At 41.9% G+C, this 57,671-nt stretch carries 49 protein-coding genes and 1 pseudogene (2 of these 50 only partly in view); 30 read left to right on the forward strand and 20 right to left on the reverse strand.

All coding sequences use genetic code 11. From position 1 onward, the window contains the following. The 4 genes from CRO15_RS15935 to CRO15_RS15950 all read left to right on the forward strand — a co-directional run. Positions 1 to 30, forward strand: partial view of an MFS transporter gene (locus tag CRO15_RS15935; protein ID WP_097046848.1) — the end only. The gene continues 1,197 nt to the left of window position 1, outside the view; the window shows 30 of its 1,227 coding nt (coding positions 1,198–1,227); its start codon lies off the left edge, out of view; its stop codon occupies positions 28 to 30. A 116-nt stretch (positions 31 to 146) separates the two neighbouring features. Continuing rightward, complete coding sequence (locus tag CRO15_RS15940; protein ID WP_097046849.1) at positions 147 to 1,337, forward strand: phospholipase D-like domain-containing protein; 1,191 nt, start codon at positions 147 to 149, stop codon at positions 1,335 to 1,337. 35 nt (positions 1,338 to 1,372) lie between these two features. Continuing rightward, positions 1,373 to 1,813 (forward strand): pyridoxamine 5'-phosphate oxidase family protein, encoded by a 441-nt coding sequence (locus tag CRO15_RS15945; protein WP_243396993.1) that lies wholly within the window; start codon positions 1,373 to 1,375, stop codon positions 1,811 to 1,813. Between the two features lie 187 nt (positions 1,814 to 2,000). Then, entirely contained in the window at positions 2,001 to 2,504 is a 504-nt protein-coding gene (locus tag CRO15_RS15950) for a hypothetical protein (RefSeq protein ID WP_097046851.1), read from the forward strand. Positions 2,505 to 2,803: 299 nt separating this feature from the next. On the opposite strand, the gene CRO15_RS15955 is transcribed toward CRO15_RS15950, so the two are convergent. The 6 genes from CRO15_RS15955 to CRO15_RS15980 all read right to left on the reverse strand — a co-directional run bounded on the left by CRO15_RS15955 (position 2,804) and on the right by CRO15_RS15980 (position 5,219). Continuing rightward, positions 2,804 to 3,148: a hypothetical protein gene (locus CRO15_RS15955; RefSeq protein WP_097046852.1), complete on the reverse strand. Its 345-nt coding sequence runs from the start codon at positions 3,146 to 3,148 to the stop codon at positions 2,804 to 2,806. Positions 3,149 to 3,159: 11 nt separating this feature from the next. Continuing rightward, positions 3,160 to 3,429 carry a thioredoxin family protein gene (locus tag CRO15_RS15960; RefSeq protein WP_097046853.1) on the reverse strand — a complete coding sequence of 90 codons (270 nt, stop codon included), beginning with the start codon at positions 3,427 to 3,429 and terminating at the stop codon, positions 3,160 to 3,162. A gap of 166 nt (positions 3,430 to 3,595) precedes the next feature. Continuing rightward, positions 3,596 to 3,973, reverse strand: a complete 378-nt coding sequence (locus CRO15_RS15965; RefSeq protein ID WP_097046854.1) for a metal-sensitive transcriptional regulator — start codon at positions 3,971 to 3,973, stop codon at positions 3,596 to 3,598. Positions 3,974 to 4,035: 62 nt separating this feature from the next. Next, on the reverse strand, positions 4,036 to 4,245 hold the full coding sequence (locus CRO15_RS19965; RefSeq protein ID WP_097046855.1) for a GDCCVxC domain-containing (seleno)protein: 210 nt from the start codon (positions 4,243 to 4,245) through the stop codon (positions 4,036 to 4,038). After that, positions 4,242 to 4,847, reverse strand: a complete 606-nt coding sequence (gene merTP, locus CRO15_RS15975) for a mercuric transport protein MerTP (protein WP_097046856.1) — start codon at positions 4,845 to 4,847, stop codon at positions 4,242 to 4,244. The genes CRO15_RS19965 and merTP overlap by 4 nt, the downstream gene beginning before the upstream one ends. After that, positions 4,848 to 5,219 carry an ArsR/SmtB family transcription factor gene (locus CRO15_RS15980; RefSeq protein WP_097046857.1) on the reverse strand — a complete coding sequence of 124 codons (372 nt, stop codon included), beginning with the start codon at positions 5,217 to 5,219 and terminating at the stop codon, positions 4,848 to 4,850. Between the two features lie 397 nt (positions 5,220 to 5,616). On the opposite strand from CRO15_RS15980, the gene CRO15_RS15990 reads away from it, so the two are divergent. From CRO15_RS15990 to CRO15_RS16040, 9 genes and pseudogenes are all read left to right on the forward strand, one after another. Next, positions 5,617 to 7,563: a tetratricopeptide repeat-containing sensor histidine kinase gene (locus tag CRO15_RS15990; protein WP_165769978.1), complete on the forward strand. Its 1,947-nt coding sequence runs from the start codon at positions 5,617 to 5,619 to the stop codon at positions 7,561 to 7,563. A gap of 2 nt (positions 7,564 to 7,565) precedes the next feature. Then, complete coding sequence (locus CRO15_RS15995) at positions 7,566 to 8,297, forward strand: LytR/AlgR family response regulator transcription factor (RefSeq protein WP_097046860.1); 732 nt, start codon at positions 7,566 to 7,568, stop codon at positions 8,295 to 8,297. Between the two features lie 157 nt (positions 8,298 to 8,454). Beyond that, positions 8,455 to 8,982: a nuclear transport factor 2 family protein gene (locus tag CRO15_RS16000; protein ID WP_097046861.1), complete on the forward strand. Its 528-nt coding sequence runs from the start codon at positions 8,455 to 8,457 to the stop codon at positions 8,980 to 8,982. Positions 8,983 to 9,088: 106 nt separating this feature from the next. After that, entirely contained in the window at positions 9,089 to 10,372 is a 1,284-nt protein-coding gene (locus CRO15_RS16005; RefSeq protein WP_097046862.1) for a spinster family MFS transporter, read from the forward strand. A 37-nt stretch (positions 10,373 to 10,409) separates the two neighbouring features. Next, on the forward strand, positions 10,410 to 11,690 hold the full coding sequence (locus CRO15_RS16010; RefSeq protein WP_097046863.1) for a hypothetical protein: 1,281 nt from the start codon (positions 10,410 to 10,412) through the stop codon (positions 11,688 to 11,690). Between the two features lie 116 nt (positions 11,691 to 11,806). Continuing rightward, a complete protein-coding gene (locus tag CRO15_RS16015; protein ID WP_165769979.1) occupies positions 11,807 to 13,645 on the forward strand; it encodes a DUF885 domain-containing protein in 1,839 nt (612 codons plus the stop codon). A gap of 212 nt (positions 13,646 to 13,857) precedes the next feature. Continuing rightward, positions 13,858 to 15,141, forward strand: a complete 1,284-nt coding sequence (locus CRO15_RS16020; protein ID WP_097046865.1) for a metal-dependent hydrolase family protein — start codon at positions 13,858 to 13,860, stop codon at positions 15,139 to 15,141. A gap of 570 nt (positions 15,142 to 15,711) precedes the next feature. Then, positions 15,712 to 17,433: a DUF885 domain-containing protein gene (locus tag CRO15_RS16025; RefSeq protein ID WP_165769980.1), complete on the forward strand. Its 1,722-nt coding sequence runs from the start codon at positions 15,712 to 15,714 to the stop codon at positions 17,431 to 17,433. 601 nt (positions 17,434 to 18,034) lie between these two features. Next, positions 18,035 to 21,019, forward strand: a pseudogene (locus tag CRO15_RS16040) (TrlF family AAA-like ATPase). Positions 21,020 to 21,230: 211 nt separating this feature from the next. Here the strand turns inward: CRO15_RS16040 and CRO15_RS16045 are convergent. The 11 genes from CRO15_RS16045 to CRO15_RS16095 form a co-directional block, all read right to left on the reverse strand. Further along, positions 21,231 to 23,192, reverse strand: coding sequence for a heavy metal translocating P-type ATPase (locus CRO15_RS16045; RefSeq protein WP_097046870.1), 1,962 nt, complete (start codon positions 23,190 to 23,192; stop codon positions 21,231 to 21,233). A 41-nt stretch (positions 23,193 to 23,233) separates the two neighbouring features. Then, positions 23,234 to 23,650 (reverse strand): Fur family transcriptional regulator, encoded by a 417-nt coding sequence (locus CRO15_RS16050; protein WP_097046871.1) that lies wholly within the window; start codon positions 23,648 to 23,650, stop codon positions 23,234 to 23,236. A 16-nt stretch (positions 23,651 to 23,666) separates the two neighbouring features. Further along, entirely contained in the window at positions 23,667 to 24,860 is a 1,194-nt protein-coding gene (locus CRO15_RS16055) for an efflux RND transporter periplasmic adaptor subunit (protein ID WP_097046872.1), read from the reverse strand. A gap of 2 nt (positions 24,861 to 24,862) precedes the next feature. After that, positions 24,863 to 29,206, reverse strand: coding sequence for a CusA/CzcA family heavy metal efflux RND transporter (locus tag CRO15_RS16060; protein WP_097046873.1), 4,344 nt, complete (start codon positions 29,204 to 29,206; stop codon positions 24,863 to 24,865). Positions 29,207 to 29,311: 105 nt separating this feature from the next. Further along, positions 29,312 to 29,620 (reverse strand): DUF6660 family protein, encoded by a 309-nt coding sequence (locus CRO15_RS16065; protein ID WP_097046874.1) that lies wholly within the window; start codon positions 29,618 to 29,620, stop codon positions 29,312 to 29,314. A 351-nt stretch (positions 29,621 to 29,971) separates the two neighbouring features. Beyond that, positions 29,972 to 30,373: a helix-turn-helix domain-containing protein gene (locus CRO15_RS16070; RefSeq protein ID WP_097046875.1), complete on the reverse strand. Its 402-nt coding sequence runs from the start codon at positions 30,371 to 30,373 to the stop codon at positions 29,972 to 29,974. Next, a complete protein-coding gene (locus CRO15_RS16075) occupies positions 30,370 to 32,895 on the reverse strand; it encodes a type IV secretory system conjugative DNA transfer family protein (RefSeq protein ID WP_097046876.1) in 2,526 nt (841 codons plus the stop codon). The genes CRO15_RS16070 and CRO15_RS16075 overlap by 4 nt, the downstream gene beginning before the upstream one ends. Before the next feature lie 37 nt (positions 32,896 to 32,932). Continuing rightward, positions 32,933 to 33,190, reverse strand: a complete 258-nt coding sequence (locus CRO15_RS16080) for a hypothetical protein (protein ID WP_097046877.1) — start codon at positions 33,188 to 33,190, stop codon at positions 32,933 to 32,935. After that, on the reverse strand, positions 33,187 to 34,746 hold the full coding sequence (locus CRO15_RS16085; protein ID WP_097046878.1) for a DUF3991 domain-containing protein: 1,560 nt from the start codon (positions 34,744 to 34,746) through the stop codon (positions 33,187 to 33,189). The genes CRO15_RS16080 and CRO15_RS16085 overlap by 4 nt, the downstream gene beginning before the upstream one ends. A 70-nt stretch (positions 34,747 to 34,816) precedes the next feature. Beyond that, positions 34,817 to 35,641, reverse strand: a complete 825-nt coding sequence (locus CRO15_RS16090; RefSeq protein ID WP_097046879.1) for a hypothetical protein — start codon at positions 35,639 to 35,641, stop codon at positions 34,817 to 34,819. Between the two features lie 122 nt (positions 35,642 to 35,763). Continuing rightward, positions 35,764 to 36,879 (reverse strand): hypothetical protein, encoded by a 1,116-nt coding sequence (locus CRO15_RS16095; RefSeq protein WP_133067266.1) that lies wholly within the window; start codon positions 36,877 to 36,879, stop codon positions 35,764 to 35,766. Between the two features lie 243 nt (positions 36,880 to 37,122). Between CRO15_RS16095 and CRO15_RS16100 the strand changes: the two genes are divergently transcribed. The 9 genes from CRO15_RS16100 (at position 37,123) to CRO15_RS16140 (ending at position 47,318) form a co-directional block, all read left to right on the forward strand. Next, on the forward strand, positions 37,123 to 37,908 hold the full coding sequence (locus CRO15_RS16100; protein ID WP_165769981.1) for a M23 family metallopeptidase: 786 nt from the start codon (positions 37,123 to 37,125) through the stop codon (positions 37,906 to 37,908). After that, complete coding sequence (locus CRO15_RS16105; RefSeq protein WP_097046882.1) at positions 37,892 to 38,326, forward strand: hypothetical protein; 435 nt, start codon at positions 37,892 to 37,894, stop codon at positions 38,324 to 38,326. Before CRO15_RS16100 ends, CRO15_RS16105 begins: the two co-directional genes overlap by 17 nt. 58 nt (positions 38,327 to 38,384) lie before the next feature. Next, positions 38,385 to 38,819 carry a hypothetical protein gene (locus CRO15_RS16110; protein WP_097046883.1) on the forward strand — a complete coding sequence of 145 codons (435 nt, stop codon included), beginning with the start codon at positions 38,385 to 38,387 and terminating at the stop codon, positions 38,817 to 38,819. Between the two features lie 36 nt (positions 38,820 to 38,855). Then, the gene (locus tag CRO15_RS16115) at positions 38,856 to 43,763 is read left to right on the forward strand and encodes an Eco57I restriction-modification methylase domain-containing protein (RefSeq protein ID WP_097046884.1); all 4,908 of its coding nucleotides are present in this window, start codon (positions 38,856 to 38,858) and stop codon (positions 43,761 to 43,763) included. Between the two features lie 291 nt (positions 43,764 to 44,054). Further along, positions 44,055 to 44,543 carry a PRTRC system protein E gene (locus CRO15_RS16120; RefSeq protein ID WP_097046885.1) on the forward strand — a complete coding sequence of 163 codons (489 nt, stop codon included), beginning with the start codon at positions 44,055 to 44,057 and terminating at the stop codon, positions 44,541 to 44,543. Then, positions 44,543 to 44,761 carry a PRTRC system protein C gene (locus CRO15_RS16125; RefSeq protein ID WP_097046886.1) on the forward strand — a complete coding sequence of 73 codons (219 nt, stop codon included), beginning with the start codon at positions 44,543 to 44,545 and terminating at the stop codon, positions 44,759 to 44,761. The genes CRO15_RS16120 and CRO15_RS16125 overlap by 1 nt, the downstream gene beginning before the upstream one ends. Before the next feature lie 36 nt (positions 44,762 to 44,797). Next, positions 44,798 to 45,838 carry a hypothetical protein gene (locus CRO15_RS16130; protein ID WP_097046887.1) on the forward strand — a complete coding sequence of 347 codons (1,041 nt, stop codon included), beginning with the start codon at positions 44,798 to 44,800 and terminating at the stop codon, positions 45,836 to 45,838. A 3-nt stretch (positions 45,839 to 45,841) separates the two neighbouring features. Beyond that, positions 45,842 to 46,549: a hypothetical protein gene (locus CRO15_RS16135; RefSeq protein WP_097046888.1), complete on the forward strand. Its 708-nt coding sequence runs from the start codon at positions 45,842 to 45,844 to the stop codon at positions 46,547 to 46,549. Continuing rightward, entirely contained in the window at positions 46,539 to 47,318 is a 780-nt protein-coding gene (locus tag CRO15_RS16140; protein WP_097046889.1) for a PRTRC system ThiF family protein, read from the forward strand. The genes CRO15_RS16135 and CRO15_RS16140 overlap by 11 nt, the downstream gene beginning before the upstream one ends. A gap of 116 nt (positions 47,319 to 47,434) precedes the next feature. Here CRO15_RS16140 and CRO15_RS16145 read toward each other — a convergent pair whose 3' ends face one another. Then, on the reverse strand, positions 47,435 to 47,662 hold the full coding sequence (locus tag CRO15_RS16145) for a helix-turn-helix domain-containing protein (protein WP_097046890.1): 228 nt from the start codon (positions 47,660 to 47,662) through the stop codon (positions 47,435 to 47,437). A 137-nt stretch (positions 47,663 to 47,799) separates the two neighbouring features. Here CRO15_RS16145 and CRO15_RS16150 point away from each other — a divergent pair, with 137 nt between their 5' ends. Beyond that, positions 47,800 to 48,078, forward strand: a complete 279-nt coding sequence (locus CRO15_RS16150; protein WP_097046891.1) for a hypothetical protein — start codon at positions 47,800 to 47,802, stop codon at positions 48,076 to 48,078. 467 nt (positions 48,079 to 48,545) lie between these two features. Here the strand turns inward: CRO15_RS16150 and CRO15_RS16155 are convergent, their stop codons facing one another. Together CRO15_RS16155 and CRO15_RS16160 are read right to left on the reverse strand one after the other, a co-directional pair. Further along, on the reverse strand, positions 48,546 to 49,772 hold the full coding sequence (locus tag CRO15_RS16155) for an alpha/beta hydrolase family protein (protein WP_165769982.1): 1,227 nt from the start codon (positions 49,770 to 49,772) through the stop codon (positions 48,546 to 48,548). Positions 49,773 to 50,226: 454 nt separating this feature from the next. Beyond that, positions 50,227 to 50,577 (reverse strand): hypothetical protein, encoded by a 351-nt coding sequence (locus CRO15_RS16160; RefSeq protein WP_097046893.1) that lies wholly within the window; start codon positions 50,575 to 50,577, stop codon positions 50,227 to 50,229. Positions 50,578 to 50,811: 234 nt separating this feature from the next. Here CRO15_RS16160 and CRO15_RS16165 point away from each other — a divergent pair, with 234 nt between their 5' ends. From CRO15_RS16165 to CRO15_RS16195, 7 genes are all read left to right on the forward strand, one after another. Continuing rightward, on the forward strand, positions 50,812 to 51,879 hold the full coding sequence (locus tag CRO15_RS16165) for an AraC family transcriptional regulator (protein ID WP_165769983.1): 1,068 nt from the start codon (positions 50,812 to 50,814) through the stop codon (positions 51,877 to 51,879). 757 nt (positions 51,880 to 52,636) lie between these two features. Next, entirely contained in the window at positions 52,637 to 53,077 is a 441-nt protein-coding gene (locus CRO15_RS16170) for a c-type cytochrome (RefSeq protein ID WP_097046895.1), read from the forward strand. Positions 53,078 to 53,087: 10 nt separating this feature from the next. Further along, entirely contained in the window at positions 53,088 to 54,425 is a 1,338-nt protein-coding gene (locus CRO15_RS16175) for a cbb3-type cytochrome c oxidase subunit I (RefSeq protein WP_097046896.1), read from the forward strand. Positions 54,426 to 54,448: 23 nt separating this feature from the next. Further along, positions 54,449 to 55,912 carry a copper-containing nitrite reductase gene (gene nirK, locus CRO15_RS16180; RefSeq protein WP_097046897.1) on the forward strand — a complete coding sequence of 488 codons (1,464 nt, stop codon included), beginning with the start codon at positions 54,449 to 54,451 and terminating at the stop codon, positions 55,910 to 55,912. Positions 55,913 to 55,993: 81 nt separating this feature from the next. Beyond that, on the forward strand, positions 55,994 to 56,701 hold the full coding sequence (locus CRO15_RS16185) for a formylglycine-generating enzyme family protein (RefSeq protein ID WP_097046917.1): 708 nt from the start codon (positions 55,994 to 55,996) through the stop codon (positions 56,699 to 56,701). Then, positions 56,688 to 57,419, forward strand: coding sequence for an SCO family protein (locus CRO15_RS16190; RefSeq protein WP_243396995.1), 732 nt, complete (start codon positions 56,688 to 56,690; stop codon positions 57,417 to 57,419). Before CRO15_RS16185 ends, CRO15_RS16190 begins: the two co-directional genes overlap by 14 nt. Before the next feature lie 117 nt (positions 57,420 to 57,536). Beyond that, positions 57,537 to 57,671 carry the beginning of a CbbQ/NirQ/NorQ/GpvN family protein gene (locus CRO15_RS16195; protein WP_280950973.1) on the forward strand. The gene runs 690 nt beyond the window's last position, so only the first 135 of its 825 coding nucleotides appear in the window; the start codon lies at positions 57,537 to 57,539; its stop codon lies off the right edge, out of view.

A 57,671-nucleotide genomic window follows, 5' to 3' on the forward strand; every position in this document is an offset into this window, starting at 1 on the left:
TCCTTAAAACTAAACCTTGAACCAACATAGGGAAAGCCCGAACAAGTCAAATTGAACTCCGATGAAGATCACGAAATCGGTACAAATCGATAGTCCCCGAGGAAGGACTGCAGAGGATTAAGATCAAAGATTAAAAAAACACTTGGATGGATTATAAACGGATAACTGAAGAACATCATGAAAGCGCATTCCCGAACGGTTCCGATAAGTCGGAGTATATTGAATTGGTACGTTCCGGCGAACCCTATTTTCTAAGGCTAAAAAAAGTCATTGAAAATGCACAAAATGAAATCCATTTACAAACGTACATTTTCGAAGATGATGAAACGGGAAACAGTATTGCAACCTCATTAAAGGAGGCGGCAAAACGAAATGTCAAAGTCTATCTTCTTTTGGATGCCTATGGCAGTGCTGCACTTTCGGATGGTTTTGTACAGAATCTTTCAGAGAACGGCATCCTTGTCAGATTTTTTTCTCCTTTATTCTCCCTTAATAATTTTTATTTGGGGCGCCGAATGCACCACAAAATTGTTGTGGGAGATGGTAAACAAGCGTTGATAGGGGGCATCAATATTGCGGACAAATACCATGGAGGCCAAGATTCCGAACCTTGGCTTGACTATGCTGTGTTGTTGGATTGCCCAGCAGCCAACGACCTGCAAAAACTGTGTAGTGATTATTTCCTTAAAGAAGGGAGCGCCCGAAGAATTAAGCCCGTCCTGCATTCAGCTGGCAAGGCGCTTGTTGGAATTAGACAAAACGATTGGCTGAAGAACAAAACAGAGGTCTGTGATGCTTATTTCAACGCAATACTTCGGGCCAAAGAAGAAATAGTTATTGTAGGCTCTTATTTTTTGCCGGGGAGAAGATTGGCGGGAGCGCTGAAAAAAGCCGGAAAAAATGGCGTAAGTACAACAGTGATTCTTGCTGGCATCAGTGATGTTCCCATGGTTCGCCGAGCGGCCACACATTTGTATTCATCGTTTCTCCAAAATAATATGACGGTATATGAGTGGAACAGGTCAGTAGTACATGGTAAGGCGGCTGTCGTTGACAACCACTGGTCTACCATTGGTTCGTTCAATCTGAACAGCCTTAGTTGTTACGGTAGCATAGAGATGAACGTAGAAGTTTATTCAGAAGGTTTTGCCAGAGTCCTGCGGAACGATTTTGACCATGTTATGGAACAATGTGCCCAAGTTACCTATGAAAGCCTTGATAAAAGATCAAGTGTATTGGACAAGCTGTTCAATTGGTGTGCCTATCAATTGGTCAGGACCACAATGCTTATACTGACCTTTTTACCGCACTTAAGATTTTTTAAAAATTACCGCTAATAAAATGCCTTAAAACAGTTATGGTAATAGACTTAATGAGAAAAGAAAACATCAATTTGCTGTGCAGCAATTACATTGGACATCTGGCCTTTATATTTCAAGGATGTCCCTACGTGGTTCCGATTACCTATTATTACGAACAAAGTTTGGATTGTATCATTGGTTATTCGGCGGAGGGCTACAAGATAAATGCAATGCGAAGTAATCCGGAAGTGACTTTGGAGGTTGATGAAATTAAAGCAGCGGACAAGTGGAAATCCGTATTGGTCCATGGCATATATGAAGAAATCCACGGAAGTGAAGCTAAACTTCTATTACATCAATTTGCGCTCGGTGTAAAAAATATCATAGCCAGAAAAGAGCAAAAAATCCCCCAGTTCATCAGTGAGTATTCGAGTAAATTGGATGACCGGGGCATTCCGCTGGTATATAAAATCAACATAGTCGAAATTATAGGAAGAAAACGGACCTCCTAATAATTCTTTGAAATAAAGGCCCAAATAGAGATGGTAAGGAAAATCGCACTACACGGAAACCACAGTCATTGATCGTGCCCTATTACATAAGTGATCTTGAGTATAGTTTAACCGGAATCCAGGTCGGATATGAATCCAAGTGTAGCGAATGGCAATTATAAAATGGTAACTTTATAGTATTCAAGTTATGTTAAAACGAACATTTTTTTTACTTATTCTTTCTCTTTCAATTTCGTCTGCTTGTGAAAGAGATGACGAGGGTTCCTCGGATAACCTTGCCTTCACTGCCACTAATTTGGCAGGTGATTGGCAGAGGACCGGGGAATTCAAGGGACAGCCTAACGATTCCTTAGGAATTAAGGAGCCCTCCGAGGATTTGTTTTCGCAATTTGAAAGTTGTCGAAAAGACGATATGATCCGTTATGTCCGGGGAACTCAAGAAATGGGAAACACCTATTTCTGGGGAATAGGAAAAAATGCGTGCCATAGCCAGATGGCCGACTCATTTATCGAAATTGGAAATTGGGAGCTACAAGAATCGGGGGTATTGAGCCATTCGTATAACGGAGTAAACGAGCTCTTTGTTGTGATCTTCTTGACGCGTAAGCGATTGCTTATTCGAAGTGAATTGGGTATTAGGGAGGCTGATGGGACTGTTTATCAATTTACTGATTATGAACGAATTAAATAAACGTTCTTTACTTTAAATGGAAGAACCATGGAAAATAGATCCCTTTAATAAAAAGCATGCCGAAAAAGGTCCATTTTATGAAACCGGAAATAGTATTGAATGAATGCTGATTTTTTTTACGGAATATCTAAATTGAATTCTCTTTCCATACTATTATATGGGCAAACCTTCGCAGGCCCCTTCCTTCCCATCCCGACATGATGGGAGTATCCATTAATATGGGAAATCCCTGTGCGGAAGCGTTGATGGATGTGTGACCAAGAAAGCAGTCAAGAGGAGAAGCTTAAATATCGTTTTGGTCAGTCCCATACTGCTATATAGTTTATCGCAAAGGTAATCAACACAAATAGGGTCACGAGCCAAAGTCGAAGCTTTGACCTGGAGACCCTATTTTTATCCAATGTACAGCTGCCACACGAAAGCGTATCTTTCTTTTTTGGATAGTATTCCCGATAAAAGCCAAAGACCAGGGAGAGGAGCGCCAGACCGAACAGATAAGGTCTGAGCGGATATACCCAAGCAAGGTAACTTGTGCCGCTGCTGAGGGCCGCAATCGCTCCGTTCCAACAACATACCTTTGGTGCCAGAAAAGTAAGTAAGGATGTTCCCGTAGCAATGGAATCCTGAAATTGTAGTCCCTTCATTCGGATTGTATTTAGGATTGGCCTATTCCGGCGGCAATTAATTTTTCCTTGGAAATTGAGGGCGCAATACAACAATCCAACAACTTACCTTCAACTGCCACGGCAGGTAATTTTTGTATTCCATACTCGTTCACTTTTGAAAGACAGGTCTTGTCATCGCATTGCTTGACCAGATCGTATGTTGTTACTTCACAATTATCGCAGGCCAGTTCCTTGACCATTTTTACGACCGGGTCACAAACTGGACAACTGGCGGTAAAAACTTCTACTTGACGTTTCATTTCTTTTGTTTTTAATGTTCATAAATCGTTTAATTGTTATTGAACCAAACCAATGAACCAAAGGTAGGATGGTGGGTAGGGTGGTCTCCAAAAAAAAGACCTACTTTTCAGTAGGTCCTTTGTCTATGCCAGTCTGGGATAAAGTTTCTTTCTAAAAAGAAATGTATTAGGTTGTTTCGTCCTTATTCAGGTCAAGGTCATCAATTCTTTTTCTGAGCATATCGATTTCCTTCATTTTTGTGGTCAGTGTATCAAGTTCCAAATCTGGAAATCGTTTTCGAATGAATTCAATACGGTCTTCATTACCGCAATTTCCGGGACAAGCATCTATAGTTTCGGAAATTTTAATGGCCAAAGCTTTTCGATAGACTTCATCCAGCAATAGAAAATGGGCTTTGTCCAATCCTTTCTGCGCAGCCTTGAACTGAATCAATATCTTCTCTGGGTCAGTATCCTCATCGAGCATTTTAATGAGACCGCCTATTTGCCCATATATACTTTGCAACCTCGTTTTAATGTCCCTGCTTAAATCTCTCGGTATCATTGAATAATATTTTTGATAAGGTATGACTGCACCAAGGGTGGTCTCCAATTAACTTTCAGAATTTATCGGCAACATCCTGAACTCTCCTGTATTGATGGGCAGGCAACAGTTCCATAAGAACAAAATACACAACAATCGCCTTCTTTGGGTCGGATCACCCTTTTGCAATTATTGCATTCGTAGAAAAATTGGCAGGTTTCAGTGGGCATTACCTCTTCTTTCTGATAGCCACATTTTGGACAGGTAATTGTAGAAGTATAAATAATATTCATAACCTTTTTACTGTATATCCAGTATTTGAAATGGCGTTTTCAATTTCCTCTTTTGACACTTTGGTTTTATCGTATTTCACAACTGTATTGCCTTTTTCGTAGTGAGCTTTGACCGATAAGATGCCATCAAGTTTATTGACTTCGCTTTCAATGTGATTTTCGCATCCGGTACAGGTCATCCCTTCCACAATAAAGGTTTCTTCAATGATGTTGTCCTGTTGCACATAGACAACTTCCTTTGATGGCCGGGTATAAAAAATTCCAGAGTAATAGGGGAATGCCAGCATTAGTCCCGCAAAGAGCGTGACAAAAAGTAAAAACTTCTTTGATTGCATGAAGGTAGTTTTCTTATCATCTTCACAAGCGCAATCAATTTCATCCTTTGATTTAGGCTTCAGTTTCTGGTACCAGGCAAATGCAAGCACCAAGATGGTGAAGCTCATAAGATAGGGTCTAAAAGGTTCCGTCCAAGCAAACATGGAGGCCATCCCACTGGTTCCCGCCAATAAAGCCAGTACAGGGGTTATGCAACAAACTGATGCAGCAATAGCAGTGAGGATACCAGCATAGGCCGCTGTATTTGAAATTTTACCGGTTTTCATTTATGCTACTTTTCTATTGTCATTAATGTTTGAAAAGGCCTTGCCCAAAATGTCCGAACTTTTGTCGAGCAGTGAGTAAAAAAGTGTTTGCCCCGCTCTTCTTGAAGTAATTACACCTACGTCTTTCATCTTTCTGATATGCTGTGAGATGGCAGGAACACTCATTTCGAGGATATCTGCAAAATCGCAAGGGCAGAGTTCTTTTTCTTGACTAAGAAGGAACAAGATTTTAAGGCGTACTTCATTTCCGGCCATAGCCATTATCCTGCTTATTTCTTCAATATTTTTCGAAGTCTCATTTAGGGTTTCCCTGCATCGTTCCAGTTGTTTTTGGTCTGCTTCGGCCCTTGTACAGATGATTTCAAGTTTCATGGCATTTACATTTAAGTTCGAAAGATATAAATATTTAATAATTTAAGCAAATACTTAAATAATGATTAATCTATTCTAATTATGTAATCTTTCACCAGGCCCATATTCATGAATCCCATAGCCACTAATTTGTTTGGGAGTTATCAGTTCCCATTTGATAGTAAAGGGCCATTATATAATTGTTTTGATAAGGTCTGTGGAAATTTACCACTGGCGAATTTGGATTGGAGAATAACCGAAAACGTTCCCATGTTACCTAGAAATGGCATTAAGTGTTTATAGTCGTTTCCCAAAGAATATTTAGATTTTTTTAAGAATTTGCTTTTTGAAACCTTATCTTGGGTATGCGGGCGGTAAATTGAGTTTGGTCCATACATTTCCAATAGAAATGAACAAAATGAAATATAGATCAACTTCAAAAATATGGTACCTGAGTGGAAACATTTTCTACATCATGTGTGTTTTGTTTTGTCCAACAGGATCTACCGCTCAACAGGACAGAATGGTTGATAGTATTACTGCCATTTTACCGACCATGGATGTTGAAGATAGGATAGAGGCATTGGGCGATTTAAGCTATAGGACCTCTACTTCCGATTTCAAAGCTTCCCTGGGTTATGGCAAGCAAGCATTAAATCTAGCACGACAAACGGACAATCAATCATTGCTGGCAAAGTCACTTAAAAACTTGGCGAACACCTATATGAGAGCCAGCAGATTCGAAATGGCCCTTGATTTAAACGAAAAGGCCATGAAGATTTTCAAGTCAACAAACAACATGGAAGAGCTTGCCGGTGTTTATAATAATTTGGGCGCCACATACAGAAGAAAAGGGGATTTCACCAAAGCACTCGACTTTTTTTTTAAGTCACTGAATATTAAGGACTCCCTTGGCGGAATTAATCTGACTTCGGCATACGCAAATATCGGACAGATTTACCGACAAAAGGGGGAGCCCAAGAAAGCGCTTACCTACTTTTTCCAATCCCTTGAAATTGACGAAAAAAATGACGACCTATCCGGCATGGCCATCAATTTCAGTAATATCGGTACCGCTTACGAAAATCAGGGGAAATATGACATGGCGCTATCCTATGCCAGGAAGGCTTTGGCAATAGATGAAAAATTGAACGATAAATATGGGGTAGCCATAGATTACAATAACATGGCAGAGGCATACTTCGGAAAAAAACAATATTCGGGATCATTTGATTACTACCAGAAGTCCTTGACAATAAAAAGAAAAATGGGAAACCAAAATGGAATGGCCCACACTTTGCAACGCATGGCCAAACTACACTCGGATTGGAAAAAACATGATAGTGCCCTGGTTTTTGCCCACAAAAGCCTTTCCATTTTGGATTCGGTGGACAACAAGGAAAGAAAGATGGAAGCCCATAATGTGCTCTCCGAAATATATTCGGCCAAGGGAGATCATAAAAATGCCATGGCCAGTTATAAGGAATATATAAAGTTAAGGGAGACCATCTTTAATATTGCAAAAGAGAGATTGGCCTCTGATATGGAAAGCAAATATGAATCGGCCAAAAAGGACAATACGATAGAGGTACAGAGGACCACCATCGCCGGACAGCAAAAAATACAGGTATTATATGGCATTTTATCAGGACTTTTAGGGTTGATCTTATTGGGACTTTACCATAACCACAAAAAGGGTAAAAAAAGAAATAAGGAGTTACAAGGGCTAAATGAAGCCCTGGACGCGAAGAATGCCCAAAATGAGCTCCTGTTAAGGGAAATACACCATAGGGTAAAGAACAATTTGGAAATGGTCAAGAGTTTAATTGCGCTACAATCTGCCCAAATCGAAGATAAATCAACAAAGGAGGCAATGCTCGCCAGTCAAAATCGCGTGGAGTCCATGGGTATCATTCATCAGAAGTTGTACCAGGGCGAAAATCTTGGGAGTATCGAGATGAAGGATTATTTCATTAATTTAAGCGAAGGAATCCTCGATTCTTTCAGTGCCGAGGGTAAGGTGGAGATCGAATGCATCATGGACGAACTGGAACTGGATATAGATACAGCAGTACCTATTGGTCTAATAGTTAACGAGCTTTTGACAAATGCCCTAAAATATGCATTCCCCAGTGGCGAGCAGGGATTGGTCAAAATTTTCTTGACAAAAGATGGTGTAGATACGCTCAACCTGCAGGTAGCGGACAACGGGGTCGGTAAAAAAAATAATCCGGCGCCCAAAGTTAAAGGTTTTGGAAGAGAATTGGTAGGAATGCTCACTAGACAGCTAAATGGAACCATGGAGGAAGATTTTGGATTGGGAACCACTATTTCTTTCAAGTTTAAACTTGACAAAGTTGCATAAAAATGACGAAACCGATACAGATACTTATTGTTGAGGACAATATGGTGATTGGCACCAATCTATCCATGCAACTCAACGAACTCGGTTTTGAAGTTTGCGGTCTCTTGCCAAGGGGTGAAGATGTGCTGTCCTGCATCCGTAACGAACGCCCGGACATCCTCTTGCTTGACATACAGTTAAAAGGTAAATTGGATGGGATAGAAACCGCGCGCTTGGTACAATCCGAATTTGATATCCCTATCATTTATCTCACTTCCAACGCAGATGAAGCACATTTTAGGCGGGCCAAAGAAACCAAGCCACGAGCCTTTATTTCAAAGCCCTACAAAAACATCGACCTGAAAAGGGCCATAGAGCTTACGGTAGAGGCCATCTCCAATAATGCCAGGCCTGAAGCCACCATCGAAAATCATTACGTGCTAACAGATCGGGTCTTTGTGAGAAAACAGGACAAGCTTATGGCCGTGGCCATAAAGGATATCAGGTATTTGGAAGCCGATCGAAATTATTGCCGGATATTTGCCGTTGAAAAAGAATATCTGTTGGTAGGGACATTAAAATCCCTTGAAGAAAAGTTGCCCCGAGCCAACTTTATGCGGGTCCACCGGTCATATATCATCAATGTTTCACAGATCGACGAGGTCGGCAACAATCATGTTTCGGTTGGAGGTAAAATCATCCCTGTAAACAAAATAGCAAAATTTGAATTGTTAAGGCGGCTTCAAACCCTGTAGATTTTCTTTTTTTTAGATTACCGGTAAATAATAAAACCTCTTCGGAAAGTAGAAAGATAGCTCCGTCCTAACTCCCTTTATTTTTCTTAATCTCAGTATTATCTTCAGTTAACACTTAGTTCAAGAAGAACCAGGTCAAATTTAATACTGTACTATTATGAAAAATTTAAAAAACCAACTGTTTTTGCCAATGATGGCATTGATCCTCTTCGTGTCCCACTCCATGTTCGGCCAAGGAAACGTTACCCTTGATTTTGAAAATTCCGAATCGGCCTTACAACTGGTAAAAAACTACACTCAGAGCTTAAAGGAAGGAAATGCTGCCAAAATGACCAAACTACTGGCCAAAGATGTCATTGTATATGGACTGGGCAAAGGCATGGATTCATTAACGGTAAAGGAACACAAGGAATACTTTACCAATAGCTTCGATACTTATCAACACGAGCTTTCAGGAGAGCTTTATCTGCCGGTAAAGGTCACTGAAAACTGGAATGCCGGTGAATGGGTTCTTTCTTGGGGCACAAATACACTTACCCGCAAAAAGAATGGAAAGAAAAGTACCGTCCCCTACCATTCTGCCAGTCTGGTTGAAGATGGAAAGATTATCCGAATATACTTCTACTATGACTTGTTAAATATTCTTGAGACCCAGGGCTATACGATTGTCTCTCCCGGAAAATAACCGCAACAGCGCCCTCATGGTCATCCTATCTCGTCTATAACGAAGATAAAAATGTTGTTTATTTCCATGAGGTTTGGGGAGCTTGTGTTGTCAAAATACCATCCTAATGAGCAAGATCACAAAAAGCAACCAAAGTAAATGGTACGTGCTGGTGATTCTCACCACCGTTTATGCGTTTAACTTTATTGACCGTCAAATCTTGGTAATCCTCGCAGAACCCATAAAAGCTGATCTGGGATTGAGCGATACCCAGCTAGGCCTGTTGACAGGTTTGGCGTTTGCAGCATTATATGTTACCATGGGTTTGCCCATTGCCCGGTTGGCCGATAAGGGAAACAGAAAAAATATTGTGGCGGCAAGTTTGACACTCTGGTCATTGATGACCGCTATATCCGGAACGGTGACCAGCTTTTTCCAACTGCTATTGGCTCGAATCGGTGTGGGAATTGGAGAAGCGGGCGGTAGCCCTCCATCACATTCTATCATATCAGATTATTTTCCTCCTAAAAAGCGGGCTACTGCACTTGCTATTTATTCCATGGGTATTTATATCGGAATACTACTGGGATTTGTCATCGGGGGAGTAATTGCTAAACTCTATGGTTGGAGAATAACATTTTACGCCATTGGCATACCGGGCATACTATTGGCCATTATTCTGTACTTCACCATAAAGGAACCCATAAAAGGGCAGTCCGATGCTATTGGCACAAGCGACCAAACGCCTAAACTGGCAGAGGTAATCAAAACTTTATTTGGCAGTAAGTCTTTTGTTTTTGCAGCTCTTGGTGCGGGATTTATAGCTTTTGGAACATATGGGTTCGGTAATTTTATGCCATCTTTTCTACAGAGGGTGCACGGGATGGATATAGCTTCGGCAGGTTACGCGCTCGGTCTAATTTTTGGAGTTGGAGGTGGGGTAGGCACGTTCCTTGGGGGATATTTTGCTGATCGCTATGGTAAGAAAGATGTGCGCTGGCATCTATGGATAATAATGATTACGGGTTTCGCTGGATACATCCCATTTGCTATGGCCATTTTTTCGGGTGATGTCAATTGGGTACTCGCAATGACTTTTTTGGCCGTATTTCTATTAGCATTTAATCTGGCCCCTGTTATCGCGGTTACACATAGTCTGGTGAATGCCAGAATGCGAGCTTTTGCCTCTTCGATATTATTTCTCATTCTAAACCTGATCGGTCTTGGCTTAGGGCCTTTGGCGATGGGCTATCTAAGTGATCTATTAACCCCCAATTATGGCGATCTAAGCCTTAGGTGGGCATTCTGTATCATATTCCTTAGCGGATCAATAGCAACCGTATTTTTTGGCCTGGCCGCAAAAAACTATAAGGAGGACTTAAAACGGATACAACATAACAATGATTACTAGAAACAGTAGGAAACTACTCAAACAAAAATAATAACTGATGGAAATACAAAATTTTGTAAAGGACTTAAACAAGGATTTTTTCAACGGGGCACTTTCCCCTGCGTTTACAGAGCAACTACTTCAACTGCCCATGGACAGGCCCGATGTATTTGCGATGGTACAGCGCATGTTCGGCTTTATGAACCAGGCTGGTTTTCCTGCCCAAGACCTTTCTGTTATGGTGGGCGAGGTAATGGGGACACTGTTGGCCAGAATATTACCTGGAGCCTGGGAAGGCCGGGTACCGCCCATTACCGTCCCGGGTCGCCATAAGGCCATCGATCATTACATCAAAAATACGATGGGCGGCACGGCAACAAACAGATCAATGCTTGATATCGGTTGCGGGTTTCCGCCCTATACCACCTTGGAAACCCCTGAACTTCTTTCTAATTGGCAAATAACAGCGGTAGATCCATCTTTGCCAGTCTATCTGGTGTACGATGAAAATGAGAATTATGCCACGTTTGACGAAAACAAAAAAATAGTTTATTTCCAACCAGCCATTCCAAGCGTTGAGAATTGGAACGCGCTACTGTCAGATGTAAGCTCGACACGAAATCGCTTTCAAAAACTGTTGGAACAACTGCTCGATCAACCAGGTCTATCATCCAAAATCAAGGCACGGTTGGAGCGGGATCCGGCCATGGGCTTTGAAACGGACAAGCTGTCTTTTGTTCGTGGTAGTATTGGGGAAGTAGCTGTCGCTCCCGTGGATTGCATCAGGTGCTTTAATGTACTTTTCTATTTTGATGACACTTTTTTCAAAACCGCCCTCAAATGGTTTGAAACTAGGACGAATGAAAACGGCATTGTTCTGGTGGGCGGAAACTGGGCAGCATCTTCGGAATGCTACTACCATGTATACCAAAAGATGGACGGTCGCCTCATTGAAAAAGAATTCGCTTTCAGTATCGATACCCTATGCCCCTTCGGTGTGGCTACCTGGTATGCCAATCATGATGACGACCGGCAGACGGCCCAGTTGGTACATTACCTTCGCATCATCCGCAAAGACAGTTCTTTCATGAACGCTTTTTATGCGCTCAATGATCGGCTAAGGGAAAAGTATCAATTGTGCGCCCGGGATGCTGATGGTTATTATGGGAATGTTGACCCATCCATATCACCGTTGGAGCTATGGCAACTGGTGGAAAAGATTATCAATGAATTGAATGAGGCCGGTTTTAACCAAAAAGCGGCCGATGTGCTCAATAGGGAAGGTCTTAACGCCCGGGTCAACGAGGTAGGGCATATAGCGATAGTTCCGCATACCTAATAATATGAAAATCCGGTCAAGAAGATAATACAGAACACACGAACCTAAGTATCTTTATAATGCCGAAAGGGCTTGGGGAGCTATACATCCCAACTATCAAACAAAATTTTAAAGCCATGAAAAAATCAATGCCAAAACTCACCGTGATCTTACTGGCGATAGCAATCGCCTCATGCTCCCGATCGAATGGGGAGCAACAGTCACCACCAGAAAATGCCCCGATAGAAGAGCAACTCGATTACATTGGCAAAAAAGAAAACTTCGGCAGTGAAAAGGAGCGATTACAGGCGCTTTTCGATGCTTACGCCGATAATGAGCTGAAATATCTGCCCCCTTTGGGCACATTTATGGGCAATCATACCTATGACCACATGTGGATGGATGTGTCCCCCAAGGGTTTTGAAAAGAGGCAACAAGCGCTGAACCTACTCTATGAAACCAAAGACTGGTTTAATGCTTCAACTCTGTCCCTAGATGATGCCACCAACTATCAGGTGTATAATCGCAGTGTGGCTGACAACTACCGTGCCAACCAGTTTCCCAACCATTACCTGATCGTGGATCAGATCCAGAATTATAATCACTACATCGCCATGACCATGCAGTCCATGCCTGTCCGTAAGGAAAAGGATCTGCAAAACTTCAAATCCCGGATGGAGGGCATTGCCACTGTATTAGAAGATATGAAGACCTTACTTCAGCAAGGACTCGATGAGGGAATATCCATGCCGTATACGTCCGTGCTATTAGTGCCCGAGCAGATGAAATCTTTAATTGCAACCAACCCTGAACAAAGCCCTTTTTACCAGCCCATAGCTAACCTACCGGAAAGCATAGATGCGGAAGGTGGTCGTTCTATTCAGGAAGAAATCAGAGATATTATTAGTCAGGAAGTAAACCCTGCACTATTGACATTTCACGATTTTATGAAAGAAACCTACCTGCCCAATGCCCGAAAAACATATGGTCTCAAAGACTTGCCCAATGGCGAGGCATGGTACCAGGAACGCATCCGTTTTCACACCACTACAGATCTTACTGCCTCAGATATTCATGAGATAGGAAAGCAGGAAGTAGCCCGCATCACTCAGGAAATGCAAGCGATTATCGATGAGCTAAATTTTGAGGGGGGTATCCCCGCTTTTAATACCTTCTTAAAGGACGATCCACAATTCTATTTTACCGATCCGGAGGAGTTGTTAAAAACCTACCGTGACATCTGTAAGCGGATTGATCCGGAGTTGCCAACACTTTTTGGCATACTGCCTGTTTTGCCCTATGGGATAAAAGAGACCCCTGCTTACAGGTCAAAAAGTGCTCCTGCCGCCTATTATATGCCAGGGTCAAGAGAAGCGGGGAGAGCGGGTTACTTCTATGCCAGCACTTACGATTTAAAGAGCCGCCCCAAGTGGGGAATGGAAGCCTTGAGCTTGCATGAGGCAGTGCCTGGTCATCATTTCCAAATCGCAATAGGCCAGGAACTGGAAAATCAGCCGGAATTTAAAACTGCTACCTTTCAGTTTACCGCTTTTGCCGAAGGCTGGGGGCTCTATGCGGAGAGCCTCGGTGCGGAACTTGGATTGTACACCGACCCCTATCAGCGGTATGGCAGACTGACCTTCGAAATTTGGCGGGCCATCAGGCTAGTAGTAGATACTGGTATTCATGCGTTGGACTGGTCCCGGCAAGAAGCCATTGACTACTTCAAAGCCAATTCTAGTCTTGCCGAGCACGACATCACGGTAGAAGTGGATCGCTACATCGCCTGGCCGGGGCAAGCGCTGGCTTACAAGATAGGTGAACTAAAGATAAAGGAACTGAAAAAAAGCGCACAGAATCAGTTAGGTAATGACTTTGACATACGAGGTTTCCATGATGTGGTGCTGGGTAGTGGCATTGTGCCACTGGATGTGCTGGAAAACAATGTGGAGGACTGGATATCGAATCAACAGTAAGACGAAATAAGACTACAATAGAATGCTGGAACTATAAAAACTATTTGCCTCGGGTCGTGTCTTCACGGCCAGACAACTTAGGTAGTTCATTTAACCCTAACAGGGTTCAAAACCCTGTTAGGGTTATCAGACTTAAAAAACAACGATGAAAAAAATGAGACATACATTATTGATATGTTCAAAAAGTGTAAAACCAACCTAATCCTATAAACATGAAAAATCTATTCTTACTCTTTATTCTATACTTGTCAACCATATTGGCAAACGCTCAAACCAAACTTGTAAAGGCCGATGCTTACCTGAATGTAAGGACAGGACAAATTGTGAAGCCAGCGAACCTGATTATCAAAGACGGGTTGATAAAGTCAATAAACCCAAAGTCCATTCCTGATAACATAGAAATAATTGACCTGTCTGGTAAAATCCTGTTGCCAGGTCTTATGGACATGCATGTGCATTTACATTGGGATGAAGATTACCCAACCGCGACCTTATTTAAGGAAAGTACATCGGAAGCTGCTTTTAGAGGGGCCAGGAATGCAAAAAAGAATCTTATGGCAGGATTTACAACTATAAGGACAGTTGGACAGGACCATCCATCTATTGAATTGTTAGATGTGGAAATTGACAAAGCAATCAAAAAGGGATTTATTGACGGTCCTGACATTATTCCGGCAGGTCATGCCATTAGCATTTCCGGTGGCCATTATGATTTATCAATGTTTGATACTTTTTCGGCCGGTGTATTGGAGTTTGGGATAGAACATGGTATTGCAGATGGGGAAGATGAAGTGATAAAAGCTGTTCGATATCAAATTAAACATGGGGCTAAAGTGATTAAGATAGCAGCTACTGCGGGTGTAATGAGCTTAGGAGGTAGTGTTGGTGCCTTGCAATTCCCAGAAAAAGAAATAATTGCAATTGTAGAAGAAGCTGCACGTCATAATGTCAAAGTTGCTGCTCATGCTCATGGCCTTGAAGGAATCATTGTTGCAACCCGGGCTGGCGTTGCATCTATTGAGCATGGTTCCATTTTGAATGACGAGGCCATTGAATTGATGAAAAAACAAGGAACTTACCTGGTTCCAACAGCATATTTGAATGAACCAACAGACCTCAGTCATCTACCGGAAGCAATGAGAAAAAAGGCAGAAGAAATAATGCCTAAAGCCCGGGCAAGCCATAGTGAAGCCATTAGGAAAGGTGTAAAAATTGCCTTTGGAACAGATGTTGGTGCACCGAAAGTAATCGCTCACGGAGAAAATGCCAAGGAGTTTAAAACACTGGTAAACCTTGGTATGAGCAATATCAACGCAATAAAAACGGCAACCATTAACGCTGCTGACCTTTTGAGCATGACAGATAGAGGATTATTGGAAGTTGGTATGAGAGCTGACATTGTGGCTGTTGACGGAAATCCTCTGGACGACATCAAAGCGTTAGAGCGCGTAAAGTTCGTTATGAAGGGTGGAGAGGTTTACAAGAATGAAAAGTAAATGAGCGCCTCTGTTTTAACCCTGTCAGGGTTATCAAACTTAAAAAAAAATATCCAACATGAAATGAGCATAACTTTAGGCATCCTAAATTATACCAACCGAGGATCAATAAAGTTTATCGTGAATTCCATGTGTGCTTATTGAAACAAACACTATATACATGAAAAACTATATTTTATTATACTTTGCCATAATTGGTGCGAGCCAAATGTCTCAAGAGTAAGAAGACAAATATCTATGGCTTGAAGAAGTAAATGGCGAAAAGGCACTGGAATTGGTTAAGGAACAAAATGATGCAACACTTACGAAACTTAGTAAAGAAGCGGACTATCAGCAGATTTTTGATGAGAGCCTAAAAATTTACAACTCTCAAGAAAGAATTGGATACTCCTCTTCGCCTCGGGCCGTGTTTTCACGGCCAGAAAGTATAAGGTAGTGCAAGGTTCGTGAGGATACGAATCTGAGTGATGATTTGAATTATTGCTTAATTTAAATAATAATATAATGCTGCTATCAAACACTAAAATGAATATGCGAACTAAACCATTAGATAACAAAAGCAAACCACCGATGAAAAACCTACTAATTGGTATTCTATTCGTAACGGCTCTAGGCTGTTCAAATGTTGAGAATCAAGAAAAGACATACGACTTTCAGCAGCTGACAGATGACTATCTCCAAGTGTTTTGGCAGCAGTCGCCTGAATGGGCCAGCTGGTCAGGGCTGACGCAATACGATTCAATCTTAACCATTAACACACCAGTTTATTTGGAGAAGACGAAAGCGACTTGTGACAGTTTATTGAACGTATTGGAAAGCTACCCTTCCGAAGAGCTCACAAGCCTGGATAAAATTGACCTTGCAATGATGAAGGGTATGCTCTACTGGAATGATTGGAACACATCGACTTTCAAGCCCCACGAATGGGATCCCTCGGAAACCAATATTGGACAGAGGATAGGTATCATCATGAATCGCACGGATAGTCTGGCTACCAAACTAAAAAGTCTTTCTGTTCTGCTATCTAAAACATCTGGATTCTATCAAGCAGGCTTAGCCAATCTTAAGACCCCTTCCAAACCACATCTTGACTTGGCCATTCAGCAAAACCAGGGGACGCTCAACTACCTGACATCTTTGGAAAGAACCGTAGAAAGTGCTGCAATAAGTGCCGCCGAAAAGGAGCCACTCACTGCCAGTATCAGTGGTACTAAAACAGCCATAGAGGCCTTCATCAAAGGGCTTGAGTCAATAATCGCAAGCGGAGATTATAGAGACTCACGCATTGGAGAAGAACTGTTTGAACAGAAGTACAAGTACGAAATCAACGCTGAATATACGGCCAGAAAAATCTACGAGAAAGCACTGGCTGAGAAAGCAGAACTGCGCCGTCAAATGATCACCATTAGTGATACCCTGTGGAACGATTATTTGCCAGAAGATTCAAAGCCTTCGGATTCTTTATTAATGGTCAAAAAACTGATTGATAAGATTGCTGAAAATCATGTGCCAAGGGATAGTTTCTTTATTGAAATAAACCGTCAGGTAAAGGAACTTGCTGCTTTTGTAGATGAGAAGGACTTGCTCACGCAGGATCCTACCAAGCCATTACAGGTACGTGAAACACCTGAGTACATGCGAGGTATAGCCGGAGCTTCCATCACCCCTCCCGGACCATTTGAAGAAAACGGCACCACTTTCTACAACGTTACTCCGCTGGACAACTATACGGACGAGCAGGCGGAGAGCTACCTGCGTGAGTACAATGATTACATTCTACAGATTCTAAACATACACGAAGCTATTCCTGGTCATTATACACAATTTGTTTACGCAAATAAGTCTAAAAGCCTCATTAAGTCGATCTTGTTTAATGGAGCCATGGTAGAAGGCTGGGCCAACTACACTGAAATCATGATGCTCGAAGAAGGCTACAACAGCTCTCCGGAGATATGGCTGATGCGGAACAAGTGGCACCTCAGAAGTGTCACTAATACCATATTGGACTACAGTTATCATGTAATGGACCTGACGCAGAAAGAGGCCATGTCATTGATGAAGGAGGATGCTTTTCAAGAACAGGCAGAAGCAGAGGAAAAATGGATACGCCTGACAAGAAGCTCCGTTCAACTCTCCTCATATTTTACAGGTTTTACCCAAATCTACTCTTTAAGAGAAGAGATAAAAGCGAAGAGAGGTGAGGATTTCAACCTCAAAGAATTTCACGAAGAATTTCTGAGTTATGGCAATGCTCCGGTAAAGTATATCCGGGAGTTTATGCTCCAAAACTAAATTTGTCATCTAACAATCGACATTGAAAATGCCTCTGGTTACTAAAAACTGACATGCAAAACCGATACGCAAATAGCTATTTAATAAATTCAGAGGCATGTGCCACACCTAAACCATTACATATCAAAACTTACCACAATGAAGACTAAATACAACGTACTGTTAGTATTTATTCTGGCTGCCTGCACTGTCCCCTGAGGAATCTATCACAAAAGAAAAAATACGCTGGGATAGCTGGTGTTCCTCGCATTTATGCTACTAGATGCATTGGCAAACATGCTTATGGGACAATCAAAGCACATAAAAGAGTCAATGTTTATGACGCCTTGGCCTAACCGAAAGGTGATGTCATCACAGAATGAACAAAAGCTTGTTTAGAATTTGCCAGACACTAGGGGAAGTTCTTATATCACCCAAAGGAATAAGTAAGAAAAATCATCAAAAAGCCGTACTTTGTGAAGAGTATTTCAAGGAGAGTAAGCTTTCGGTTTCTGAGATATGTCAACGATTGGATATTTCAAGAGTGACACGCCAAATATTTAGGATTCAGAAAGCTTAAAGGAATGCTAGAACCTTACAAAAAAAAAGTGACTCTTATTATATGACATATACTGATAATCCGGTCGGTTCTATCTGGCATAGATGGGACCCTCATATACATATACCCGGAACATTAAAGAACGACAACTACGGGGGTGGAACCAAATTGAATGATTTCGTAAATAAGATAAATCTTTCTTCTCCTCCTATTCAAGTTTTGGGCATAACCGATTATTATGTTTTGGATTCATATGAGAGAGTTTTGCCCATTTTTAAGAATGGAGGAATGCCAAATGTCAAATTGTTATTTCCAAACATCGAGCTAAGGTTCGCCGTCAATGCAGGGAAAGGTTCTCCAATAAATGTTCATTTACTAGTATCGCCCGAAGACAATGAACATGTTCAAAAGACAAAAAGATTTTTAAGAGATCTTAAGTTCGAATATGATGGAGAAAGCTAAGGATGTATCAACGATGATTTGATTCGACTTGGAAGAGCATTCGAACCTAGCTCTAAGGATGACGTTCATCTTTTAAAAATAGGCGTTGAACAATTCAAGGTTTCACCAATAGACCTAAGCAAGGCTTTTAAAAACCATCAATGGGCTAGGGAGAATATCATGGTTGGGGTTGCAGCCGGTCAAAATGATGGTATTGGCCAACTTCAGGAGGGTGGCTTGACTGCTTTAAGGGAAGAACTGCAGAGAATGTCCCATTTAATATTCTCGGGTCGTCCGGGCGATCGTGATTATTGGTGCGGTAAGGGAGTGGACTCCGAGAAAGAAATAAGAGAAAAATATAAAAGCTTAAAGCCTTGTCTGCACGGTAGTGATGCCCATGATCTTGATAGCGTGGGCCGTCCCGATTACGACCGGTTCTGTTGGCTACGTGGAGATCTTAAGTTTGAAACCTTGCGGCAAATATGTTTTGAACCGGAAAGAAGGGTGTTTATAGGAAATGAGGTTTCAGAAGATGGTTTTCCTTCCCACACCATTGAAAAGGTTAAGGTCGATAATGCAAGTTGGTTGGAGAACCCTGAGATCAAAATTAACTCAGGACTTGTCGCCATTATCGGTGCTCGTGGTTCCGGAAAAACAGCTCTAGTGGAGATGATTGCCGCTGGTTCTGGGAGCGTTGATCAATCTCATACTAAACGTTCTTTCCTCGAAAGGGCCAAAGATCTATTGGAGGATACTACAAGTACAGTTACCTGGGGCAATACAGAAACAACTAATTTTCCTGTAAATATTTCCCTGTTGCCCTTGGAAAGTGAGGAACCCAGGGTTCGGTATTTATCACAACAGTTCGTTGATCTTCTATGTTCCTCCGATGGCCTTGCAGATGAGTTGGTAAATGCGATTGAAAATGTAATTTTTGACGCCCATAGTGTAGATGAAAGGCTTGGTGCACGTACGTTTGATGAACTAAGGAGCACTAAAACAGAATCAATCAAGAGGAGCATAGATAAATATCAAAAATTGCTTCAAGACATTGGTGATAATATATCCGTACAAGATGACCTGGCAAGAAATGTAGAAGACCTAAGAAAAAAACAGGCCAATGAGCTTGCGGCCATAGAGCGAATGAAAGTGGACCGTAAGAAACTGATACCTTCCGATAATAAAAAACTCTTGGAAAAATTGGATCAGGTCAGAGAAGCGACTGAAGCCAAATCGCAAACCATAGCGACTATTGAAAAAAAAGACCTCAAACTACAAGGTTTAAAAGAGGAAGCCGATCAATTTAAGGACGGAACTGCCAGACCATACCTTGAGGATCTAAAGACAAACTATGAAGAAGCAAAATTAACCGACAAACAATGGGAAAATTTCAACCTTACCTATAAGGGGGATGTTGGGGCTCTATTGCAAAAAGAACTATTGGAAACCTCAAAAGAACTAGTTAAGTTAAAGGGTCCGGGGATTGGAGAGGCACTAGAAGCGGAGGACAAAGTCAAAGCAAAACCTTACTTGAAATCTTACAAAGACCTTTCATCGAACACCTACACATTGCTCTTAAAGGAGCAACACCGGTTGGAAGCCCTGATAGGGGTCGATAGCTCTAGAAGGAAGAAGTATACGGAGCTTTCCAATAAAATAACAAAAGCAGAAACGGCCCTTAAACTCCGGAATAAGGAAGTGCTTAACGCGGAAGCGGCACCGACAAAGATTAAAGAGCTCTTAACACAACGAAAGGATGCCTACGAACTTTTGATCGGACAGATTGAAAAAGAGGAAACCCTTTTATCAAAACTTTATAGCCCACTTCAAGAACGACTCAATTCCCAAGAGGGTACGCTATCCAAACTTACTTTTTCTGTTAATAGGATAGTGGATATAGAACAGTGGGCCGAATCGGGTGAAAGACTTATCGATCGATCAAGGGTCGGTTTGTTTAAAGGTATTGGTACATTGAAAGGAATTATAAAAGATGCATTGGAGAATGTATGGAAAAATGGTTCTTCTCAAGAAATTGCCAAGGCCATGTCCGAATTCCGTACCAAGTATGGCCAAGCGTTTTGGAACCATGCTTTTGAGGATGCTAAAAAGACCAGGGAAACTAAGAAACATTGGTACGGTCAGATTTCAACATGGCTTTACGGTATCGATCATGTTAAGGTCAGCTATGGTTTGAAATATGAGGGCGTTGATGTACAGCAACTGTCACCAGGTACAAGGGGGATAGTTCTTCTTTTACTTTATCTTTCCATTGATATAGACGACGACCGCCCTTTGATTATTGATCAGCCAGAAGAAAACTTGGATCCCAAATCCATTTTTGAGGAACTGGTAGAAAAATTTAAGGAAGCCAAAAAAAGAAGACAAATCATCATCGTTACCCATAATGCAAATTTGGTGGTAAATACTGATGCCGACCAAGTGATAGTAGCTTCACGTGGAAGGCACAAAAAAGGGGCACTCCCTGATATTGGCTATAAGAGTGGGGGACTGGAAAACCCGGAAATCCGTAAAGCTGTTTGTGATATTTTGGAAGGAGGAAAACAAGCCTTTGAAGAAAGATCAAAAAGACTACGAATCAATATTTAAATCCACCAACATCCAATATAGATCAAAAACCCTTTGACAGGATTAGCTCTTTTTTAAAAAGAATGTAATTTGCCGGATATTTAGCATTTAAGAGCGGCTGAAATAGGGTGTCAAAAATTGATGTAAGCGGTAAGTTAAAATGCACATTTTTAGGAAATCTATTAGCCCAAAAACTTTGTCTTACAAAACCTTCGATTTATGGTACTGAAAGTTACCACTTCATCCTCTGCAACCGTACCGCATTTACGATGGCTAACAAAGCAACACCCACATCAGCAAAGACCGCTTCCCACATTGTGGCCAATCCACCTGCCCCTAAAATCAGAACAATTGCTTTTACGCCAAATGCCAAACCGATATTCTGCCAAACGATTCTTCGAGTAGAACGACCAATTTGAATCGCCCTTGCAATCTTACTGGGCTGGTCGGTCTGGATGATGACATCAGCAGTCTCAATGGCCACATCACTCCCCAATCCGCCCATTGCGATACCCACATCACTTGCAGCCAAGACGGGCGCATCATTGATACCGTCCCCAATGAAGGCTACTTTAATGTCTGACCGCTTTTTGAGTTGTTCGACTTCGTTGAGCTTGTCTTCAGGCAACATTCCACCTTTCGCCCAATCGATGTTCATTTCGTTGGAAACTTGTTGGGTTATAGAATCCTTATCGCCCGAGAGCATAATGATTTTTGAAATTCCCGAATCCCTGATCTGTTCGATGGCCTGGTGGGCATCTTCCTTCAATTCATCCGCGATGGTTACATAACCTGCAAATTTTCCATCTATGGCCACCATTACGATGGACCCTACAATGGTATCGGTTTCAGATGGAACTCCGATGTTGTTTGTTGTCATCAAAGCTTTATTTCCGACGAATACGGTTTTCCCGTTGACCGTGCCCTTCAATCCCTTTCCCGCGACCTCTGAAACACCGGTCGTTGCATAATCCATACCATCCGCTTTATATTCCAGTATCGCCTTTGCGATGGGATGGGTGGATTGCTCTTCCATCGCCATCAGGTATTTCATAAACTCTTTTTCCCCAAAAATTATGGAATTGATTTCCTTGATTTTGAATATCCCTTTGGTAACCGTTCCGGTCTTGTCCATAACCACCGTATTCACTTTGGTCATCGCATCCAAAAAGGATGCACCCTTGAACAGGATGCCATTGCGGGATGCCGCACCCAATCCACCGAAATAACCCAGTGGAATGGAAATGACCAATGCACAAGGACAGGAAATCACCAAAAATATCAAAGCTCTGTACAGCCAATCACGAAATACGTAATCATCTATAAAAAAGTAGGGTAGGAATGTCAGGCCAATAGCGAGGAAAACCACGATTGGGGTATAGATCCGAGCAAACTTTCTGATAAACAGTTCTGTCTTTGATTTTCGAGTGGTGGCGTTCTGAACCAAATCAAGTATACGGGCAATGGAACTGTCCTTAAATTCCTTGGTAGTCTCAATTTCGATAACACCATCGAGGTTGATACTTCCTGCAAAAACTTTATCGCCCTTGGCAATGGTATCGGGTTTACTTTCGCCAGTAATCGCAGCCGTATTTACCGATGCTTTTTCGGATAGCAGTTTTCCGTCCAACGGGATTTTCTCGCCCACACGGACCTGAATTTTCTCGCCTATCTTAACGGTTTCGGGATTTACCAAAAAAAAATCGCCATCACGATGGACTAACGCTTCATTTGGGCGTACATCCAATAGGGCCTTGATACTATCCTTAGAACTTCTTACGGCCGCGGCCTGGAACAGTTCACCTACTGCATAAAACAACATTACGGCCACACCTTCGGGATATTCACCGATGGCGAACGCGCCCAAAGTTGCAATGGACATCAAGAAGAACTCGGTAAAGAAATCCCCTCTTTTGATGCTTGCCCAACCTTCCTTAATCACAGGAAGACCAACTGGAATATATGCAACGACGTACCAAACTATCCGTATCCAATCTTTGAAAAAAGGAAAGGTGTCAAAATAGTCAAAGGCGATTCCTGCAATTAATAGTACAAAACTAAAAATGGCAGGTATATAGGCCTTAAATTTAGAAGCCTCTTCTGGACTGCTATGGTTATGACCATCATCGTGAGTGTGTTCGCCCGAATGTTCTCCGGTTTTAATATCTCTCAGGTTTATTTTTTTCTTTTTCATATATGCAATATCTAAACTTGTCCAATGCAACGGAAGTGCATTTATTGGCCGCTACATTTCTCACAAATACCCTTTAAAACCAAGTTAGCATCTTCTGCAATGTAACCGTCAGGTAGGTTAATATGTGGAATTTTGTGTTCCGTAAGGCAGACCGTTTCATCACAATTATTACAATGAAAATGTAAGTGCAAATCTTGTTCGAGATTACAGTCGCAACCTGTTTCGCAAAGTGCATATTTTTGTATGCCAGTACCATCATCTATTTGGTGTACAATTTTCTTTTCCTCAAAAGTGCGCAATGTTCTATACAAGGTTGTGCGGTCAGCTTTTCCGAAAGCGACTTCGATATCCGTTAATGAAGTGGCGGCTTCCTTTTCTGCTAAATACTTATAAATTAGAATTCGCATTGCTGTTGGGCGAACACCATTTTCAGTAAGTCTTTGTTCTATTTCTTTCATTATCTAGTTTTATTTATCAATGTCCGTGTTCTTCGGATTCACCCTTTTTCATTTCCGCCATTAGATAGTAGGCATTGTTGTAGGCAAATTTTATATTCGGCTCTTGGTCGGTAAGAAAATTGATGGCAATCCACTCGCCATCGTGGGTACTTTTTGTTATTTCTACGGGTGTAAAATGCCATTGGTCATTTTCCTTTTTTGCCGAAAACAAATATGACCTTTCGCCATCCGTTGCTATGGCACTTTCCGGCATTGCCCTTGTCAAAGAGTTATCTGTTTGAATGCGTCCTTGAATGTACATTCCCGGTATCAGGTTGCCTTCTTTGTTATCGATTTCGGCGTGGATGTGCAATGCCTTAGGATTTTGCTCAAAAGTCTTTCCTACGGAATAGATTTCTGCCGTCAGTTCCTTTCCTGGTATGGACTGCACATTGAAGGTCACTTTCTGCCCTTCTTTCACTTTGTACACGTCTTTTTCAAAAACCATCAAATCCGCGTGAACGTGGTGGGTGTCTACTACTTCCATAAGGTCAGTCTGTGGTTCTACATACTGGCCTGTCTTAACTTCTACTTTTTGGACAAATCCTTCAATTGGGCTTCGCAATGCTACCCTTTGATAAATTGTTCCGTTTCTTACACCAGAAGCGCTAATACTTAATTGTTGCAATTGGGCATCCAAACCTTTGGCTAAACTTTTGGATGCCTGATATTCCGCTTCGGCCTTTTGAAAATTGGCACCGCTACCCACACCTGCATCGTATAAGGTTTTTTGTCGTTCATATTCCTTCTTTAGAAATTGACTATTACTATACGCACTCAGGTAATCTGTCTGTTTTTGAATGATATTGGGATGTGACAGATATACAACTGTTTGCCCTTTATTGACCTTGTCACCCTCAATTACCTCGATGGAAACCACATTTGCCCCTACGACCGAAGTGATAGTAGCCTCATTTTGTGGTGGTACTTCCAGTTGGCCATTTGCTTCGACATAGCCACTCATATTACGCATTTGCAACGTATCGATTTTCATTTGAAGTGCATCGAACTGTTTGGCCGTGAGCACTACTTCTTCAGCTTCACCTTCACTATGTTTTTCTTCCATTTCGGAATTTTCCGCTCTGTTTTCGGATTTAGAATCCCCACAGGACGATAGCCCCAAGAATATCATTATGAGTCCAAAAACTGTATATTTAGATAGATTTTTCATTTTTATTGCTTAAAATATTGTAGTTCAAATGTTGATTTTAGGTAATTGTCGAGAGCGTCTAGCGCATCCATTTCGGTTTGTATGGCATCCCGTATGATTTGTGTAAATGCTGCGTAGTCCACCGCACCTTCTTTATAGGCCAGCAATGCCCCTTTTCGCTGTTCCTCGGCAAGTGGTAACGCCTTTGCGTTATAAAATTGCCAAGATGTTTTCCATTTTTGGTAAGCCTGTGTTACTTGCTGATATTCTGATTGCAGTTGCCGTTGCGTAAAGTCAGCATTAGCCTTTGCGATTTCGCTATCGAGTTTGGCGGCTTTTGTCTGACTGCGTTTCGAACCAGAAAACAAGGGAATTGAAATCCCTGCCTGATAACTGTAAAATCCGCTGTTGCCGTTCACTCTTTGAAGACCACCCTGTACATTGAAATTGGGCAACAAATTGGCACGTTTTGATTTGTAATTGGCTTCTGCTTCGGCAATACGTTTTTGCGAAAATTCCAGTTCGGGATGTTTGTCCAAATCCGTATCCATTCCCAATATGGCAACTTCACTTTCGTCCAAAGTTTTGGGAACGGAATAAAAACTATCCGATGTTAACCAAAAGTTGAATCTCTGAAGGGCAATTGCATAATCACTTTCTGCTTGCTGTAATTTGTTACTGATTTGCAAGGCCTGATTTATAGCTGATGAATATTCCAATCTTGAAATAGCCTCTACCTTAAAGTTGAGCTCGATAGCTTTTTCAAATTGCTTGTAGATAGAATCCAGTTCGCGATATAACTCAAATTTTTGGCGTTGTTGATAGGCTTGCGACCAAGCCTTTTTAACTTCCTGTTCCACTTGCAGTTCGGAAAGGTCGAGGGCTGTTTTAGCCAATGCGATACGCTGTTTTTGTAGACGCTTCTTTGCGCTTATGCCAAACAGGTTGATATTCTGTTGACCAACACCAATGATAGTATAGATACCTTGATTATCCGATATTTCTTCGCCACCCGTAAAGACCTGAGTTTTTCCAAAATCATAGGCTGTTCCTTTTAGAACCTCTTGTTGTTGAATATTTAACTGTTTCGCCTTTAATAGTGGGTAATTTTCCTTGGAAATTTCGACTGCTCTTTCCAATGAAATAACAGGCAACGTGTCGTTCTGTTGAACTTGTTGCGCTTTCATAAAAGTGGATGTAAACAAAAGGCAAACAACCGCAGTTGCTGTTACCAATTTTGGATTTAGTTTCATCTTACGTTCCGAACGTTTCTCTACCCATTGATAGAAAATAGGAAGGATGAAGAGTGTCAAAAGCGTTGACGTTATCAACCCACCGATAACCACGGTTGCCAGAGGTCGCTGTACTTCAGCACCAGCCGAAGCTGAAATCGCCATTGGAAGAAACCCTAAAATATCAGTAAAGGCGGTCAACATAATAGGACGTATTCTACGTTTTGTACCCTCAATAATTCGGTCTTTAAGATTAGTTACACCTTCCTCTTTTAACTCGTTCAGACCACTAATCATTACCAATCCGTTCAAAACGGCAACCCCAAATAATACAATAAAACCTACCCCTGCGGAAATGCTAAAGGGCATATCCCGAAGCCATAACGCAAACACACCACCTATAGTCGCCATTGGGATAGCTAGATATATCATCACAGTCTGCTGAAAGGATTTTAAGGCGAAATAAATCAATATAAATATGAGTAGTAGGGCAATAGGAACGACCGTTTTCAATCGCTCGCTTGCCCGTTCTAGATTTTCAAATGCACCACCATATCGAATAAAATAACCTGGTGGCAAATCAAGGTTTGCTTCAAGCTTATCTTTAATCTCGTTAACTAAAGATTCCACATCACGTCCGCGTACATTTACACCTACATAAGTTCTGCGATTTGTATTGTCTCGACTTATCTGCATCGGCCCAGGTGTGTACTCAATATCCGCCAGTTCCTGAAGGGGTATTTGTGAACCGTTCGGTAGATTAATATATAGATTTCTGATATCGCTAATATCGGTTCGGTTTTGTTCGTCGAGCCTAACAACCAAATCAAAACGTTTTTCGCCTTCGAAAATCACCCCAGCATAACCACCCGCAAAAGCGGATTGCACTATGGTATTAAGTTGGTCGATACTAACCCCATATTGTGCCAGTTTATTTCGATTGTACTTAATGGTCATTTGCGGTAATCCTGAGGTAGCTTCTGCTCTCATATCACCAATACCAGAGGTGCCTGCGATAATTTTAGTGATTTCTTCGGCTTTTGCGGCTAATACAGCAATATCCTCGCCATAGATTTTAATGGCAACATCCTCGCGGATACCTTCCAGCAATTCGTTAAACCGCATTTCAATGGGTTGGGTAAACTCATAATTAACACCAGGTACAATACTGACCGCTTCTTTCATTTTATCAATTAGTTCATCCTTGCTATCGGCAGATACCCATTCATTCTGTGGTTTAAGGATGACGAAAACATCGGCAAAATCCATAGGCATAGGGTCTGTAGGAACTTCGGCAACACCTATACGGCTCACTATTTTATCAACTTCTGGAAACTCGGCCTTTACAATACGCTCTATCTTGGTCGTGGTCTCAACGGTCTCGCTCAACGAGCTTCCGGGTTGAAGGATTGCGTGGAATGCAATATCACCTTCGTCCAATTGCGGAATAAACTCACCACCCATTTTAGTAAACATAAATATGGCAATGGCAAAAATGGCTACGGCAGTACCTACTATCCATTTTCCTTTTTCCAGCGTATTTACCAACAGCGGTTCATATTTGTGCTGCACCCATTGCACAAAACGGTCGCCCCACGATTTTTTTTCTGTTTTAGGCGGTTTCAATAGTAGGGCGGACATCATGGGCACATACGTAAGGCAGAGAAACATAGCACCTATCATTGCAAAAATGAACGTGAGCGCCATTGGCTGGAACATCTTACCCTCAATCCCTTCCAAAGCCAGAATGGGCAGGAATACAATAAGGATGATTAGCTGACCGAAAAAGGCAGCGTTCATCATTTTTTTAGAAGCATTTGCAGCGATTTCATCACGCTTTTCCTTGTTCAACGACTTCTTTTTAAGGACATAGCTTCCCATTAGAAATACACTGGCTTCCACGATTATGACCGCCCCATCGACTATGATACCGAAATCAATTGCACCCAAGCTCATCAGGTTTGCCCATACGTCAAAAACGTTCATCAGAATAAATGCGAACAATAATGAAAGTGGTATAGTAGAGGCTACAATAAGTCCACCACGCCAGTTTCCCAAAAGAAAGACCAATACAAAGATCACGATGAGCGCACCTTCCAATAAATTGTTGCGTACAGTTCCCGTGGTTTCACTTATGAGCTTGCTTCTGTCCAGTAAGGGCTGGATAATCACACCTTCCGGAAGGGATTTCTGTATTTCATCCATCCTGTCCTTGACGCGAACAATGACATCGTTCGAGTTGGCACCTTTAAGCATCATGACCAGACCGCCCACGACTTCGCCTTCGCCATCCTGGGTCAATGCCCCATAGCGGACAGCAGAACCGAAGCGAACACCGGCGACATCACTTACGGTAATAGGAATCCCGTTTTTATTTTTAATGATAATTTTTTTAATGTCATCAAGGCTGCGAACCAAGCCTTCACCGCGAATGAAGTTGGCCTGATGGTTCTTTTCGATGTAAGCGCCCCCAGTGTTTTTGTTGTTCGTTTCCAATGCTGTGAACACATCGGCGATCGTAAGTCCGATAGCTTTCAGTTCGTTGGGGTCCACAGCAACCTCATATTGTTTTATTTTCCCCCCGATAGCATTGATTTCCACAACGCCGGGCACCATTGCCATTTGCCGCCGTACGATCCAATCTTGCATTGTCCGTAAGTCGGCCAAGGAATATTTATCCTGAAATTCAGGTTTTACTTTTAGGGTGTATTGATATACTTCGCCCAGGCCGGTTGAAATAGGGCCCATAGAAGGTTGACCGAACCCTTGGGGAATCTGTTCGCGCACTTCAGTTAGTTTTTCGGAGACAAGCTGACGCGGTAGGTATGTTCCCATATCATCATCAAAAACGATGGTTACTACGGAAAGCCCAAATCTTGAAACCGAACGGATTTCCTTGACACTTGGCAGGTTGCTCATAGCTACTTCGACCGGGTAGGTTACGAATTGCTCAATATCCTCTGTTCCCAGATTGGGCGATTGTGTGATAACTTGTACTTGATTATTGGTAATATCAGGTACGGCATCGATGGGAACTTGCGTCATGCTGTACAGACCGGCACCAATGAGCGCAAGTGTAAGCAGACCGATAATAAATTTGTGGTTGATTGAAAAATCAATGATTTTGTTAATCATTATTCATAAGGTATTAATTCAGTTGAAAAACAGGATAGTTTGCTTCTAACCCATCAGAGAAGAAGTTGTTCGTCTACAACAGGACAGAGATATCCTGTTACTGAATTATACCTGGGGAGGCTGAAAAAGAGAATGGGAACAATCCTTGCCCAAACTATCAAAATGCGAGAAGTTATCGTGTAACGCTGTAGGCTGAAAGGGTTCGAAAGCCACAAGTTTAAAATCTATGGTGTGGACGTGACAACAATGACAATTGCAAAAAGGCGAACAAAGTTCACAGTCCTGGTCGTGATCACCATCAAAATCGACTACAGAAACAACCTGCGTATCATCATTGGTCTTTCCCGTATCGCTACAGGGCACTAGGTTTAATGCCAAAAAGTAAATTGATAATATGAATGCGAGATATTTCAAGTCACAAAGATAAAAAGATTTTCGTGCAACTGGATTGCAAATAATCCAATTGAAGGTTTCGTAAAACGGCCGATTAAGAGGACAAAGCGAGCAAAAAAGTTGAATTCCCAAAAAATGTTCGTGGCTGTTGCACAACTAACAATATTCATTAAAAACTAAGTTTCTTACTTTCTTGGTATTTACAACAACTTGATTATCAACGGCTATTGATTTATAATTTGGTCGATTTTTATGATTTATCAGCAAAAACATGGTTCTGCAACAGCCACGTTCACTTAGAGGGACTCCAATATCGATAATTACATATCAAGGTCTGCAGTGAAAAAAAACGATTTTCAATAGTATTACAACTTACAAATTTTCCTTAAAAAGGCTAAGTGCTGTAACAATACTTGATTCCAATTCCTTATATTGATCTTGAACATCGGATTGATAGACCACGTTTTCACCTACATTATGTTTTGTGATAAATTCATTGTCGGGCGACATTATCCACATCGGGTTGTACCCCAAACTGTAATAGTACAATATCAGTTTGATGGTCGTCAATGATAACGGTCCCCGCTCTACATTGGTAATGGTCTGATAATCCACGCCAAAACGTTCCGCCATGTTCTTTCTTGAAAAAATGCTCGACCGTTTGTCCTCTACATCATCGTTCTCTATTAATTCCTCACGAATGAGCTTCAAGCGCTCCCCGATAAAATAGAAGTCCTTTGCCGTTGCGTTCAATATTTCGTCCATATCTTTCATTCTTCGATTATTTCTACGGGATAACTGGAAAATTGGTTTCTTTCGCCCGTTTGCCCCCCGAATTGGAACAAATCCTTGTCCTCTAGTTCGGGCATACCCTCAAAAGTAGCCTTTTCTTCAGAATTCGTATATCTTTCCAAGATCTGCTCGGTGGACAGTTCATCGTACCCATCGGAATCGTCCAAAAACAGGTGGCTTTCCTCCAGGGATGTTTCTATTTCCTCACCGATCTTTTGTTTGTCAAAAATGCTGAATTCCGGAAATTTTCCGGTATAGCGATAATACTCGTCCTTTACCAGATTGTCGATGTCCTCCAGTACCCGGATAAAGTTATCGCTCAAGACCCGATCCATTTCATTTGCGATGAGCATATCCTCCACCAGCCCCTTAAGGTAGCTTTGTAGCTTGGCCTTTGAACCCTTCTTTTCGGAAGTCAGCTCATTCAGCTTGGGCAAATGGTCGAATAGCTTCAGATCCAGGACCAGTTTGACGAATTCTATGCGTGCAGTGGGGTCGGTATATTGGCCTGGGGCAAATTCGGGAATGTATACATTGTAGAAATCGATATAATTGATCTGTGAAAAATCCAACTGGGATATCGCCCGATAGATATCGATTCGTTCCATCAATTCAAGTTGTTCCCCCACCAGGACATCGTGGTCATCCACCTTGAAGTCCCTTACCTTGGGAATGGCATGCTTGCCCTGTATTTTCTTTGATTCCATATTCGGCCTTAATAGACCATAACAAAGTTTTTGCTCGATCTGGTTTTCAAATGTATCCGCCACGATGCCCCCAAAATGTCCGGTCGACATACCGGTCACCTTGCTCTTGGGCAGGAGTTCCATCATTTGGGTACTGAAATTGGTCGTAGTGTCGTTCTTTGAAATCGTTTTCGCCCTTTTCTCCTGATGTATACGCCCGAATATCTCACTGATCCTACGGGCCGTTTCCCCCTTGGCGGCCCCACTGAACACATTGGAACAGTTGTCGAAAATAACGTCGGCCAGTTCCTTTCCGTAATCCGCTATCAATTGTGTGATGCTCTGTACGCCCAGGATGGTCGCCACTAAATGCGACCTGCCCGTATCTATGATCTTGCGCAGGCCCATGATAAACACCGTTGGTAGTTCGTCCAGCACCAGTCCCAGAGGTCGGCAACCGGGTTTATTGACCACCTGGAGTATCTTGTTGATATAAAGCCCAATGGGTGCGGCATAGATCTCAGAGCGGTCGGGATTGTTCTGGATACATACGATCTTTGGCTTTTGGGGGTTGTTAAGGTCCAATTGGAAATCGTTCCCGGTCATCACATAAAAAATCTCCTTGTTGGCAAGCATCGATAGGGATATCTGGGCACTGGCGGTCTGTCCCGCCAATTGTTGTCCCGCTTCCCGTTCGAGGGCATCCTTAAAGGGAATCATCAAGTTCCGGACTTCAAGGTCCCTCAACATGATATCCAGGAGATATTCGATATTTACCGTCGACAATATGATTACATGGGGCAGGGTACAGATGTTTTTGCCCATCTCCTCGGCCTTTTTTTTCAGGTACCATATCATTCCGGAAACAAAACTGATGGCACTCCTGGAAAAGAAGTCGTTTCTTTTGATCCATTCCCTGTTGAGGTTCTTCATGATAATGGTAGCTGCATCCGCAGCATCCATTTGATTTTTCATCAAATAGGGATCTATGGGATTACAGCGGTTCTGGATATTGTCAAAACTCAATACATAGAATTCGGGCATCAGTGCCAGTTTTTCAGGAGCCTCTTTTTTTACCCGTTCCCTTTTTCTAAGCCAATAGTTATAGGCGATCTTACTCAAGGTATCGAATTTGAAATCATAGATGAGCAGGGTAAAGAACTTGTCGATCAATTGCTCGATGATCTCCTCTATCAGCGCAAAGGATTTTCCGCTGCCCGGGGTACCGATTATCAATAGTGCCCTGAAGAGGTTTACAAAATTGATCCATCCCTTTCGGATTTTGCCCCGGTACCTATAGTCATAGGGAATGTTCACGGAGTAAGGGGTGTCGATACGTTCTTCCGTCTGTAGAAAGGTCTCGTTCTGTTCATTAAAGGGATCTTCCTTGGCCAGATTGCTGTAGCTCATGACCTGAAACAGGTGTATGGCCCCCATGACCAAAAAAACAAAGCCCAAAAAATAAAGCAATGCCCCGAGCCAGTACAAGGGTACATGCGGTGCCTTTACCACATCCGACAATGCCAAGAGCGAACATCCTAGAACAAATAGGACAAATCCCCTGAAGAGGGACTTGCCCTCAATTTTTATGGGATTGTAGAGCATTACCGCCCCAACGACGACCAACAACAGGTACAACTTGTTTTTAAAGGGTTCTTTGAGCGGGGCGAATTTTAAAAGGAACCCATGGACCAGTTCCAGCAATGTGCCGTCCCATCGGTAATACCGGAACAATGGATAGAAATCCAAAAATCCGATGGCGGCAAAACAGGCCACTGAGAGCAGCATGGCGGGAAATACCATTTTTTGATGGTGCATGATGTAATGAGTGAGTTAAGGAATAATTGCAATTCGGTTACGAGAACATTCGATCTCTCCAACCGTCCAATACCCGGGATGAAGCTATCTGAAAATCGACGCTGTGTTCCCTTATGTAATCGATGGTCTCGTCCATAAGGATACCTGCCTGCTCGTTTACAAACTGTGCATAGGTATCCGCCTTTTGCAGGCGATGTTTCATTTCTTGATCATTTTCCTCGATCAGGACGTCCAAGAGGTTTACATAATATTGATTGTCCTTTAATTCTTCCGATAATGGTTCCATTGTGTTCATAGTATATTGTTTTGTAAGGTATTGTTTTTAAAAGGTTTTTTCAATTTTTCTTTCCCCTGTTCAATGGACAAGGGGGCTTTTTTCCTGAAATATTTTTGTATTGCGGAATAGGGGATGGCATACCTATGGGCCAGCCCGAAATCACATAGGACACTCGTATCCCTTTTCTCTTTGATTATGCCCAGGTTCGATGCGCCTTCAGGTCCAACGGGCGTCCTGAGCTCTATCTTGTCCCCAAGGGACAGCAGATCAGGAGTCGTGAACTTCGCTTCGATGTATTTGGTTTTTTTGGACTCCATCAGGTCATCGTTCCAATCCTTTCCCTTCGATTTGAGAATTTGCGTGGGAATAGGGAGATAGGTCATATTGACCAGCTCCATGAGCGTTTCAAAGGCCTTATCCCTCTTATGGATGTTGGAACTGTAACTAATTTCCCTTAAATTGAATTCCAGGACCAACTTGTCCGAAAACCCGATACATTTGACCATTTTAAAGCCTAGGTCATCGGTCATCAAATCGGCTCCCAGCTTGGTGTCCAAATTAGCGGAATGTTCCGGTATTTTCGCCCTAGATCTTTCATTGTAGTGAAAATGCAAGCTGACATCTTCCATGCGGATTTTCGTTTCCAAATAAACATCGGGACCCGAGGCATTGATAAGTGCTGCAAATACCTTTAGGTCGAACTTGAACCCCGATATGTCATTGTCCGTAAGCGATATCACTTCCACCTTTTTTTTGGAGGCCATAGGTTGTACCAAGGACACAAAGGATTCCAATTTTTCCCTGTATATATTGCCACCAAAAGAGATATAGAAATTATCCGGTTTTCCGTGCATCTCATGATAGGATAAAAGGTCAATGGCACTTTCCCCATAAAAGATCCTTACCGACTTCCCCGCTATCGGATTCGAGTAAAAAAGATGGTTGTCCCTTTGGTTCAATACCAAACGAAACTTTTTTATTTTATTGTCGGCCCTGCTCCTGTAAGGTTTATTGTATAGGATATAGTTCCTGGCGTTTCCATCCAGATCGTATTTCGGGAATGCAATGTTCGCTATTCTTCCGCCATTGTCCCTTATATGGTACGCATTGAAAACCCTGCCCTTGAATGCCGGGTCCGATAACGTATCTTCGGAAATACCCCTTTGCCTGGTCAGATAGTCCGCATTGCACAACGGTACGATGTTATAGTTCATTTCTAGGGATTTGGAAGTTTTTTTTTGTTTTTCGATTTTTATTTCCTGCGTATCCGGTATGCGGTTTATAGTTTCAAGACCTTTTTCGATGGCCTTGTAAAAATTTCCCTCACGTAATGAAATGAACTTAAAGAACCGGCCCTTGTCCAAAGAATCGTTTCGGTTGAAATAGGTCATGGGATCTCTGGAAACGTTCAGTACAATCTTGTCCCTATCATTATGGAATTCCAGGGAACCTGCACTTTTACGGGCAAGTTTGTATCCATTTTGATTGAGGTACATAGGAAAATCGGCCCCCGCATTGATCTTTGCGATAAGCCTTTTATAATGTTCCGGATCGTCGTTATAAGAAATGCCCATGTTCAAGAGGAAAGAGAAAAATAGCCGAGATAAATAGTAAATCGGCTATTTTCAGCTTAAAGAGTAATGATCAAAGGCTCATGGACTTGTCCTTACTCTTTTTTTTTCCCTCCCCGACCGTCACGGCCTCTTCTACCTTCATATTGTTCGCCTTGGAATTCTCCACGGATTTGGTCACAAAGCGTTCCGCCCTTGGGCTATAGCTCACCATATAGGTCTTTGGTCCTTTTTTGGTGTTGATGCTGATCTGGGTCTCCTGTCCTTTATTGATGGATTCCGCTTGGACCTTGGTCAACTTTTGTCCAAAGAAATACGTGTTTTCGGTCAAGGCCGATTTCGTCCGGATATCGTTCAACTTAGGCTCATAGTAGGCCAGTTTGGTGAACTTGTTCCCATCGGTAATGTGGCCCGTGAAGGCAACCGTCTTGCCGCCATCGACCATTTGTTCGAATTCCTCTTTGGTGAACTGATGGTTATAGGCCTTTGCATCTTCCAGTTTAACGGGCTCGTTCCTCTTGATCTGTACATCGAGTTTCGAACCTGAGTTTTGGTTGTACATGAGCTGCACCATCTTCACACTTTCTTTAAGTGCCCCATCGTTTACATAAGTGGAACTGTGAAGGTATTCTTCCCCCTTTACAATGGCATTCTGTATGTTCTCGGGAAGTTTGTCAAAACTGATATAGGCCCCTTCCAAACGTTGTTTGGCCTCGCCAAAGGCGAACCGCTGATCCGGGGAATTTTGGCGTTCAAGAAACTTGCTGTTCTTCTCTATTTCGAAATCCATATAGTCGGGAATCCTGACCTTAAAGGTATTTTCATCTTTGGAGACCGCTTCTCCCTTGTGCCAAACTTGGTTGACTTTTACAAAAACTTTTTCTACTTGATTTTCCATTTCTGAGTGATTTAATTGTTAAGGAATTAATATTTGTTTACTTTTGAAATAACTCGCATATCGTGAGTGATTTGTGAGTTAAGGAATTTTTAGGAAAGAGGGCGGGAGCGCTCTTTTTCCATTTATAGTGCTATACGATAGTCTTCCGGTTGTACCTCCTTTCCCTTTAATTGGATACTTTGAGTGGCCTCCCATTCACTATTCCAATTGGCATAGGTCGGTTTGAGGATATCCAATGATTTGCTTAAATAATTTTTGAAGTAGCTCCAAACAAAATATTTGATGGCATTGACCTCCAAGGGCACACGAACCTTGATATTATCGTCTTCCTTTGAGACCAATATGCTGTTTTGATTGATCAGATTCTGGTTTATGACCTTGTTGTAGTTTAAAAAACTTTTGGCGAGCCCTTGATTGAATTTTTTTGTGCTGTTGAAAAACCGAAGGAACGATTTTTCTTCTCCTATATCAAAGCGAACGCTGAGGTCCCTCTCGTTCAAGGTCAATAGAAAATTGGAATCGTCCATTAAGGAAATGAAATGCAGATCCCTTAGATAGCCCTCTATCTTTTTGCTGCCAGTAAAGGTCAGCACTATTTTCTTGAGTTTTGTCAAACGTTGTATCTGGAACAATATCCTTGTAGTATCATAGTTGATCTCCCCCAAGGCGAGGTACACTACATTTTTTAACCGGAACTTTTTGTCAAATGCGATGGCCTCCCTAGGGTCCTTGAACACAATGAGCCAGTCAATGCTTTCCGGAATGTTGGAATACCACAGGGAATTGCCGATGGCCGATTCCCCGTAATCACCTACACCAGTTTTTGTGTCCACAAAATAACCGCATACCTCGTTCTGAAGATTCTGTAAAGGGAACAATACTTCATTCGCTTTTGAACTACCGATACGGGTACCAAATTTTTCGGAGCCCAATATATCGGAATAGAAGTTATCTGCAATCGCATTTCCCTGTTCGATATATAAATGGAAATGATTAAAATCGGCATCGACCTTTTCCAGAACGGGATCGGGCGGACCCTGAAGAACCATATCTTTCGATTTCAGTATATCTTCATAATAGGCGTTGACCCTGTCCCAAATACTTTCGTTATGGCTGCCCTCCACTCTTGAGACATGTTCCCGGACCAGATCGGAGGCCTTTAGTTTTTCCTGGGGACGCTGTACTTTATAGTACCTATACCCTTGCTCGGTGTAAACGACGACATAGCATCTTTTCATTTGCTTGAAAAGTAGGTGTGTACTTTCCTTTTTCACGAGCTGATACCCCATGTATCCAAAAAGCGCGGGAAGATCGATCCGATGGTCCCCTGTTAACCAGTTGTTCAACATAATTGCTTAATTTCTTTGATATTGGTAAATAAATTATAAATTAGCAAATAATTATACAAATATATGAAAGTTTTTGAATTGACAACCAATTTTTGGAAAAATCCCATAAAAGGCTTCCCAAAGCCCCTGAAAATGGTAACTAGGAAAGAACTATGGTATGTCCTCTTCCTTGGAACGGCACTGCTTTTTTATGTTTTCCAACGCATTTTGGGCAATACGACGCAACAATTGGAGGACAATACACTATTGATGTCCAACTATAATGAACAGCTGAAGACCAACGAGGTTTTTACAAATAAGGATTCCTTGATAGCACGTAAGGAACGTGAAAAACTCATCCTGGCCATAGAGGAAAAGATCGTGGGACATCTCTACCAAATACCCGATTACTCCTATATCACTTCCTTGTATCCCTACCTCGAATATGCCCCCGACCTACTGGCCCAGATTCCGTCCGCTGTCCCCCTGGAAAACGGGGACTATAACCTCTCCAGCACGTACGGCCATAGGCTGCATCCCATATCGAAAGAAGTCAAAAAGCATTACGGCATCGATCTGGCTGCTCCAATGGACAAACCTGTTTATGCCTCTGCATCCGGGATTGTCCTAAAGGTCATCGATTCACAAAAGGGATACGGGACCCATATCGTTCTAAAACATCGGTTTGGTTTTCAGACCCTTTACGGGCACCTGAACAAAGTGCTTGTGACCAAGGGGCAGAAAGTGGAACAGCACGAACTTATTGCCACCGTTGGGAATACGGGTGCTTCCACTGGATACCACCTACATTACGAGATCATAAAAAATGGGCTGAAAATAAACCCTATCCAATCCCTTGACCTTAAGCGGAATATTTATCTGAGGCTCATGGCATTGAACCCAAGAACAAAAATCAAAAAAAATGGGAAAGACCGATAAGTTCAAAAAAGCCATGATAACGGAGGACTTTGTCTACTGCATGGACGGAAGCGAGGGAGATGACAATGGCAGCGTAAAAATGTACGATAAAAGAACCGGAAGATTGATTTCGTACAATTACCGCGCCAACCAGGATATGTACGAAAACCTTTTGTTCCATAAATATGAATGGATATGCAAGCCCCTTCGGTATTCCAGGAAATGTATGCTGGAAGAACACAAAATAGCCCTTGCCCAGACCTTTTTTACCGAGAACAGGTTTCCTGGAAAAAAGGCCAATATAACACGGGATGGGATAAACGGTACATTTAATAGGGCACTCAGCGAAAACTTGGGGTTCAAATTGAGCGCAGAAGAGCTAAGAACAGTCCATGGCCTTATTAAAAAAAGAAAAAAGAAAAATGTATTGAAAATGTAAACCCGTTCAATAAGAAATTCCTTAACTCATTAAAAAGAACAAACTAAAATCAAAGATTATGAAAAATAGCGATGGCTTTATAAAAGCAATGATTACAAAAGACTTCGAATATTATATGAACATCGAAGATGGCTCCCATCATCTAAGAGTGAGAATGTATGACATTGAAACGGGCGAATTGGCCTTTGATAACGATATCGCCGTGAGGGATATGTTCGAAAACCTTCATTTTTACCATTATGAATGGATATCGGAACATTTGGAATTCGCAAGGGAATTTATGTTGGGACGTGATAAGATCAATATGGCAAGGGACTTTTTCCTAAAACATAATTATCGCGGAAAGATCACAAATCTGATGAAGGATGGGACCAAAGGGGCCTTGAACAAACAACTCAGATCCAACCTTGGTTTCGAATTGAATGTCGAGGAATTAAGACAGGTACAGACCCTGATCAAGCAGACCAAATATAAAAGCCAACTACATATGTGATAAAAACAGTTTACCAAATTCCTTAACTCACACAAAATGAAATACTCGAAAAAAAAGTATCTGGACTATATGGTCCGGACCATCGATGCGCTTATGGCCACCGATTCCACTCCCCATGTTTTTATCAATAATCCCGGTTTCGGAAACATCTTCGACATCCTTAAAAACGATTCGTACCGGAACAGGCTCACGGAAAAATTAATCGAATACGGTGATGCGGACTACGCCCAGACCATAATGAGCAGCCTAAAAAAAGGGTCCCTCAATTCGTTTTATACCCCTGACCCCGTAGTGAACTCCATCACCGCTTATATCAAGGACCTCGATGGCTTTGATCCAAAGACCATATTGGAACCAAGCGCCGGCAATGGCCTGTTCATACGCGCCCTCTCAAAATCCTTCCCATCTTCAAAATTCACCGCTTTCGAAAAGGAAATACTCACGGTACGTATTCTTGAACACAACTTCAAGTTCAACGATAACGTCAAGATCTATGGTATTCCCTTTGAAAATATCGCCCAGACCGACGCGACCAAGAGGTATGACCTTGTGGTAAGCAATATTCCCTTTGGCGCCAATAAGATATTCGATACCCAATTACAGGACCATCCGTTACAGTCCCAAATCTCCAAGAACATCCATTCCTATTTTATCCACAAAAGTCTGGCATCCTTAAAACCATCGGGGGTGTCCGTTTTGATATGTACCAAGAACTTCATGGACAAGTCAAAATATGCCCAAATAAGGGAGGATGTAATGAATACGAACAACTTTGTAGGCGGGCTGCGCTTACCGGACTCCACCTTCGCCCAAGAGAATACGGCCGTTGTAACGGATATATTGGTCTTTCAGAACAATGCCCATATCAAGCCGTCCCAGGACCAGGAAAAAAGCAATGCACTTTTCATGGGGTCTTCGGAAAAACAGTTAGGGGACAATTTCGTCCAGATCAGCGATTATTTTTCGGCCTATCCGAACCGTGTCATGGGCGAGTTGGTAGAAGGCGGTCTATATGACAATAGGGACTATACGGTCAAAAGCGCCATGAATATCGATATGCTTTCAAGTGAAATAAACGAAGGTTTGAGAGGATTTAAAATTGCCCCAAATCTCCAAAAAACCAAAGCTGTCGCCATAACAGAGCCCATTCAAAAACCCCTCGCCCAAGCACAAATCCCTGCCCCAAAACCATTAAAGAACGAATTCGGAAAATTAAGGCCTGGCAACTTGTTCATCAAACAACAAAAGCTCTATAAAATCAATGGTGATAATGCCCTTGAACCTATACGGGTAAAACCGAAGGAGTTCGACCGCTTGTCAAAAATATTGGCACTGCGCGACACCTATTTTAAACTGCTCGAAGGGGCCGACGACAATTCGGACAAAATCAGGGACGAGCTGGACTATCAATACGATGCCTTTGATTTTCAGTACGGCCAACTTCATGACAAGGCCAATTACCCTTTTGTCACCTTGGATATCCAAGGGCCGATGCTCCTGGGCTTGGAAACCCCCAAAGATGGTGCCTTTATAAAATCCGATGTTTTCCATGCCCCACAAATAACCAAAGGATTACCGGAACCCAAGGTGGAAGCAACTAAGCTCCTTAGCCTGGAAGACGCCATCTATTATTCGCTCAACAGGTACAATCGTATCGACCTTGGTTCTTTGAAAGAAAATACGGGGAAGCTACCTGAGGAAATTATCAAAGAATCCTTGGACCGCCAGCTCTTGTTCTTAAACCCTGAGGAAAAGGGTTGGGAACTCTCGCCAAAGTTCCTCTTCCTTTCGGGGACCATTTACGAAAAACTAAATGCCTACCGCAAAAATGATTTTGGCCAATATCAGCCCTATGTGGATAAATCATATATCGATAAGAGTATGTTGTCCCTGGAAAAGGTCAGGCCACCAATGACCCCGTTCGAGGATTTGGATGTCAAATTGCACGAACCTTGGTTCCCTATCGAATTTACCCAGGCATTTATTTACGATACCTATAGATCGTTGGTGCATATCGCCTACAATGACAGTACCTCCAAATACATGGTCAAGATCGAAAAGGCGGATTATGAATATATCAAAAAGTTCAGCGTCCAGACCGAACACCGGTATTATTATTTTAGCGATATTCTTGAAGGCGCCCTGAATTCAACAATTCCCTATGTGTCCAAAGGCTCAAAGGAACGTAAGCGTACCGATAAGGCCAAGATGCAGGAGATACGGATAAAATTCGACCTGCTGTACAAAGAGTTCCATACCTACATCGTCGGGAAGCCCCAGATCAAGGAAAGGTTGGAACGTATTTTCTACAATACCTATGATGCACAGGTCCACCCAAAATACGATGGGGACTATCTTCAGTTCGAAGGGCTCCGGCATTTTACCCCCTACAAGAGCCAAAAGGATACCGTGGCCGGTATCATCATCAACCAAGGCCTGTTGGTGAATAAGGAAGTAGGTTTTGGAAAGACCCTGGATATTGCGCTGACCACCCAAAAGCTAAAAGAACTTGAGCTGTCAAGGAAAACCTTGGTCATCGGCCTGCGTTCCACTGTGATCCAGTTGGAACGGGAACTGTTGAACGCCTTTCCCACGATGAAACTCTTGGTGGCACACGACAAGGTGGTCAAGGGCCTGGCCAAAAGAAACGCCTTCTTCAAAAAAATAAGCACCAATCCATACGATGTGGTGTTGATGAGCCACGACACTTTTAAGTTCATTCCACAATCCCCAGAGGTCATACAGGAGATCATCCGAGAGGAACTGGAGAACCTCGAACGTGACCTTAGTGTTATCCATACCGATAAATACAATATCAATAAAAGGGTACTCAAAGGACTGGAGCAGCGAAAGGAAAATCTGGAGGTCAGCCTACAACAGGTATATTTTCAGATTAAAAGGGGCCAAAGCGATATCGTCAATTTTGACCAAATGGGCTTTGAGCATATCATGGTCGATGAATCGCATAAATTCAAGAACCTGATGTACACCACCCGCCATAACCGGGTAGCGGGACTCAATACCGACAAAGGTTCCGAGCGAAGTAAAAACCTATTGGTCGCCATGCGTACCCTGCAAAAGGCCAAGACCAAGGATTTTCAGACAACCTTTCTATCGGGGACCCCCATATCCAATTCCATCACCGAGGTATATGTGCTGTTCAAATACCTTATCCCACATCGCATGGAACAAATGAACATTACCTCTTTCGACCAATGGGCACAAGTATTCGCGAACAAATCCTATGAATTCGAACCTACGGTATCCGGGGATTATAAGGTTCGCGAGCGCTTCCGGTCGTTCAAGAAAATGAAACTGCTCTCCTCGCTCTACAACGAAATCTCGATTATCGTCAACGGCACCACCCACCAGATCGATAGGCCCAAAATGCAACTTGATGTACACACCTTGAAACCCACCCCTGCACAATTGGAATATTTTGAACAGATCAAGGAATTTCTTAGAACTGGGGACAGCAGTTTGTTATATGGTGCCAAACATTATACCGAAGAACAGAAAAGTGCATTGTCGTTGATCGCGCTCCACCATATGCGGAACGCGTCCATCGACCCTAGGCTGCTGAACGGGGAATTAGCGGATCCCGGAGACGCCAAATTAAGGACCATTGCCTCCGAAGTTTACGCCACCTATAAACAAACCGAACCGTTCAAAGGTACCCAGGCCATATTCTCCGATCTCGGCGTGCCCAAGGACAGCTTTAATATTTATGGAGAACTCAAAAGAATCCTGACCGAGGAATACGATATACCCATGGAAGAAGTGGTATTCATACACGATTTCAGGACCGACACCAAACGATTGGAGTGTTTCAAGAAAGTGAACAACGGGGAGTACAGGGTTATCATAGGCTCTACCGAAAAATTAGGAACCGGGACCAATATCCAGGAACGATTGGTACGGATACACCATGTGGATATTCCCTACCGCCCGACGGATATCGACCAGCGCAATGGTCGTGGGGTACGCAAGGGGAATATAGGTGCCAAAGAGCACCATGATAACGAGGTGGTGGTGTCCTTCTACATCGTTGAAAACTGCACCGATGCCCTAATGCTGAACAATGTCAATATCAAAAAGAACTTTATCGAACAATTGACCAATGGCACCATACAGTTCAACAGATTGGATATGGGACCCGTCAACGACGAAGGTTCCATAGATTACAAGACCTTGCTCGCCGTTGCCAAGAACGACCCCTTGTACCTCGAAAAGGAGGAGTTGGCCAAACAATTGGACGAACTTCAACTGGAACGCTCCATTTACAAGAAAAACCGCTTGGAGGCCAAAAACAATATTTCCTTTTATGAGACCGAACTCGTAAGAACATCCAAAAATGTAACAAAACTTGAAAATGACCTGCCCCAATGGGATACGTTATCGGATAAGGATTCATACTATAAAGCCTTAAGGGGGGCACTCAATAGCCCAGATGCTTCCGATGCCCTAATGCTAGGGGAAGACCTCAATACCACCTTGCAGGCCAAAAAAGAAGAAATCGGCGAGCATACCATTGTTACCATATCCAACGCAAAAATGGTTTTAAAAGTAGAGGACATACAACACCATCAGTTGCTGGTCGTTACTCCGAATGCATCATATGGTTACGGTTCCAAAAGAATAGTGTCGAACTGGAACAGTTTGGCCGACTATATGCACAATGCCCTATCCAAAATACCCAAATCCCTAGCTGCGCAACAAGAGCTGGTGGCCGAATTCAAAAAAACCATCAAGGCCAACCAAAAAGTACTGGAACTCCACTTCGACAAGACAGAAGAACTCGAACTGGTCGAAAAACGGCTTGTGGAGATCAATGCGGACCTGGATGAAAAGTACGATGCCGAACCAGAGGAAAAAGAGGAATCGAAAAAGGTGCAATCGAAGGCCCTTCATGAAACGAAGAGCGACCAGGGGATTACTTTATAAGTTTTGGGCGTTGGCCGGGCTATCCGCTATATCGCCCTTGTATGCCACAAGGTTTCGTAGACCGTGGAAGAGCTCCCCAGGTCGCTTTCCACAATAACGAACCCTAGCGCCATCCTACGGCCAACGCCGCTCCTATCCCTAACGCTTGCGCCCTACCGGGCGCTTTTTTTGTGGATAGGGAGAAAGAAGTCAGGGGCGGTCTTTTGCCCGATTCGGCAAGGATTACAGAGGGCTTGGGTGTATCTTGAAGGTAGTTAAGTGATTGTATAACAAGATAATACCTGTAAAAAAATGAACCAATTTTTCTCAACCTTAAAACAGACTGGTATCCACCAGTATGCCATTAGTGTCCTGTTCGATAACGATACGGTCAGCGTATCGCTCTTGCCCAAATCGAACGCCGACGACCTGGCGTTGAAATCCCTAAAACCATTTACCCTCCGTGGTACGGTCACAGAAGTGGACGAACGGTTTTTTGAAATCCTCCGTAAACCCTTGGAGCGGACAAAGGCACTTTTCGAGAATACCACGGCTTTTGAAAAGACCTTGAAGGAAACGGAGCAAAAGACCCAACAGGCGAAAAAGAAGAAGGAATCGACCGCCAAAAAAGCCTCAGAACTAAAGCAACTGCTCAAGGAAAAGGGTTTCAACCCCATGACCGACCACAAGAAGGCGACCGACCTCGCCAACGAAATCCTGAAAATCGACCCGAACCATTCCGAGGCACAAAAGACCGTCAAGGATATGAAGGCATATGAATCCCCTAAACTGTTCGAATAATGGAAGTCACGACAATAGAACGCAAATACGTCTACGAAAACGGGAACAACGACACTATTGAACTGGATGATATTGATTTCAGCTTCTCCCATGTACAGGTCATGGAACACTACGCACAGATATATGCCGAACTGACCAATGCCAAGATTATGGACAAGGGTATCGTGAACGGCTTCCATGAAATCCATTTCAAGACTTTGGCAGGGACAAAAGGATAGCCCGATGAACGTAGACGAATTTTTAAAACAAAGACCATGCACACCCAAGGCAAAACCAATACCATCAAAAGAACTAAAGGGGTTCCACGACCGACTTTTCAAGGCCGTACAACAGTCCCAATACAAAAACGGGACGCAAAGACCCAAACTGCTCCGTCCAAAGGCCTTTCCCTTTCTGACGTAACGATAGCACCGATGCTTGCCCATCCCGTATTGGGGGAAAAGAAGCTCGACCTTCGGGAGCTTGCCCAACTTATGGTGGAGGCGACCCGTTATTTTTCGGGGAACATCGACCATTGGCGATTTTTGCCATCGGACAGCTATGATGATTTGATCTTACGCTGTGCCAATCGGTTAAGGGATAGGGGAGGCATTGACCATATGGACATTTTACAGGCAGATGGGTATCTGCGATTGGTGGCCAAACGCTATATTGGGAACAGGGGTACGGTGCATTGTATCCCCTTGCGACCCATACTCCCGTTGCGATGGAAGAACCCCGCACTTTTCCATATCCTGTTCTCCTTTGTAAAGGAACTGCCGTATATCGGTATGTTCCAGACCACCGAATCAAGGATAGACTGGATATGGGAGTTCCTTTTTGAAGAGGAAACATACCATAAGAAGCAGGGTAAGGCATTTTCAAAAGACCATTCCGTCAAGTTTTTCAGCCGTTATGAAAGCCTTTTTGACGGTTACGCAATACGGGATTGGAAAACCTTGTTGGAAAGGTACAGCCCTAGAAAGCCCTTGCACAGGAAAATCAAGCGATTGTTGCTCAAAGCCAATACCATTGACTTTCAAAAACCCTTTTGCCTTAGTGTAAGGGATGCCCATCAGAGCATGTTCGAGCATTGGGAATCCTTCCTTATCGTGGACGACCCCGATAGCGAATTTACCCGTGCCTATATCGAAATGCTCAACGAATGCTCCAACGAATACGATATTACCTCGGCTTTTCAGCATACTGTGGTCGAACAGGGTAACATACAGCCCTTTAGGGAAGGTGTATCCTATCAATTGAACCGATTGGAGGAATTTCTTTCCGAACTGAACGAACTATTAAGACAACTATAAGAAATGGAACACATAGCTATATTACAGCCCGATCAGCACTTCCTTCCCAAGTTTGCCATTATCGGCCATTCCCAAGAGAAGGACTACTACAACAGGGGATATTACTTTTCGTACCACAACATCGTGGGCGAAAAATTGACAGCGGGAATGCCTTTGACCAAGGATACCGCCCGAAACATTTTTTCCTGTTTGGAAGGGGACTTGTTCAAGTTCAGTTTTAAGGGGATGCTGCCAAAGACCCTTATCCATTTTGGTTTTAAGGGAAACCTTCAATTGGTATGGTACGTACACCCCAAACAGTACACCTTGTACTTTGATGCGAAAACGGGCATCCGAACGGGAAAATACCCATTGCCCAAATTGGTCTTTTCCCTTGTCGCCAAGACCCTGAGCGTTTTCGCCCTGAACCGTTCCGATACCTTGGGCGATTCCACACCCTTATATCATGCACCCTTATTGAACATCAACGCCCGTGGAAAGGTGTGTATGGGTACGGCTACGGTCGATTATGACGGATTTGAACACTATGAGGACATCATGGGCTTCGTGGAACAGCAGTTTTTCCGCTCCGTGTTTACCGAGACCCACCACAATAATATTGCTCAGGGCAATATTGTACAGATCATGGAAAGCAATTTGGACAGACCATCATTTGAGGATGGGATATTGATAAAGAACAACATGACCCTAAACCGACTGTATGAAAACTAGGATACACTTTGCACCGAACTATTTCTACAACCCCACCCATCCCTTGACCATTGCCCTTATCGGGGTGGGCGGTACAGGCTCTTTGATGCTCGCACGGTTGGCACGCATCGACCATGCCCTGCGTCAAACGGGACATCCCGGACTGCACGTTACCGCATATGATTCGGATAGGGTAGAGGCCAACAACGTGGGACGACAACTCTATACCCGTTCCGATATCGGGGAGTACAAGGTGGTCAATGCGGTGGGTAAGGTTAATATGGCCTTTGGATTGCAATGGGAGGGTATACCGATGGACGCTATCCCCGATGGCGAGGATATTCGGGCGAACATCATCATCAGTTGTGTGGACAATGCTCGGTTTCGGATGTTGTTGTCACGCTCCTTGGAATTTCCGCATCGGGGTTCGGAGTACCGTACCATGTTCTATTGGATGGACATTGGCAACAGCAGGGATACGGGTCAGTTCGTATTGGGAACCTTGTTCGATGGGGAAAGGAAAATGGAAAGGGAGGATTTTGAAATGGTGGATACATTGAAGAACATCGTTGATTTTTTTCCCGATTTGGACGCCCATGATACCCCCACCTTGCAGGGAGCGGGTTGCGCCTATTCCGATAAGTTGAACGAGCAATCGCTTTTCATCAACGATGTGCTTGTCGCCCATGCTTCCGATTGCCTGTTTCGCTTGCTCTACCATAAGCAGATACAGAAACACGGGGCATTCGTGAACCTCGAATCGGGCAGGGTAAATTCCATTGGGGTCTGACCTATATTGTCAGGTAGGGGTATCGAACAATGGATTTTCCTGTGACAATACCTGATAGTGCACTTGAAATTAGGGAAGGGCTACGAAAAGGGGGTAGGGAAAACCCTTTGGACACTTCATTCCATTTCGCTGAAAAATTTTTCGAGGGATACATTGTGGATCTCCAGGATCCGTAACAACGTATTGAACTTAAAATCACCTCCGTTCTCTATTCTCCAATAGTTCCTTCGGGAAAAGCTGTGGTCGTTCGCGAAGGTTTCATGGCTCGTATAGCCCGCCTCTATTCGCAATTCCTTGATCCTTCTCCCTACTTCGGTATGTTGGTCTTTGTAATCCTTGCTCATCAAAGATGAATATCACAAAAACCAATCGAATAGATTACGCCCTTAAGGGCGCACACTTTAATATTTTTACCTACATTTGTTGAAGGTGATTTACGGCATGACCCTATCTTTATAAAGGGATTTAAACTTTTATCGGGTTGAGAAAAAAGGAATTTAAGTACGTGCTCTATGGTGGTGAGGCCGCATTGGTCCTTTACGAAAAATCGACCGGTGCACTTATGGCTTCGGATACTTTCGATTTTTTACCGATACGATATTCCGATGTCAAGGAACTTGACCACCACTCAAAGGAAAGTCCCGAGGATTGGAACAAAGGGGATGCCCTAAAGATCGATGAGGGTACATATGATCTTCTTTACCATAACCTTTGTTATAAACTAAGGGAATATTGGCAATCGAAGAACAAGAACGGATAGTTTCAAGGCATTTACACTAATTTCTTCAAAAAGGTTTCAGTCCTACTATAAGTCTATTTACTCCCCACAAAAACCTTTTTTTAATAGAGAGTTGCTGGTTCCGCACACCCATTTCCCCTGTCCTTTCAGGATTTAAAAATATTTATTTGGGGCAGAATGTAAAGAGTTTTAAGTCCCATAAAAGGTCAATTAACATAACTACTAAAAAAGACCAAGAACTGGACTGCTAATCTCAGAAACAACTCTTTCAGTATTCCAGCCCCTTAAAACGGCCGTGGCTGTTGCAGAACCATGTTTTTGCTGATAAATCATAAAAATCGACCAAATTATAAATCAATAGCCGTTGATAATCAAGTTGTTGTAAATACCAAGAAAGTAAGAAACTTAGTTTTTAATGAATATTGTTAGTTGTGCAACAGCCACGGCCGTTTTCTGGGAATCAATAATTGGTCAACTTTAAAGGAAAACTATGGGATGTTGGAATTTATCCATTTATCAATAGTCTTCAAATAATCGTCATGCAATTTGGCCCAATACGGAAAATCGCTTTCCCCAACGAAATACATGGAATGATTAGCATTTTCGAGCAGTACGATTTTATGCTTTTTATTTCTTGCATTTTTCAAAGCGGTCGAAATTGTTTGATGACTGGCTATAGGAATGATTTTATCGGCTATACCCTGAATTACCAAAAGAGGTTGTTTTGTTTGCTCAAAATAAGGGATGGGGCTGAAGGACAATTTTTCATCGATTTGTACCTCATCGAGATTTGGAATCCAAACTGAAGAAAACCAAGACTTTGTTTTTCCATCCTCCAAAATACTTTCCAATTTACCTCTAGAAAGTTTTCCGGCGATATGTTCAAAGACTTTTCTCTGAAATTCGGCAGCAATTTCTAAATCATTGCCTAGCGTCTCCGAATTGCTATTTTTCCAATGGTTCAAATCACTTTCCAATAAGGTACTTCCGGGACAGCTTACGACAATACCGAAATTTAAATCATCTAACTTATTTAAGATAAAGGGAATCTTAGTTGCCCCTTGACTGCTTCCTTTTATTCCTATTTGCGATAATGGAATACCAGTTTGTTCCGAAAAATACCTAATGGCATTTAGATCGTCAGAAAGTAATTCGTTCATGGTCGCAGATTGCCAATTGCCCTCTGAGACTCCAGTGCCTCTTTTGTCATAGTGAAAAGTGGTAAAGCCTTTATTTGCAAAATAAATGGCCTCTGCCCTTGACCCACTTCTACCCCCATTGCCAGAAGATGAAATAAAGACAATGCCTTTCTTGTTAGATTTTTTGCCCTTCCAAACCGTTCCGCCACGTTTTAGTCCTTCTGACATGAAATGTACTTCTTTCGATTCAACACTATTTTCATTAGTCGATTTTTCTCGTTTGAGGGAATATCTAACTGAGACCGTATCAGCCCTTAAGGTTCCTGTTAATCGATTTTTTTTCTCATTCCACTTATTTCTAAAATCATAGGTGTGCGTATCACTCTGTAACTTGAAGTTTATAGAATCAAGCCGGACTATAACTTCTCTTGCAGAAATCTGAAATGCATTCTGTTCTAGACTTGTAAAACGTACTTGCCATTTGGCCGCATCCTTTCTTATTTCAAGGGTTATCTTATCCTTGAAATTTCCATAGGAAAAAACACCCGTGAATGTTCCCTCCTTTTTGAATTCCATTTGAGGTATAGGCAAAGAAATACCTAACCCGTTCAAAGTCTTTCCTGAAATAGTATCAATTTTTGATAGCTCGAAAGCCTGGCCAATGGCTAGGAGTAAAACGACCAGCGCGATACACGAGATAATTTTATTGCCTAATCGCGTAATAGAGAATGGCCTTAGGAGAAGTATTGCTGCACTTACCAAGACCCAAATTAGGTCGAGTATAATAATAAAAAGTATGACTTCAGATTCGGGCTTTACACTTTGTACGAATACAAAGGAGGAAAAGAACAATAGGCCTAAGCCCACTATCCAAAAAACGGTCGATTTTCGTTGTCCGAACCATTTGGCAATAACTTTGCGAAATAGGATTAGAGACAGACCCGTTGACAAAGAAAAAAGGGCATTTATCAGTAAAATTAATTGTAGATGACTCATGATTTTAAGTATTAAAATTTAAAGTGATTTTTTATCAGAATTCCGGCTTAAACCCTCTTCTAATTAGTGCCTCTTTTGGCTGATGGACTATAAGTGCCCTATCGGATGGTGTCTGCCAATCATATCTTAGACCAAGCACTTCAAAGGTCATCATACCTGTGGTGCCGTGAATATGCACATCGATAATGTGCCCTCTTTTTACTAAACCGATGGATGTCTTATCCATTCCGTCCCAATCTACGGGAATACCTGTCCAACCCGTATACGGAGCATGATACCCTCCTTTAGTTTCGTCAAATGAGGTAACGTCTAATGTGAATCCGATTAGTACGTAAAGTGAATAAGCGATTCCTATAATCGCGAAAATGGTTTTCAAAGTTGTCATATCTATATTTTTTAAGTTTGTTAAGGCGTGTAAACACGCCCTAATAAGTTTTAGCGAATAAAGTTTCGATGCTGTGCCCAGCGAACTCTTTTACTGTTCTTAAAAGGAGAAAAGAAAGAGAATCTTTGAGACTCGGTCGTTGTTTTTGTACTTGCTGCTTTCATGATTTCTAAGTTTTTAGATTACTACTTGTTTTTGTTGGTACAAATGTATTTCCGCATACCGCCTTTTGGCTTGACCTTTCACGACAAGGCTTGTACTTTTCATGCCAATTATTTGGTATATTTAGATATGGAGGTTTCCGCATCGGTATTTCGGACTATTCTTTATGCGGCGCGCAGTAAAGGTGCCGATGTGGCCGGTTTGTGCAAAAAAGTCGGTATTGAACCTTCTGAGCTTGATAACTCTGAAAAGCGTTTTAGCCTGTCCGCTGTTGATGCCTTGTTTAAGCATAGTATTCACTTGACCAATGATTCTTTATTTGGACTGCACATAGGAGAGCAAGCTGATTTTTCAGCCTTCGGAATTGTGGGTTTCGTTATGAAGACCAGCCCCGATGTGATCACTGCTCTAGAAAGAGCCTGCCACTATAACAATTTAGCCAGTGGCCTCATTAAGGTAAGTTTTACCAAAAATGAAGATGAAGGAATTTTCAGGACCACTCCCTTGCCTTTGGTAAGTAAAAACCATCCCATAACCGCAAAAAATGGTGCGGAGCATGCCATTAGTTTTATATTGAGGGCAATTCAAAAACTGTCGGGCAAAAAAATTCTCCCGAGATCTACAGACTTTACTTTTCCAACACAACGCGAAAATCTTGAAGAATACCGACGAATTTTCACAAAAGGACTTCGTTTCAATCAAGCTGAAAACGACTTGATCTATAAGCTCAAAGATTTGGAAACACCAGTTGTCGGGTATAATCGAGATTTATTCGAATTGCTGAATACACAGGCACAGGAAATTCTTGATGGGCTATCAAAGGGAGAATCATTTGCAAAAAAGGTGAGAAGAGTTATTGTAAAAAAGTTCAATCATCAGTTTCCCACGATTGATTTGGTGGCAGACGAATTGAACTTGAGCATTCGCTCCTTACAACGAAAATTAACCTTGGAAGGCGAGACTTTTCAAAATATTTTGGATGCAATTCGACAGGAGTTTGCCGTGCAGTATCTAAAAAATAAAGAATTAAGCATTTCAGAAGTGGGCTACTTACTTGGCTTTTCCGAACCAAGTGTATTCAGCCGATCTTTTAAAAGATGGATGGGCCATAGCCCTAAGGAATATTTGCTATCGCTTTGAAAAAAGGACTTTAAAATGACACAGCAAGATCTAGGTTTTAATAAAAAATTAGAGGGATATCGAAATGAACAAAATATCGATTCGTTCGATGTAGGCCGTATTATTTTAGAACATAAAGATAGGTATGTAGTCAAAACGGAAACTCAAGAATTGGGCATGGTTAATGTTAGTAGTAAAACCTACATTATTTAAAACTAAATAAGCATTTTACATTTAATGCCGTATTTACAAAAGAAAATAAAGTCCTTTAAAAGGAACATTTTTCAGGACAACGGGCTTATTGTTATGAGTCATTAATCCCAGATTTAATTGAACAAGAACTTATATCAGTGTCTCAGAGTAGATCATTAAATTCAGTTGCCATCTAGTATATGATCAATCCCATTGAGTGCTTATATTTTAACGGGTAAAAAAGTATCATGAATCAAAAACGAGTTTTTCTTCACTTATCCTTATTATCGACTCTGTAATAGTACTATAAGCCAATTAGTTGAGAATAATCCACTATTGAAGGAATAATAAAAGATTTCTAGACAAAGGCAGAAATACCATATGTAATCATTTACTTTCTAAAATCCAAAGTAGGCACTTCCTCCAACAGCAAGGGCAAGTTCAGCATTTAAAAAAGATTAAATGTAACTAACTGAAAACCAGATAAAAAAATATGATTTTTATCATGTTCTTTGGCGGTAGGTTATGATATTTTTGAATAAAAGATAAAAAGGTCTTTAAATGTTAAATACTAATCAATAAAACTATGTTATCCAAAAAGCAAGCACGTACTTTTTTTCTTGGCGGAACTGTAGTGACATTTCTGATTTTCATCGGACTCACTATTTTTTCCTTCAGCAAGGAACAAGATCAATCTAATTACGAGAACATTACCGAAGAAGTAGTTAGAGGGAAAAAAATATGGGAGGCCAACAATTGTATGGGTTGCCATACCATATTGGGAGAAGGCGCTTATTACGCACCAGAACTTACAAAAGTTATTGACCGAAGGGGCAAAGGATATATAAAAGCGGTGTTGACCACACCGGTTCCTTGGGCACCGAACGGTAGAAAAATGGTTGCTTATGGTTTTTCGGATGAAGAGGCAGAAGATCTTATTGCCTTTTTCGATTGGATCGATGATATAGATCTAAATGGTTTTGATACCGTAGTATCTCCTATTGCAAAAGAAAAAATGAACGACTAACACAGAAATTATGAAATACAAATCACAAAAAGTGGCCTACTGGTTTTTTGCACTATCCATGCTACTGCTAGTTTTACAATTGGTCTATGGGTTTATTATGGGTTTTGCCCGTATAGGTATGGATGGGTTGCATGATTTTATACCGTTCAATACTGCAAGAGCTGTACATACCAACCTACTCGTTGTTTGGTTGCTTTCTGGTTTTATGGGCGCAGCCTACTATATAATACCAGAAGAAGCACAACGTGAATTGGTCAATGTTAAATTAGCTTACGTACAGCTAATCTCTTTAGCTCTAGTTGGGGTTGCAGCCATAGTAGGTTATCATTTTAACTGGTGGGAAGGACGTAAATTTCTTGAAATACCAAGACAACTGGATTTCCTGGTCGTAGCTAATGTTTTGTTGTTCTTGGGGTTGATATTGGCAACCTTGTTTAAGGGAAAACGTAGAACCACAACGGCTTTGGTATTATCCATGGGGCTTTTCTTTGCAGCCTTACTGTACATACCTGGAATGTTACCATTTGATAGTCAAGTAACAGATTCTTTTTTCCGGTGGTGGGTTGTCCACTTATGGGTTGAAGGTGTTTGGGAGTTGATCATGGGAGGGATTCTTTCTTTCTTATTAATCAAACTTACCGGAGTAGATAGAGAAGTAATTGAAAAATGGCTCTATGTTATTGTAGGGTTGACATTCTTATCAGGAGTTTTAGGAACTGGGCATCACTACTACTATATAGGTGTAAACAAAATTTGGCTGATCGTAGGAGGCATATTCTCTGCACTAGAACCATTGGCATTCCTGGCTATGGCATTGTTTGCGGTAAATATGTATCGCAAGGGCGAGAAAAAACACCCTAACAAGTTGGCTTTGTTCTGGACTTTGGGCGCTGCTATCGTATCCTTTGTAGGAGCTGGTTTATTAGGTTTTGCACATACACTGCCTCAAACAAATTTATACACACACGGTACTTTGGTGACCGCAATGCATGGTCATTTGGCTTTTTGGGGAGCATATGCCATGATTGTTCTTGCGATCATAAGTTATAGTTTACCAAATATGACCGGACGAAAACTGTATTTAAGCGCCAGGGGAAGAGCCGCCTTTTGGCTTTCAAATATTGGTATGATCGGGATGACGGTTGCCTTTGGGGTTGCCGGAGTAGTTCAGGTATATCTGGAACGTAAATTCAAAATGGAATTTATGGAAGTACAAAACGAAATTAGCATCCACTTTGTGGTGCTTTTAATATGTGCTTCGGTATTAACATTTGGCATTGCTTTATACATCGTCGATTTTATAAAACACGGTCGTCCCACAGATGAAGCATTGGAACTAAAAACATAAACAAACTGAAATTAAAGCGATATATGAAAGCACAAAAAAATAGTCTGATTTTCCTTGGTATTTTGGCAATTTGTTCAATCAGCTTACAAAGTTGTATAGACAACACTACCAAAAAAGAATACGCTTCTGCCGCAGATATTCCCGTAAGCAGGGAAATGAAAGCAGAACTTACAGCACCGCCCAATGTTCCTAGAGGAGTAGGTGATCGTAAAGCGAAAAAGCTTATTGTTAATATGGAAATTATTGAAAAAGAAGGAACCATGACAGATGGGACCACATATAACTATTGGACATTTGGAGGTTCAGTTCCAGGCAGTTTTATTCGAACCAGGGTAGGTGATGAAGTAGAATTTACGTTGTCTAACCATCCGGATAACAAATTACCTCATAACATTGATTTACATGCGGTTACTGGTCCTGGCGGTGGCGCAACATCCTCTTTTGTTGCTCCAGGGCATGAGAAAAAATTCAATTTTAAGACATTGAACGAAGGGCTGTATGTGTATCACTGCGCTACTGCCCCAGTAGGTATGCATATTGCCAATGGGATGTACGGTCTGATTTTGGTTGAACCCAAAGGTGGACTTCCCAGAGTAGACAAGGAATATTATATAATGCAAGGTGACTTTTATACCAAAGGTGAAAATGGTGATCCAGGTCTACAACCCTTCGATATGCAAAAAGCAGTGGATGAAGATGCCGATTATGTAGTATTTAATGGTAGCGTTGGTGCTTTAACAGGAGATAATGCCATAACAGCTGATGTTGGAGAAACAGTTCGTTTATATGTAGGTAATGGAGGCCCCAATTTAGTATCCTCTTTTCATGTTATTGGCGAAATTTTCGACAAAGTAATGGTTGAAGGAGGCAATAGTATTAATGAAAATGTACAAACCACATTGATTCCTGCTGGTGGAGCTGCTATTGTTGAGTTTAGAGTTGACGTTCCCGGGACTTTTATCTTAGTAGATCATTCCATTTTTAGAGCTTTCAATAAAGGGGCCTTGGGAATGTTGAAAGTCAAGGGAGAAGAAAACAAAACCATTTATTCCGGCGTGGTACAAGAAGGTATTTACCATCCTGAAGGGGGTGGAATTCAGGAAATGCCAGACGATGGGAAGGCTGTTGCTAAAAAAACATCCGCAAACAAATCCTTGGCCGAAAAAATGGAATCTGGCAAGCAAATCTATGCTAAGACCTGTTTTGCATGTCACCAGGCTAATGGAGAGGGAATCCCTAATGCGTTTCCTCCTTTGGCAGAATCAGACTACTTAAACGCAGATGTCAATCGGACAATAGATATTGTACTTAATGGTAAAACAGGAGAAATTACTGTTAACGGCCAAAAATATAATAGTGTAATGACAAAGCAGGCTATTAGTAATGAAGAGGTTGCCGATGTGCTTACCTATGTCTATAATTCCTGGGGAAACAATAAAACCAATGTATCAGAAGCCCAAGTTGAACAAGTCAAAAGCGGGCATTAATTAATATTAACAATGATAATTTTAAGATTGACATTTTGTATACTTTTTCTTTGGATGAGCAATGCAAATTGTCAATCTAAAATGGTCTCAATTAAAGGCGGAACTTATATTCCACTTTACGGAAGAGACTCACTAAAAGTTACGATTTCAGATTTTTATATGGATGTATATCCCGTTACCAATAATGAATTTATGGGGTTTGTAAAAAAGTTTCCAAAATGGCAAAAATCAGAAGTAAAAAAGCTATTTGCAGATGCAGGATATCTTATGAATTGGAAATCCAACACTACTTTAGGGGACAATCAAGCATTGAATGCTCCAGTTATTAATATCAGTTGGTTTGCTGCCAATGCATATTGCGAATGTCAAGGAAAACGTTTGCCAACAATTGATGAATGGGAATATGCTGCCATGGCCAATGAAGAGATGCCTGATGCCAGAAAGTTAAAAACTTACAACGAATATATATTGGGTTGGTACGAAAGGCCAAAAACATTCAATAATATAGTTGGTTCTACCTTTAAAAATTATTGGGGAGTTTACGATTTACACGGTCTAGTTTGGGAATGGACTTCCGATTTTAATTCTGTGATGGTATCTGGTGAATCTAGAAAAGATGTGGATAACGATAGTAATTTATTTTGCGGAAGTGCTGCTATTGGCGCCACAGATTTGATGAATTATGCCGCCTTTATGCGTTACGCTACCCGCGGAAGTTTAAAAGCGAAATACACCATGAAAAATTTAGGATTTAGATGTGTTAAAGACAAGAATAATGAAGCATTTTAGACTACTACTCACACTCTTAGTATTGTTAATTTCATGTATTGCCTGCAAGGACAAAACCTCTACTGACTCCAATAATCAAGGCATAGTGTATCAATGCCCCATGAAATGTGAAGGAGAAAAGACACATGGAACTGCTGGCAGTTGTACAGTTTGTAAAATGGATTTGAAACCCGTAGAAATCTCTGTATCCGAAAGTATAGCGGTTGACGGGATTTCCGACGAATCTATTTTTAATTTAACCTCTAAATGGAATACTGAAGAAGGTGATTCCATTGAGTTAGAAGATTTAAAAGGAAAAACGCTTGTCATGGTCATGATTTACACTACCTGCAAAGCTGCTTGCCCTCGGTTGGTTGCCGATATGCGAAACATAGAAAAACAAATTCCGGAAACCTTTAATAAAAACTTGCAATACGTATTGATCAGCATTGACCCCAAAACTGACACACCAACACACTTAAAAGCCTTTGCAAAAGAGAATCTCATGGATGCTACCCATTGGACATTCCTTCAAGGTACTGAAACAGGTGTAAGGGAATTTGCTAACGTATTGGCGGTAAAATACAAACAAATTTCACCTATGGATTTTTCCCATTCCAATATAATCAGTGTGTTTAATCCACAAGGAGAACTGGTTCACCAGCAACAAGGGCTAGGTGTTGATAATAGGGAAACCATAAAAAAAATTATTGAAACAGTTAAAAAACAACAGGTCTAATAAGCAATCACAATCTAGTCTAAGCTAGTTCATAAAGTATTCTATCTGCTGCTCATACCTGACCCATTTAAGATTACTTTATGCGATTGCTCTTTAGACCTTAAAACAAACTTAACAATGATGCTACATGATTTGAAGAACAATACCATAAAAACTTTGGACAATCATATGGATGTGCCTTACTATAAGCCTATTGCCAAAGAGATAGAGGTGTTTGAGCATTCGTATGCGCAAAAGCTGTCGTTTCTTTTG

This window comes from Flagellimonas pacifica, from assembly GCF_900215465.1.
GTDB classification, from domain to species: domain Bacteria; phylum Bacteroidota; class Bacteroidia; order Flavobacteriales; family Flavobacteriaceae; genus Flagellimonas; species Flagellimonas pacifica.

Excerpts from the sequence above, each read along its gene's own strand:
- CRO15_RS15940 (WP_097046849.1), top strand. The coding sequence starts at position 147 with ATGGATTATAAACGGATAACTGAAGAACATCATGAAAGCGCATTCCCG.
- CRO15_RS15945 (WP_243396993.1), top strand. The coding sequence starts at position 1,373 with ATGAGAAAAGAAAACATCAATTTGCTGTGCAGCAATTACATTGGACAT.
- CRO15_RS15950 (WP_097046851.1), top strand. The coding sequence starts at position 2,001 with ATGTTAAAACGAACATTTTTTTTACTTATTCTTTCTCTTTCAATTTCG.
- CRO15_RS15955 (WP_097046852.1), bottom strand. The coding sequence starts at position 3,148 with ATGAAGGGACTACAATTTCAGGATTCCATTGCTACGGGAACATCCTTA.
- CRO15_RS15960 (WP_097046853.1), bottom strand. The coding sequence starts at position 3,429 with ATGAAACGTCAAGTAGAAGTTTTTACCGCCAGTTGTCCAGTTTGTGAC.
- CRO15_RS15965 (WP_097046854.1), bottom strand. The coding sequence starts at position 3,973 with ATGATACCGAGAGATTTAAGCAGGGACATTAAAACGAGGTTGCAAAGT.
- CRO15_RS19965 (WP_097046855.1), bottom strand. The coding sequence starts at position 4,245 with ATGAATATTATTTATACTTCTACAATTACCTGTCCAAAATGTGGCTAT.
- merTP (WP_097046856.1), bottom strand. The coding sequence starts at position 4,847 with ATGAAAACCGGTAAAATTTCAAATACAGCGGCCTATGCTGGTATCCTC.
- CRO15_RS15980 (WP_097046857.1), bottom strand. The coding sequence starts at position 5,219 with ATGAAACTTGAAATCATCTGTACAAGGGCCGAAGCAGACCAAAAACAA.
- CRO15_RS15990 (WP_165769978.1), top strand. The coding sequence starts at position 5,617 with ATGAAATATAGATCAACTTCAAAAATATGGTACCTGAGTGGAAACATT.
- CRO15_RS15995 (WP_097046860.1), top strand. The coding sequence starts at position 7,566 with ATGACGAAACCGATACAGATACTTATTGTTGAGGACAATATGGTGATT.
- CRO15_RS16000 (WP_097046861.1), top strand. The coding sequence starts at position 8,455 with ATGAAAAATTTAAAAAACCAACTGTTTTTGCCAATGATGGCATTGATC.
- CRO15_RS16005 (WP_097046862.1), top strand. The coding sequence starts at position 9,089 with ATGAGCAAGATCACAAAAAGCAACCAAAGTAAATGGTACGTGCTGGTG.
- CRO15_RS16010 (WP_097046863.1), top strand. The coding sequence starts at position 10,410 with ATGGAAATACAAAATTTTGTAAAGGACTTAAACAAGGATTTTTTCAAC.
- CRO15_RS16015 (WP_165769979.1), top strand. The coding sequence starts at position 11,807 with ATGAAAAAATCAATGCCAAAACTCACCGTGATCTTACTGGCGATAGCA.
- CRO15_RS16020 (WP_097046865.1), top strand. The coding sequence starts at position 13,858 with ATGAAAAATCTATTCTTACTCTTTATTCTATACTTGTCAACCATATTG.
- CRO15_RS16025 (WP_165769980.1), top strand. The coding sequence starts at position 15,712 with ATGAAAAACCTACTAATTGGTATTCTATTCGTAACGGCTCTAGGCTGT.
- CRO15_RS16045 (WP_097046870.1), bottom strand. The coding sequence starts at position 23,192 with ATGAAAAAGAAAAAAATAAACCTGAGAGATATTAAAACCGGAGAACAT.
- CRO15_RS16050 (WP_097046871.1), bottom strand. The coding sequence starts at position 23,650 with ATGAAAGAAATAGAACAAAGACTTACTGAAAATGGTGTTCGCCCAACA.
- CRO15_RS16055 (WP_097046872.1), bottom strand. The coding sequence starts at position 24,860 with ATGAAAAATCTATCTAAATATACAGTTTTTGGACTCATAATGATATTC.
- CRO15_RS16060 (WP_097046873.1), bottom strand. The coding sequence starts at position 29,206 with ATGATTAACAAAATCATTGATTTTTCAATCAACCACAAATTTATTATC.
- CRO15_RS16070 (WP_097046875.1), bottom strand. The coding sequence starts at position 30,373 with ATGAAAGATATGGACGAAATATTGAACGCAACGGCAAAGGACTTCTAT.
- CRO15_RS16075 (WP_097046876.1), bottom strand. The coding sequence starts at position 32,895 with ATGCACCATCAAAAAATGGTATTTCCCGCCATGCTGCTCTCAGTGGCC.
- CRO15_RS16080 (WP_097046877.1), bottom strand. The coding sequence starts at position 33,190 with ATGAACACAATGGAACCATTATCGGAAGAATTAAAGGACAATCAATAT.
- CRO15_RS16085 (WP_097046878.1), bottom strand. The coding sequence starts at position 34,746 with ATGGGCATTTCTTATAACGACGATCCGGAACATTATAAAAGGCTTATC.
- CRO15_RS16090 (WP_097046879.1), bottom strand. The coding sequence starts at position 35,641 with ATGGAAAATCAAGTAGAAAAAGTTTTTGTAAAAGTCAACCAAGTTTGG.
- CRO15_RS16095 (WP_133067266.1), bottom strand. The coding sequence starts at position 36,879 with ATGAAAAGATGCTATGTCGTCGTTTACACCGAGCAAGGGTATAGGTAC.
- CRO15_RS16100 (WP_165769981.1), top strand. The coding sequence starts at position 37,123 with ATGGTAACTAGGAAAGAACTATGGTATGTCCTCTTCCTTGGAACGGCA.
- CRO15_RS16105 (WP_097046882.1), top strand. The coding sequence starts at position 37,892 with ATGGGAAAGACCGATAAGTTCAAAAAAGCCATGATAACGGAGGACTTT.
- CRO15_RS16110 (WP_097046883.1), top strand. The coding sequence starts at position 38,385 with ATGAAAAATAGCGATGGCTTTATAAAAGCAATGATTACAAAAGACTTC.
- CRO15_RS16115 (WP_097046884.1), top strand. The coding sequence starts at position 38,856 with ATGAAATACTCGAAAAAAAAGTATCTGGACTATATGGTCCGGACCATC.
- CRO15_RS16120 (WP_097046885.1), top strand. The coding sequence starts at position 44,055 with ATGAACCAATTTTTCTCAACCTTAAAACAGACTGGTATCCACCAGTAT.
- CRO15_RS16125 (WP_097046886.1), top strand. The coding sequence starts at position 44,543 with ATGGAAGTCACGACAATAGAACGCAAATACGTCTACGAAAACGGGAAC.
- CRO15_RS16130 (WP_097046887.1), top strand. The coding sequence starts at position 44,798 with ATGCACACCCAAGGCAAAACCAATACCATCAAAAGAACTAAAGGGGTT.
- CRO15_RS16135 (WP_097046888.1), top strand. The coding sequence starts at position 45,842 with ATGGAACACATAGCTATATTACAGCCCGATCAGCACTTCCTTCCCAAG.
- CRO15_RS16140 (WP_097046889.1), top strand. The coding sequence starts at position 46,539 with ATGAAAACTAGGATACACTTTGCACCGAACTATTTCTACAACCCCACC.
- CRO15_RS16145 (WP_097046890.1), bottom strand. The coding sequence starts at position 47,662 with ATGAGCAAGGATTACAAAGACCAACATACCGAAGTAGGGAGAAGGATC.
- CRO15_RS16155 (WP_165769982.1), bottom strand. The coding sequence starts at position 49,772 with ATGGAATTCAAAAAGGAGGGAACATTCACGGGTGTTTTTTCCTATGGA.
- CRO15_RS16160 (WP_097046893.1), bottom strand. The coding sequence starts at position 50,577 with ATGACAACTTTGAAAACCATTTTCGCGATTATAGGAATCGCTTATTCA.
- CRO15_RS16170 (WP_097046895.1), top strand. The coding sequence starts at position 52,637 with ATGTTATCCAAAAAGCAAGCACGTACTTTTTTTCTTGGCGGAACTGTA.
- CRO15_RS16175 (WP_097046896.1), top strand. The coding sequence starts at position 53,088 with ATGAAATACAAATCACAAAAAGTGGCCTACTGGTTTTTTGCACTATCC.
- nirK (WP_097046897.1), top strand. The coding sequence starts at position 54,449 with ATGAAAGCACAAAAAAATAGTCTGATTTTCCTTGGTATTTTGGCAATT.
- CRO15_RS16185 (WP_097046917.1), top strand. The coding sequence starts at position 55,994 with ATGGTCTCAATTAAAGGCGGAACTTATATTCCACTTTACGGAAGAGAC.
- CRO15_RS16190 (WP_243396995.1), top strand. The coding sequence starts at position 56,688 with ATGAAGCATTTTAGACTACTACTCACACTCTTAGTATTGTTAATTTCA.